Source organism: Limnohabitans sp., from assembly GCF_031539175.1.
Classification (GTDB): Bacteria; Pseudomonadota; Gammaproteobacteria; order Burkholderiales; family Burkholderiaceae_C; genus Limnohabitans.
Genome location: NZ_JAVKLQ010000001.1, coordinates 1 through 56,240 on the forward strand (window position 1 = coordinate 1; position 56,240 = coordinate 56,240).

55 protein-coding genes and 1 tRNA gene (1 of these 56 running past the window's edge) are annotated in these 56,240 nt (G+C 57.6%); 49 read left to right on the forward strand and 7 right to left on the reverse strand.

Translation table 11 applies throughout. The features are described from left to right. Positions 1–232 precede the first annotated feature (232 nt). The gene (locus tag RMS95_RS00005) at positions 233–868 is read right to left on the reverse strand and encodes a GntR family transcriptional regulator (protein WP_310642630.1); all 636 of its coding nucleotides are present in this window, start codon (positions 866–868) and stop codon (positions 233–235) included. A gap of 110 nt (positions 869–978) precedes the next feature. Between RMS95_RS00005 and scpA the strand changes: the two genes are divergently transcribed. Genes scpA through RMS95_RS00030 form a run of 5 tightly spaced genes read left to right on the forward strand, consistent with a single transcriptional unit; the run spans position 979 to position 8,282 of the window. Next, positions 979–3,156, forward strand: coding sequence for a methylmalonyl-CoA mutase (gene scpA / locus RMS95_RS00010; RefSeq protein WP_310642631.1), 2,178 nt, complete (start codon positions 979–981; stop codon positions 3,154–3,156). Beyond that, complete coding sequence (gene meaB / locus RMS95_RS00015; protein ID WP_310642632.1) at positions 3,153–4,166, forward strand: methylmalonyl Co-A mutase-associated GTPase MeaB; 1,014 nt, start codon at positions 3,153–3,155, stop codon at positions 4,164–4,166. The genes scpA and meaB overlap by 4 nt, the downstream gene beginning before the upstream one ends. A 32-nt stretch (positions 4,167–4,198) precedes the next feature. Beyond that, complete coding sequence (locus RMS95_RS00020) at positions 4,199–5,731, forward strand: acyl-CoA carboxylase subunit beta (protein ID WP_281789784.1); 1,533 nt, start codon at positions 4,199–4,201, stop codon at positions 5,729–5,731. A 20-nt stretch (positions 5,732–5,751) separates the two neighbouring features. After that, positions 5,752–7,800, forward strand: coding sequence for an acetyl/propionyl/methylcrotonyl-CoA carboxylase subunit alpha (locus RMS95_RS00025; RefSeq protein WP_310642633.1), 2,049 nt, complete (start codon positions 5,752–5,754; stop codon positions 7,798–7,800). Beyond that, complete coding sequence (locus tag RMS95_RS00030) at positions 7,800–8,282, forward strand: VOC family protein (RefSeq protein WP_310642634.1); 483 nt, start codon at positions 7,800–7,802, stop codon at positions 8,280–8,282. The genes RMS95_RS00025 and RMS95_RS00030 overlap by 1 nt, the downstream gene beginning before the upstream one ends. Positions 8,283–8,411: 129 nt before the next feature. Here RMS95_RS00030 and RMS95_RS00035 read toward each other — a convergent pair whose 3' ends face one another. Genes RMS95_RS00035 through RMS95_RS00045 form a run of 3 tightly spaced genes read right to left on the reverse strand, consistent with a single transcriptional unit; the run spans position 8,412 to position 11,649 of the window. Continuing rightward, entirely contained in the window at positions 8,412–9,614 is a 1,203-nt protein-coding gene (locus RMS95_RS00035; protein WP_310642635.1) for an MFS transporter, read from the reverse strand. Between the two features lie 50 nt (positions 9,615–9,664). Beyond that, on the reverse strand, positions 9,665–10,324 hold the full coding sequence (rsxB, locus tag RMS95_RS00040) for an electron transport complex subunit RsxB (RefSeq protein ID WP_310642636.1): 660 nt from the start codon (positions 10,322–10,324) through the stop codon (positions 9,665–9,667). Further along, on the reverse strand, positions 10,321–11,649 hold the full coding sequence (locus RMS95_RS00045) for a polyhydroxyalkanoate depolymerase (RefSeq protein ID WP_310642637.1): 1,329 nt from the start codon (positions 11,647–11,649) through the stop codon (positions 10,321–10,323). The genes rsxB and RMS95_RS00045 overlap by 4 nt, the downstream gene beginning before the upstream one ends. 107 nt (positions 11,650–11,756) lie before the next feature. Here RMS95_RS00045 and ygiD point away from each other — a divergent pair, with 107 nt between their 5' ends. Continuing rightward, positions 11,757–12,578: a 4,5-DOPA dioxygenase extradiol gene (ygiD, locus tag RMS95_RS00050; protein WP_310642638.1), complete on the forward strand. Its 822-nt coding sequence runs from the start codon at positions 11,757–11,759 to the stop codon at positions 12,576–12,578. A 61-nt stretch (positions 12,579–12,639) separates the two neighbouring features. On the opposite strand, the gene RMS95_RS00055 is transcribed toward ygiD, so the two are convergent. Continuing rightward, positions 12,640–13,836 carry an amino acid aminotransferase gene (locus tag RMS95_RS00055; protein ID WP_310642639.1) on the reverse strand — a complete coding sequence of 399 codons (1,197 nt, stop codon included), beginning with the start codon at positions 13,834–13,836 and terminating at the stop codon, positions 12,640–12,642. 229 nt (positions 13,837–14,065) lie between these two features. Here RMS95_RS00055 and uvrB point away from each other — a divergent pair, with 229 nt between their 5' ends. The 10 genes from uvrB (at position 14,066) to RMS95_RS00105 (ending at position 22,398) form a co-directional block, all read left to right on the forward strand. Further along, positions 14,066–16,117: an excinuclease ABC subunit UvrB gene (gene uvrB / locus RMS95_RS00060; protein ID WP_310642682.1), complete on the forward strand. Its 2,052-nt coding sequence runs from the start codon at positions 14,066–14,068 to the stop codon at positions 16,115–16,117. A 130-nt stretch (positions 16,118–16,247) separates the two neighbouring features. After that, a complete protein-coding gene (gene iscR, locus RMS95_RS00065; protein WP_310642640.1) occupies positions 16,248–16,784 on the forward strand; it encodes a Fe-S cluster assembly transcriptional regulator IscR in 537 nt (178 codons plus the stop codon). A 56-nt stretch (positions 16,785–16,840) separates the two neighbouring features. Continuing rightward, a complete protein-coding gene (locus RMS95_RS00070; protein ID WP_310642641.1) occupies positions 16,841–18,055 on the forward strand; it encodes an IscS subfamily cysteine desulfurase in 1,215 nt (404 codons plus the stop codon). A gap of 15 nt (positions 18,056–18,070) precedes the next feature. Next, entirely contained in the window at positions 18,071–18,463 is a 393-nt protein-coding gene (iscU, locus tag RMS95_RS00075) for a Fe-S cluster assembly scaffold IscU (protein ID WP_310642642.1), read from the forward strand. Positions 18,464–18,481: 18 nt separating this feature from the next. Next, positions 18,482–18,805 (forward strand): iron-sulfur cluster assembly protein IscA, encoded by a 324-nt coding sequence (gene iscA, locus RMS95_RS00080; RefSeq protein WP_310642643.1) that lies wholly within the window; start codon positions 18,482–18,484, stop codon positions 18,803–18,805. A gap of 14 nt (positions 18,806–18,819) precedes the next feature. Continuing rightward, positions 18,820–19,368 (forward strand): Fe-S protein assembly co-chaperone HscB, encoded by a 549-nt coding sequence (hscB, locus tag RMS95_RS00085; RefSeq protein WP_310642644.1) that lies wholly within the window; start codon positions 18,820–18,822, stop codon positions 19,366–19,368. An 18-nt stretch (positions 19,369–19,386) separates the two neighbouring features. Beyond that, positions 19,387–21,243, forward strand: a complete 1,857-nt coding sequence (gene hscA / locus RMS95_RS00090) for a Fe-S protein assembly chaperone HscA (RefSeq protein WP_310642645.1) — start codon at positions 19,387–19,389, stop codon at positions 21,241–21,243. Further along, positions 21,244–21,582: an ISC system 2Fe-2S type ferredoxin gene (gene fdx, locus RMS95_RS00095; protein ID WP_108358922.1), complete on the forward strand. Its 339-nt coding sequence runs from the start codon at positions 21,244–21,246 to the stop codon at positions 21,580–21,582. It begins immediately after the preceding gene. Positions 21,583–21,584: 2 nt separating this feature from the next. Continuing rightward, positions 21,585–22,298, forward strand: coding sequence for a DNA polymerase III subunit epsilon (gene dnaQ / locus RMS95_RS00100; protein ID WP_310642646.1), 714 nt, complete (start codon positions 21,585–21,587; stop codon positions 22,296–22,298). Between the two features lie 25 nt (positions 22,299–22,323). Next, positions 22,324–22,398: transfer RNA gene (locus RMS95_RS00105), tRNA-Val, on the forward strand. A 70-nt stretch (positions 22,399–22,468) separates the two neighbouring features. Here RMS95_RS00105 and RMS95_RS00110 read toward each other — a convergent pair. Further along, positions 22,469–23,968, reverse strand: a complete 1,500-nt coding sequence (locus tag RMS95_RS00110) for an RNB domain-containing ribonuclease (protein ID WP_310642647.1) — start codon at positions 23,966–23,968, stop codon at positions 22,469–22,471. A 117-nt stretch (positions 23,969–24,085) separates the two neighbouring features. On the opposite strand from RMS95_RS00110, the gene RMS95_RS00115 reads away from it, so the two are divergent. The 6 genes from RMS95_RS00115 to RMS95_RS00140 all read left to right on the forward strand — a co-directional run bounded on the left by RMS95_RS00115 (position 24,086) and on the right by RMS95_RS00140 (position 30,573). After that, positions 24,086–24,808, forward strand: a complete 723-nt coding sequence (locus RMS95_RS00115) for an SDR family oxidoreductase (RefSeq protein WP_310642648.1) — start codon at positions 24,086–24,088, stop codon at positions 24,806–24,808. Between the two features lie 37 nt (positions 24,809–24,845). After that, entirely contained in the window at positions 24,846–25,220 is a 375-nt protein-coding gene (locus tag RMS95_RS00120; protein WP_310642649.1) for an MAPEG family protein, read from the forward strand. Between the two features lie 158 nt (positions 25,221–25,378). Beyond that, a complete protein-coding gene (locus RMS95_RS00125) occupies positions 25,379–26,287 on the forward strand; it encodes a tetratricopeptide repeat protein (protein ID WP_310642650.1) in 909 nt (302 codons plus the stop codon). Beyond that, positions 26,281–27,690: an efflux transporter outer membrane subunit gene (locus RMS95_RS00130; protein WP_310642651.1), complete on the forward strand. Its 1,410-nt coding sequence runs from the start codon at positions 26,281–26,283 to the stop codon at positions 27,688–27,690. Before RMS95_RS00125 ends, RMS95_RS00130 begins: the two co-directional genes overlap by 7 nt. Before the next feature lie 38 nt (positions 27,691–27,728). Beyond that, complete coding sequence (locus tag RMS95_RS00135; RefSeq protein WP_310642652.1) at positions 27,729–28,979, forward strand: efflux RND transporter periplasmic adaptor subunit; 1,251 nt, start codon at positions 27,729–27,731, stop codon at positions 28,977–28,979. A gap of 1 nt (position 28,980) precedes the next feature. Beyond that, positions 28,981–30,573, forward strand: coding sequence for a DHA2 family efflux MFS transporter permease subunit (locus RMS95_RS00140; RefSeq protein WP_405023341.1), 1,593 nt, complete (start codon positions 28,981–28,983; stop codon positions 30,571–30,573). Between the two features lie 6 nt (positions 30,574–30,579). Here the strand turns inward: RMS95_RS00140 and RMS95_RS00145 are convergent, their stop codons facing one another. Further along, positions 30,580–31,491: a LysR substrate-binding domain-containing protein gene (locus RMS95_RS00145; protein WP_310642653.1), complete on the reverse strand. Its 912-nt coding sequence runs from the start codon at positions 31,489–31,491 to the stop codon at positions 30,580–30,582. Between the two features lie 106 nt (positions 31,492–31,597). Between RMS95_RS00145 and RMS95_RS00150 the strand changes: the two genes are divergently transcribed. The 27 genes from RMS95_RS00150 to RMS95_RS00280 all read left to right on the forward strand — a co-directional run. Next, positions 31,598–32,314, forward strand: a complete 717-nt coding sequence (locus tag RMS95_RS00150; RefSeq protein ID WP_310642654.1) for a substrate-binding domain-containing protein — start codon at positions 31,598–31,600, stop codon at positions 32,312–32,314. A gap of 29 nt (positions 32,315–32,343) precedes the next feature. Beyond that, positions 32,344–33,378, forward strand: coding sequence for an amidohydrolase family protein (locus RMS95_RS00155; RefSeq protein WP_310642655.1), 1,035 nt, complete (start codon positions 32,344–32,346; stop codon positions 33,376–33,378). 21 nt (positions 33,379–33,399) lie between these two features. Then, on the forward strand, positions 33,400–34,083 hold the full coding sequence (gene ligK / locus RMS95_RS00160) for a 4-carboxy-4-hydroxy-2-oxoadipate aldolase/oxaloacetate decarboxylase (RefSeq protein WP_310642656.1): 684 nt from the start codon (positions 33,400–33,402) through the stop codon (positions 34,081–34,083). Between the two features lie 14 nt (positions 34,084–34,097). Continuing rightward, a complete protein-coding gene (locus RMS95_RS00165) occupies positions 34,098–34,934 on the forward strand; it encodes a transporter substrate-binding domain-containing protein (protein WP_310642657.1) in 837 nt (278 codons plus the stop codon). Positions 34,935–34,953: 19 nt separating this feature from the next. Next, positions 34,954–35,919, forward strand: coding sequence for a tripartite tricarboxylate transporter substrate binding protein (locus tag RMS95_RS00170; RefSeq protein ID WP_310642658.1), 966 nt, complete (start codon positions 34,954–34,956; stop codon positions 35,917–35,919). 15 nt (positions 35,920–35,934) lie between these two features. Beyond that, positions 35,935–36,852, forward strand: coding sequence for an amidohydrolase family protein (locus RMS95_RS00175; protein ID WP_310642659.1), 918 nt, complete (start codon positions 35,935–35,937; stop codon positions 36,850–36,852). Further along, positions 36,852–37,283: a protocatechuate 4,5-dioxygenase subunit alpha gene (ligA, locus tag RMS95_RS00180; RefSeq protein ID WP_310642660.1), complete on the forward strand. Its 432-nt coding sequence runs from the start codon at positions 36,852–36,854 to the stop codon at positions 37,281–37,283. Before RMS95_RS00175 ends, ligA begins: the two co-directional genes overlap by 1 nt. 2 nt (positions 37,284–37,285) lie before the next feature. Further along, positions 37,286–38,164, forward strand: coding sequence for a class III extradiol dioxygenase subunit beta (locus RMS95_RS00185; protein WP_310642661.1), 879 nt, complete (start codon positions 37,286–37,288; stop codon positions 38,162–38,164). A gap of 20 nt (positions 38,165–38,184) precedes the next feature. Continuing rightward, complete coding sequence (locus tag RMS95_RS00190) at positions 38,185–39,141, forward strand: Gfo/Idh/MocA family oxidoreductase (protein WP_310642662.1); 957 nt, start codon at positions 38,185–38,187, stop codon at positions 39,139–39,141. 153 nt (positions 39,142–39,294) lie between these two features. Beyond that, positions 39,295–40,275, forward strand: a complete 981-nt coding sequence (locus RMS95_RS00195; protein ID WP_310642663.1) for a Bug family tripartite tricarboxylate transporter substrate binding protein — start codon at positions 39,295–39,297, stop codon at positions 40,273–40,275. A gap of 20 nt (positions 40,276–40,295) precedes the next feature. Next, positions 40,296–41,021 (forward strand): FCD domain-containing protein, encoded by a 726-nt coding sequence (locus RMS95_RS00200; protein ID WP_310642664.1) that lies wholly within the window; start codon positions 40,296–40,298, stop codon positions 41,019–41,021. Positions 41,022–41,085: 64 nt separating this feature from the next. Continuing rightward, complete coding sequence (locus RMS95_RS00205; RefSeq protein WP_310642665.1) at positions 41,086–42,282, forward strand: CaiB/BaiF CoA-transferase family protein; 1,197 nt, start codon at positions 41,086–41,088, stop codon at positions 42,280–42,282. Positions 42,283–42,303: 21 nt separating this feature from the next. Further along, on the forward strand, positions 42,304–43,317 hold the full coding sequence (locus RMS95_RS00210; protein WP_310642666.1) for an AraC family transcriptional regulator: 1,014 nt from the start codon (positions 42,304–42,306) through the stop codon (positions 43,315–43,317). Between the two features lie 105 nt (positions 43,318–43,422). Next, on the forward strand, positions 43,423–44,607 hold the full coding sequence (locus RMS95_RS00215) for a lipid-transfer protein (protein WP_310642684.1): 1,185 nt from the start codon (positions 43,423–43,425) through the stop codon (positions 44,605–44,607). A 10-nt stretch (positions 44,608–44,617) separates the two neighbouring features. Then, a complete protein-coding gene (locus RMS95_RS00220) occupies positions 44,618–45,061 on the forward strand; it encodes a MaoC family dehydratase N-terminal domain-containing protein (RefSeq protein WP_310642667.1) in 444 nt (147 codons plus the stop codon). Between the two features lie 10 nt (positions 45,062–45,071). Beyond that, entirely contained in the window at positions 45,072–45,491 is a 420-nt protein-coding gene (locus RMS95_RS00225; RefSeq protein WP_310642668.1) for a MaoC family dehydratase, read from the forward strand. Between the two features lie 35 nt (positions 45,492–45,526). After that, entirely contained in the window at positions 45,527–46,354 is an 828-nt protein-coding gene (locus tag RMS95_RS00230; protein WP_310642669.1) for an SDR family NAD(P)-dependent oxidoreductase, read from the forward strand. A 7-nt stretch (positions 46,355–46,361) separates the two neighbouring features. Then, complete coding sequence (locus RMS95_RS00235; RefSeq protein WP_310642670.1) at positions 46,362–47,513, forward strand: acyl-CoA dehydrogenase family protein; 1,152 nt, start codon at positions 46,362–46,364, stop codon at positions 47,511–47,513. Positions 47,514–47,560: 47 nt separating this feature from the next. Beyond that, complete coding sequence (locus RMS95_RS00240; RefSeq protein WP_310642671.1) at positions 47,561–49,270, forward strand: long-chain-fatty-acid--CoA ligase; 1,710 nt, start codon at positions 47,561–47,563, stop codon at positions 49,268–49,270. Between the two features lie 11 nt (positions 49,271–49,281). Next, positions 49,282–50,076 carry an enoyl-CoA hydratase/isomerase family protein gene (locus RMS95_RS00245; protein WP_310642672.1) on the forward strand — a complete coding sequence of 265 codons (795 nt, stop codon included), beginning with the start codon at positions 49,282–49,284 and terminating at the stop codon, positions 50,074–50,076. Positions 50,077–50,131: 55 nt separating this feature from the next. Further along, positions 50,132–51,037, forward strand: a complete 906-nt coding sequence (locus tag RMS95_RS00250; protein ID WP_310642685.1) for an SDR family NAD(P)-dependent oxidoreductase — start codon at positions 50,132–50,134, stop codon at positions 51,035–51,037. 10 nt (positions 51,038–51,047) lie between these two features. Then, on the forward strand, positions 51,048–51,434 hold the full coding sequence (locus tag RMS95_RS00255) for an OB-fold domain-containing protein (protein WP_310642673.1): 387 nt from the start codon (positions 51,048–51,050) through the stop codon (positions 51,432–51,434). Next, complete coding sequence (locus RMS95_RS00260; RefSeq protein WP_310642674.1) at positions 51,431–52,609, forward strand: thiolase; 1,179 nt, start codon at positions 51,431–51,433, stop codon at positions 52,607–52,609. Before RMS95_RS00255 ends, RMS95_RS00260 begins: the two co-directional genes overlap by 4 nt. 45 nt (positions 52,610–52,654) lie before the next feature. Next, positions 52,655–53,821 (forward strand): acyl-CoA dehydrogenase family protein, encoded by a 1,167-nt coding sequence (locus tag RMS95_RS00265; protein ID WP_310642675.1) that lies wholly within the window; start codon positions 52,655–52,657, stop codon positions 53,819–53,821. Positions 53,822–53,849: 28 nt separating this feature from the next. Continuing rightward, positions 53,850–54,824: a tripartite tricarboxylate transporter substrate binding protein gene (locus RMS95_RS00270; protein WP_310642676.1), complete on the forward strand. Its 975-nt coding sequence runs from the start codon at positions 53,850–53,852 to the stop codon at positions 54,822–54,824. Between the two features lie 67 nt (positions 54,825–54,891). Further along, the gene (locus RMS95_RS00275; protein WP_310642677.1) at positions 54,892–55,881 is read left to right on the forward strand and encodes a tripartite tricarboxylate transporter substrate binding protein; all 990 of its coding nucleotides are present in this window, start codon (positions 54,892–54,894) and stop codon (positions 55,879–55,881) included. 5 nt (positions 55,882–55,886) lie between these two features. Then, positions 55,887–56,240 carry the beginning of a class I adenylate-forming enzyme family protein gene (locus RMS95_RS00280; protein WP_310642678.1) on the forward strand. The gene runs 1,158 nt beyond the window's last position, so the window shows 354 of its 1,512 coding nt (coding positions 1–354); the start codon lies at positions 55,887–55,889; its stop codon lies off the right edge, out of view.

Here is a 56,240-nt window from a genome sequence, read left to right on the forward strand (position 1 = left end):
GGTATCGTTCTTCTCGGCTGAGGTGCTTGTACATTGGGCAATTTCGATTTGGCGGTTAAAGCGGCCATGATGCTCTCGCATCCTCAGCCACCTATAACCAGTTCATCTTTGTTGCACTTCGTCCTTGAATCCGCCTTTTAATAAAAATGTGATTTTAGTGAAAATAATCGTTATTTTCGAAGGGGTATTGCGGCTCATACAAACCCTTAGCCGCGAAGGCCGATTCGCTGCGTCAGCTCGCCGCTTCTAGGCCGTTGGCGAAGTGGGCTTGCATGCGTGCCACGCTGGCCGCTGCATTGCGCGCCAAGAGCGTGTCCATCAAAGCTTGGTGCTCATTCAACGACTCTTCGATCCGGCCGCTCTTGAGGAGCGAGTTATGACGGTTGAGTTTCATGACCTTACGCAGATCCGCCACCATTTGGTCACGCCAGCGGTTGTCGGCAATTTCCAGCAGGCGCATGTGAAAGCGTTCGTTGATTTCAAAGAACTTTTCACGGTCATTCACGGCTTGCGCCAGTGCCAAGTGCAATTCTTGTAACTCTTGCAGCTGTGCAGGGGTGGCTTGGGTGGCGACCACGCCCGCCGCATCGGCCTCTAGCAAAGAGAGCAGGTGATAGACATCGCGTTGGTCTTTGTCGTTCACCTCGGTCACATAAGCACCGCGCCGCACTTTCATGGTGACCAAGCCTTCGGCGGCCAGCACCTTGAGGGCTTCGCGCATGGGGGTGCGGCTGATGCCGTATTCCTCGGCCAAACGCATCTCGTCAATCCAGCTGCCTGGGGCTAATTCACCCGAAAAAATACGCTCGCGCAGAAGTTCGGCAACTTCTTCATACAAGGCGCGAGGGGTCAAGGTGAGGGCAGACATGGGACGAGATTGTAAGTTCAGATAATATTTTGCATCAATAATTATGAATGATATGATTTCGCGGATTCCAAAAACCGTGGTTTCAACCCTAATTTTTAGAGTGATTAGACATGAGCCAAAAGCCAACCGAATTCAATGCCGCCAACCTCGACGCTTGGGCAAAAGCCGCCGCCAAGTCCGCACCCGGAGGCGATGTCAGCGCCTTGAATTGGAAGACGCTCGATGGCATCAGCGTCAAACCGCTTTACACCGCAGAAGATACCCAAAATCTGCCTTACGCCAACACATTGCCAGGTTTCGAGCCCTATGTGCGCGGCCCGCAAGCCACCATGTACGCCGTGCGTCCATGGACCATTCGCCAATATGCGGGTTTTTCAACCGCTGAAGAATCGAATGCTTTTTACCGCAAAGCGTTGGCCGCAGGCGGTCAAGGCGTGTCGGTCGCGTTTGACTTGGCGACCCACCGTGGCTATGACTCGGACCATCCCCGTGTGACCGGTGACGTGGGCAAGGCCGGTGTGGCCATTGACTCGGTCGAAGACATGAAAATTCTGTTCAACGAAATTCCGTTGGACAAAGTGTCGGTCTCCATGACCATGAACGGCGCGGTGTTGCCCGTGCTGGCAGGCTATGTGGTAGCCGCTGAAGAGCAGGGCGTGAGCCAAGAATTGCTCTCAGGAACGATTCAGAACGACATTCTGAAAGAGTTCATGGTGCGCAACACCTACATCTACCCGCCCGAGCCCTCGATGAAGATCATTGGCGACATCATTGGCTACACCGCCAAGCACATGCCCAAGTTCAACTCGATCTCGATTTCGGGTTACCACATGCAAGAGGCGGGTGCCAACCAAGCCTTGGAATTGGCCTTCACCTTGGCCGACGGCAAAGAGTATGTGAAGACCGCCATTGCTTCGGGCTTGGACGTCGATGCCTTCGCCGGTCGCTTGTCGTTCTTCTGGGCGGTGGGCATGAACTTTTATTTGGAAATCGCCAAGATGCGCGCCGCCCGTTTGCTGTGGTGCCGCATCATGAAAGGCTTTGACGCCAAGAACCCCAAGAGCTTGATGCTGCGCACGCACAGCCAAACCTCCGGCTGGTCTCTCACCGAGCAAGACCCGTACAACAACGTGGTGCGCACCACCATCGAAGCGATGGCTGCGGTGTTTGGTGGCACACAGTCGCTGCACACCAACTCGTTTGACGAAGCGATTGCTTTGCCTACCGAGTTCTCGGCACGCATTGCGCGCAACACACAGCTCATCATTCAAGAAGAGACCCACATCACCAACGTGATCGACCCATGGGCCGGCTCATACATGATGGAGTCACTCACCCAAGAGATGGCCGACAAAGCGTGGGCCATCATTGAAGAAGTCGAAACCATGGGCGGCATGACCAAGGCCGTGGACAGCGGCTGGGCCAAACTGAAGATCGAAGCCGCTGCCGCTGAGAAGCAAGCGCGCATCGACTCTGGCAAAGATGTCATCGTGGGCGTGAACAAATACAAGCTGGCCAAAGAAGACCCGATCGAAATCTTGGCCATCGACAACGTGCGCGTGCGCGACGGCCAGATTGAGCGTTTGCAAAAAATCAAAGCCACCCGCGACAGCGCTGCAGTGCAAGCTGCGTTGGACGCACTCACCGCATCCGCAGAGAGCGGCGAAGGCAACTTGCTCGATCTGTCCATCAAGGCCATTCGTCTTCGTGCCACAGTCGGTGAGGTGAGCGATGCGCTCGAAAAAGTGTTTGGCCGCCACCGTGCTGACACGCAAAAGGTGACCGGTGTTTACGCTGCGGCCTACGACGACGGCGAAAACGTGGGAGACACCATGGAATATTGGAACCAACTCAAAGCCGACATTGCCGCGTTCGCCGACCAACAAGGCCGTCGCCCCCGCGTGATGATTTCTAAACTCGGCCAAGACGGTCACGACCGTGGTGCCAAAGTGGTGGCTACCGCATTTGCCGACCTCGGCTACGACGTGGACATGGGCCCCTTGTTCCAAACGCCGGAAGAGTGCGCGCGTCAAGCGATTGAAAACGACGTGCACGCCGTGGGCGTGTCCACCCTTGCCGCAGGCCACAAAACCTTGGTGCCCGCCATTATTGCCGAGCTGAAGAAGCAAGGCGCCGACGACATCATCGTGTTCGTGGGCGGTGTGATTCCACGCCAAGACTACGACTTCTTGTACGAAGCCGGCGTGAAGGGCATTTATGGCCCAGGCACACCGATTCCCGTCAGCGCCAAAGACGTGTTGGAGCAAATCAAAAAGGCAATCGGGTGACACCTGCGCAGTTGCTCGACGGCTTGCTGCACGGCAACTCTGCTGTGCAACGTCGCGCGATGGCCAAAGCCATCACGCTGCTAGAGTCGACGCGTACCGACCACCGTGCATTGGCCGATGACTTGCTCACGGCCATGTTGCCGCACACCGGCAAGTCATTTCGCTTAGGCATCAGTGGTGTGCCAGGGGTGGGTAAATCCACCTTCATCGAGGCCTTGGGGCTGTACTTGATCGGCCAAGGCCACCGCGTGGCCGTGCTGACCATTGACCCATCGTCCACCGTGTCTGGTGGCTCCATCTTGGGCGACAAAACCCGCATGGAGTTTTTGAGCGTGCACGACCAAGCCTACATTCGCCCCAGCCCATCTAGCGGCACCTTGGGCGGTGTGGCCGAGAAAACGCGCGAGTCGATGCTGGTCTGCGAAGCCGCAGGCTACGACGTGGTGATCGTCGAAACCGTGGGCGTGGGCCAAAGCGAAACGGCCGTGGCCAACATGACCGACATGTTCGTGCTGCTGCAATTGCCCAATGCAGGCGACGATTTGCAAGCCATCAAAAAAGGCGTGATGGAGATTGCCGATTTGGTGGTCATCAACAAAGCCGACATCGATGCCACTGCCGCCACCCGTGCGCAACTGCAAATCACCAGCGCCTTGCAACTGTTGGGCATGCACGGCGGTTCGGGGCATGCGCACCGCAACACCGACGTGTGGCATCCCAAAGTCGTGCAGCTCAGTGCCTTGTTGAACCAAGGCGTGGACGCGTTTTGGACCGCCGTGTGCGAGTTCAAAGCCTTGCAAACCCAAAACGGTCGCTTTGCCGAGCGCCGCCAGCACCAAGCCTTGTCGTGGATGTGGGAACGCATTGACGCAGGCCTCAAACAAACTTTTCGGGCGCAACCGCGTGTGCAAGCGCTGCTGCTCGAACTCAGTCACCAAGTGGGTGCGGGGCAGTTGGCTGCTTCGACCGCAGCCCGTCAACTGCTCAGTGCCTATCAGGCGCAGAGTTAATTTGAAATCTTCCTGGAGAAAAGAGAGCAATCATGCAAGACATCATTGAACAACTGGAAAAAAAGCGCGCTGCGGCCCGCTTGGGTGGCGGACAAAAGCGCATTGATGCGCAGCATGCCAAAGGCAAACTCACTGCGCGCGAGCGCATCGAGGTGTTGCTGGACGAGGGCACTTTCGAAGAGTGGGACATGTTTGTGGAACACCGTTGCACCGACTTTGGCATGGAAGACAACAAGATTCCCGGTGACGGCGTGGTCACCGGCTACGGCATGATCAACGGCCGTTTGGTGTTTGTGTTCAGCCAAGACTTCACCGTGTACGGTGGTGCGTTGTCTGAAACGCACGCCGAGAAGATTTGCAAAATCATGGACCAAGCCATGAAAGTCGGCGCTCCCGTGATCGGTTTGAACGACTCGGGCGGTGCCCGTATTCAAGAAGGCGTGGCCTCGCTTGGCGGCTACGCTGAAGTGTTCCAGCGTAACGTCATGGCCAGCGGTGTGGTGCCCCAGATCAGCATGATCATGGGCCCATCCGCCGGTGGTGCGGTGTATTCACCTGCGCTGACCGACTTCATCTTCATGGTGAAAGACACGTCCTACATGTTCGTGACAGGCCCTGAAGTGGTCAAAACCGTGACCCACGAAGAAGTGACGGCCGAAGAGTTGGGCGGTGCCTTGACCCACACCACCAAGAGCGGTGTGGCCGACATGGCGTTTGAGAACGACGTTGAAGCGCTGTTGATGTTGCGACGCCTGTACAACTACCTGCCCCTGAACAACCGCGAAAAAGCACCTGTGCGTGCCAGTGGCGATCCATCAGGCCGCATGGACATGAGCCTCGACACCTTGGTGCCAGAGAACCCCAACAAAGCGTATGACATGAAAGAACTCATCGTCAAAACCGTGGACGATGGCGACTTCTTTGAACTGCAACCCGACTACGCCAAAAACATCCTGATCGGCTTCGCCCGCATGGAAGGCCAAACCGTCGGCATCGTGGCGAACCAACCGTTGGTGTTGGCGGGCTGCTTGGACATCAAGAGCTCCATCAAGGCTGCACGTTTTGTGCGCTTCTGCGATGCGTTCAACATCCCTGTGGTCACGTTCGTGGACGTGCCTGGCTTCATGCCCGGTACCTCGCAAGAATACGGCGGCATTATCAAGCACGGCGCAAAGTTGCTGTACGCGTACGCCGAGTGCACCGTGCCAAAAATCACCGTCATCACCCGCAAAGCCTACGGCGGCGCGTACGACGTGATGGCCTCCAAGCACTTGCGCGGTGACGTGAACTTTGCTTGGCCCAACGCCGAAATCGCGGTGATGGGTGCCAAGGGCGCGGTGGAAATCATCTTCCGCGAAGACAAAGGCGACCCCGAGAAACTGGCCGCCAAGGAAGCCGAATACAAAGCTCGCTTCGCCAACCCGTTTGTGGCGGGCGCACGCGGCTTCATCGACGACGTGATCCAACCGCACGAAACACGCAAGCGCATTTGCCGCTCGCTGGTCATGCTCAAAGACAAGAAGATTGAAAACCCATGGCGCAAGCACGGGAACATTCCGCTTTAAGCCCGAAGGAGAAGAAGAACATGTTTACCAAAATCCTGATTGCCAACCGTGGCGAAATTGCTTGCCGCGTCATCGCTACCGCCCAAAAAATGGGCATCAAAACCGTGGCGGTTTACTCTGAAGCCGACAAAGAAGCCCGTCATGTGATGCTGGCCGACGAGGTCGTGTTGATTGGCCCCGCAGCTTCGCGCGAGTCGTACTTGGTGGCCGACAAAATCATTGCTGCCGCCAAAGCCACCGGCGCACAAGCCATTCACCCTGGCTACGGTTTCCTGAGCGAGAACGCCGAGTTCTCCAAGCGCTGCGAAGACGAAGGCATTGCCTTCATTGGCCCACGCCACTTCTCGATTGCCGCCATGGGCGACAAGATCGAGTCCAAAAAGCTGGCGGGTGCTGCGGGCGTGAACTGCATTCCCGGTGTCAACGACGCCATTGAAACGGCTGAAAAGGCCGTCGAAATTGCCAAGGGCATTGGTTACCCCGTGATGATCAAGGCTTCGGCCGGCGGCGGCGGCAAGGGCCTGCGTGTGGCGTTCAACGACAAAGAAGCTTTGGAAGGCTTCACGTCTTGCCGCAACGAAGCGCGCAACAGCTTTGGTGATGACCGCGTGTTCATCGAGAAGTTTGTCGAAGAGCCTCGCCACATCGAAATCCAAGTGCTGGGCGACAGCCATGGCAATGTGATTTATTTGAACGAGCGCGAGTGCTCGATCCAACGTCGTCACCAAAAAGTGATTGAAGAAGCGCCATCGCCGTTCATTTCTGAGGCCACCCGCAAAGCCATGGGTGAGCAGGCGGTGCAACTGGCCAAGGCGGTGAAATACCAGTCGGCTGGTACGGTGGAGTTTGTGGTCGGCAAAGACCAGAGCTTCTACTTCCTCGAGATGAACACCCGCTTGCAGGTGGAGCATCCCGTGACCGAAGCCATCACGGGCCTCGACTTGGTGGAGCAAATGATCCGTGTTGCGGCAGGTGAAAAACTCACACTGACCCAAGCTGATGTGAAACGCAATGGCTGGGCCATCGAGTGTCGTATCAACGCCGAAGACCCGTTCCGCAACTTCTTGCCATCGACCGGTCGTTTGGTGCGTTTTCAGACGCCTAAACAAACCATGTTCCAAGCCAACACGGCCGACCTGCTTGGCGTGCGTGTGGACACCGGTGTGCAAGACGGTGGCGAGATTCCGATGTTCTACGACTCGATGATCGCCAAGTTGATCGTGCACGGCAAAGACCGCAACGACGCGATTGCCAAAATGCGCGAAGCCCTGAACGGCTTTGTCATCCGTGGCATCAGCTCGAACATCCCATTCCAAGCGGCCTTGTTGGCGCACCCACGCTTTGTGTCGGGTGACTTCAACACGGGTTTCATTGCCGAGCAATACAGCCAGGGCTTCCGCGCCGAAGACGTGCCGCACGACGACCACGACTTTTTGGCCGCACTTGCCGCCTTCGTGCGCCGCAAGTCGCGTGAGCGCGCTGCGGGCCTGAGCGGTCAGCTGCCCGGTTACGACGTCAAGGTGGGGCAGGATTACGCGGTGGTCGAGCTGGGCCAAGGTGGCAACAACCGTTATGTGCAAGTGCATGTGGACGAGTTCGTGGGCAAGCCTGGCGTGGCGCAGATCACGGTGGACGGCAAGACGTATGCGATCGAAAGCAACTCGCGTTTGAACGACATTCGCATCGAAGGCACGTGCAACGGCAAGCCATTCACAGCGCAAGTTGAGCGCGGCACTCTGAAAAATCCCTTGGCTTTGCAAGTGCAGCACAACGGTACGCGCATTGAAGCTTTGGTGATGTCGCCCCGCATGGCCGAGCTGCACAAGCTGATGCCTTACAAGGCGCCGCCAGACCTGAGCCGCTTTGTGTTGTCACCCATGCCCGGCCTGTTGGTTGATGTGGCGGTACAACCTGGCCAGAAGGTGCAAGCGGGCGAACGCGTGGCGGTCATCGAAGCCATGAAGATGGAAAACGTGCTCTTTGCTGCGCAAGATGGCGTGGTCAAGAAGGTGGTGGCGGCCAAAGGCGAGTCACTCACGGTTGATCAGATGATTGTGGAGTTCGAATAATGGCTCGTCCATTCAAAGTTCTAGGCATTCAACAAATTGCCATCGGCGGCCCTGACAAGGGCCGTCTCAAAAAGCTGTGGGTTGACATGTTTGGTCTCGAAGTCACAGGCACGTTTCAAAGCGAACGCGAGAACGTGGACGAAGACATTTGTGCCATCGGCGTTGGTCCCTTCAAGGTCGAAGTCGATCTGATGCAGCCCATGGACATCGACAAAAAGCCTGCGGTTCACGCCACACCGTTGAACCACATTGGCTTGTGGATCGATGACCTGCCCGTGGCTGTGGAATGGCTCACTGCACAAGGCGTGCGCTTTGCCCCCGGCGGTATCCGTAAGGGTGCGGCTGGCTTTGACATCACCTTCATGCACCCCAAGGCGAACGACGAGTTCCCTATTGGTGGCGAAGGCGTGTTGATCGAGTTGGTGCAAGCACCACCTGAAGTGGTGAAGGCGTTTGCGGCCTTGACAGCTTCACACGCTTAACGTGCAGCATGCGCCAATGGCGCTAGCGGTGTGTTTCTAGCTTGGGACACACGGGCGATGCATCCAACGAAATAGCCGTGACGTTGTCACGGCTATTTTCATGGTCTATTGCACATGAAGCAACCGACGTCACTCGTGCATCGACACCCGCTTAGCCAGCGCATAAGCCAACAAAGACGCACATGTTGTCACCACGGCGCACAGCCAATAGTGGGTCACTTGGCCGTTGGGTTCACTTTGCAGCAACATGCCGCCCACCCATGCGGCCACGCCCATGGAGAACGACTGCACCGCGCCATTGAGTGACATGAAGGTGCCACGGAACTTGGGGTTGGCTGCAGAGGTGAGCAGCGCCATGCCTGGGATCATGCGTGCGTTCATGGCGAAGAACAAGGTGCTGGTCACCAGCAAGACCACGTACAAAGGCACTGGCTCGATCAGCGTGATGGCGAACATGGGAATGATCGAGAACAACACCGCACGTTGAAAAGTTTGACGCTTGCCCAAACGGTCGGTCACGCCGCCCACCCAGCGACCGCTGAACAGAGTGACCACGCCGCCACAAAAATAGAGCCACGGAATTTCGCTAGGAGCCATCACCTGGTTGTTTTGTAAATACAACGTGATGTACGGAATGATGGTGAAGGCGGCCAGCATCATGGTGGCCGACAAGAGCAAGGCCATGCGCTGGTTGGGCTCGCCCAGCACTTGGCCCATGGCATGCAGGACATGCTTGTCTTTGGCATGCGCCACATGTGCATCGAGCTTGGGCACGCTGTAATTGGCCATCACGCCCACGGCCACACACATCACACCAATCGCAAAAAAGGCGGTGTGCCATCCCCAGAGGTTGGCAAACAGCAAGCCCGCAGGCACGCCCGCCACAGTAGCGACCGAGAAAGAGGTCATCACAATGCCTGTGGCGCGGCCACGACGCTCGAACGGCACCACATCACCAATGATGGTTTGCGTCATGGTGGACAACACGCCGCCAAAACAGCCAGAGGCAATGCGTGCGGCCATCAGCCAGCCATAGGTCGGCGCGATGCCGCAGGCCACGGTGGTGAGGGCAAACAGCACGTACAACGTGAGTAGCAAGCGCTTGCGGTCAAAGCGGTCGATGAAGGTGGTGGCAAACAAGCCAGACAGTCCCGCTGCCACAGTGTAGGCCGAGACCAATAAACCGAATTCAGCAAAGCTGATGCCAAACAAGCGGGTGAGTTGTGGCCCCAGCGGCATCATGATCATGAAGTCCACGATGTGCGTGAATTGAATGCCAGCGAGGGAGAGAAGCAGCAGAAGTTCTTTGCGTTCGGATAGATGTGTGTACATGGGGTGTGTGATGTCGTGCATGGGGCAGAAGGTGCCACCCCTCATCCCATTCAAGCTTGGGTGGCTTGGCGGGCTTTTGCTTTGGCGAGTGCCGCTTCTATGATGGCGCGTTTGCGGTCCACCTCAGCGGCATTGTCTGTGCCTTTGGTGTGGGCAGGCAGATCGGCCAATTTACGCAAGGCTTTGGCTTGCAGGCGTTCGTCGTTTTCTTGGGCTTCACGCACGAGGCGTACTTGCCGTGTGTCGTAGCGCTGGCGTGCCAAATCGGCCAAGTTTTGTGGCCAAGCCGCCCAGCCCGTCAGGGCCATATCGACGGGCTCTAGCGAAATGCAATCGATGGGGCAGGCGGGGATACAGAGTTCGCAGCCCGTGCAGTACGGCTCGATCACGGTGTGCATGCGCTTGTTGCTGCCCATGATGGCATCGGTGGGGCACACGCCAATGCACAAGGTGCAGCCAATGCACCACGCTTCATCAATGATGGCGATGGTGCGGGGGCCTTCAAATCCGTTGTCAGGGTTCAGGGGGGCGATGGCTTGGCCGGTGATGGCTGCCAAACGTGCCACCCCTTCAACGCCACCCGGCGGGCATTGGTTGATGCCCGCTTCACCGTTGGCAATGGCCTCGGCGTAGCGTTGACAGTCTGGGTAGCCGCAACGCGTGCATTGCGTTTGCGGCAGGGCGTCATTGATACGAAGCGCGAGACTCACTTTTTAGCAGCAGGCGCAGCCTTTTTGGCAGGTGACTTGGCCACGGCCTTTTTGGGGGCGATGTCGTTGTGAGCCAAGATGAAGGCTTTGACGTGTGGGTAAACAATTTCACGCCAGCGACGGCCACTGAAAATGCCGTAGTGGCCCGCGCCTTTGGCTTCTAAGTGGTCGAGTGCTTCGCGCTTGATGCCCGTACACAAGTTGTGTGCTGCCAAGGTTTGGCCTGAACCGGAAATGTCATCCAATTCGCCTTCCACGGTCAGCAACGCGGTGTTTTGGATGTCTTGAGGACGCACCAATTCAGCCTTGCCGTTTTCGTTTTTGACTTCCCACGTGCCGCGAACCAACTTGAACTCTTGGAACACCGTGTTGATGGTTTCCAAGTAGTAATCGGCGTCCATGTCGAGCACAGCGTTGTATTCGTCATAGAACTCGCGGTGCGATTCGACGCTAGAGTTGTCGCCTTTGATCAGGTCTTTGAAGTAGTCGTAATGGCTCTTCAAATGGCGATCGGGGTTCATGGCCACAAAGCCTGTGTGTTGCAAGAAGCCGGGGTACACGCGACGACCTGCGCCAGGGAAGTTGTCTGGCACGCGGTAGATCACGTTGTTTTCAAACCAGCTGAAGCTCTTGTTGGTTGCCAAGTTGTTCACCGAGGTGGGTGATTTGGTGGCATCGATCGGGCCGCCCATCATGGTCATGCTCAGCGGGGTGGTTTCACCGCGGCTGGCCATCAACGACACGGCAGCCAGCACAGGCACGGTAGGTTGGCAGACGCTCATGACGTGGCAGTTGCCGTAATGGGCTTGCAGGTGACGAATGAACTCTTGCACGTAGTTCACATAGTCGTCGAGGTGAAACTCACCGTCGCTCAGGGGCACCAAGCGGGCATTTTTCCAGTCGGTGATGTAGACCTTGTGGTCCTTGAGCATGGTTTTGACGGTGTCGCGCAGCAATGTGGCGTAGTGACCGGAGAGCGGTGCCACGATCAAGACAGCGGGTTGGCCTTTGAGCTTGCCCAAGGTGTTGGCATCGTCGGTGAAGCGTTTGAAGCGACGCAGTTCACAGAACGGCTTGTCGATTTCAATGCGTTCATGGATCGCGACACTGGTGCCGTCCACGTCGACAGATTGGATGCCAAAGACGGGTTTTTCGTAGTCTTTACCCAAGCGATACAGCAAGTCGTAGCCCGCTGAAACACGCTGAGCCATGGGGTTGTGTCCCAAAGCAGAGGTGTTGTTGCTGTACATCTTGGCGGCGGCCTGCGCAAAGTCTGCGAACGGCTCCATCAGGCTACGTTGGGTTTCGAAGATTTGGTAAAGCATGGGTTGTGTCTCAAAAATGTTGCAGTGCAATATAGCAGCTGAGCAAGGGTTGAAAATGGAGTCTGTCCCCCAATTTACTGATAGAACATAACTGTCTAAGACCAACGATGACCACGTCCACACGCTCGCCACGCATGCCTGTCCTTTTTGTGGGGCACGGCAGTCCCATGAACGTGATTGATGACAACCCTTACCGAGAGGCTTGGGTCCAGGTGGGGCAAATGTTTGGCACACGTTGGCCTAAGCCGACGTTGATTTTGTGCATTTCGGCGCATTGGCTCACGCAAGGCTGGTGGCTGACGGGCATGGACAATCCCAAGACCATCCATGACTTTGGCGGGTTCCCGCAGGCGTTGTTTGAGCAGCAGTATCCAGCCCCTGGCGCTCCTGCTTGGGTGTCTCAAACGGCGCGTTTGCTTCGCCAACCGCACACAGGTGCGCCAGTGGGCATCGATTTGCGCGAATGGGGCTTGGACCATGGTTGCTGGGGTGTGCTCAAGCCCATGTTTCCAGACGCTGATATTCCTGTGGTGCAGCTCAGCATGGACTACAACCGTCCGCCTGCAGAGCATTTCGCGCTGGGCCAGCAGCTCAAGGCTTTGCGAGAGCAGGGCGTTTTGATCGTGGCCAGTGGCAACACGGTGCACAACCTGCGCACCATGAACCGTTCTGCGCCCGATGACCAAGCTTACGAATGGGCGATTCAATTTGATGTTTGGGTGGCCGCGCAAATCAGAGACGGGCACTTGGCATCGTTGGTGAATTTTCAGCAGGAAGGGGAAATTGCGCAGATGTCGCACCCCAGCCACGACCACTTTTTACCTTTGCTTTACGCTGCGGGTGCGGCTGATGCGGATGAACCGGTGGCGTTTTTCAACGAGGGCTATCAATTGGCCTCGATTGCCATGCGTTCGGTCATTTGGGGTTAAATAAAAAGGGCCCGAAGGCCCTTTTCTTTGGTTGCACGCCAAGCGTGCACACGGTGTGCAGTTACATCACTTTCGCGATGGCTTGGCACACGTAGTCGATGTTCTTGCTGTTCAACGCAGCCACGCACATGCGGCCTGTGTCGGTGCCGTACACGCCAAACTCAGAGCGCAGGCGCACCATTTGGTCTTTGTTCAAACCGGAGTAGCTGAACATGCCGATTTGGGTCGTGATGAAGCTCATGTCCTGTTTCACGCCCGCGGCTTTGAGGCCGTCTACCAGCTTTTGACGCATGGCTTTGATACGCACGCGCATTTCGCCCAATTCTTTTTCCCACAAAGCGCGCAGCTCGGGGTTGTTCAACACCGCTGCCACCACAGCGCCGCCGTGGATCGGTGGGTTGGAGTAGTTGGTGCGAATCACGATTTTGAGTTGCGACAACACGCGGCTGCACTCTTCTTTGTCGGCGCACAAAACGCTCAAGGCACCTACGCGCTCGCCGTACAAGCTGAAGCTCTTGGAGAACGAGGTGGACACAAAGAAGCACAGGCCAGCGGCCACAAACTTTTGAATCACAGCGCCGTCTTCGGCAATGCCGTGGCCAAAGCCTTGGTAAGCCATGTCCAAGAAGGCAGTCAGGTTTTTGGCCTTGACTACTGCTACTACTTGGTCCCATTGGGCGGCAGTGATGTCGTAGCCGGTGGGGTTGTGGCAGCAAGCGTGCAACACCACGATGGTGCCTGACGCTGCGGCGTTCAACGAGGCCAACATGCCTTCAAAGTTCACGCCGCGTTTTTCGGCGTCGTAGTAAGCGTAGGTGTCGACCTTGAAACCGGCGTTGGTGAACAAGGCGCGGTGGTTTTCCCAGCTGGGGTCAGAGATCAACACGGTGGCGTTGGGGCTCAAGCGCTTCAAGAAATCAGCACCGATTTTCAAGCCACCTGTGCCGCCAATGCCTTGCACCGTGGCCACGCGGCCAGAGGTGACGGGCTCAGAGTCAGCACCGAAGACCAAGCCTTTGACAGCCGCGTCATACGCCACGATGCCGTCGATGGGCAAATAGCCGCGCGCAGTGGGCGTGGCCATCATGGTTTTTTCAGCGGCTTGCACGCATTGTAAGAGGGGCAGTTTGCCGTTGTCGTCGAAGTACACACCCACGCCGAGGTTGACCTTGTTGGGGTTGGTGTCGGCGTTGTATTGCTCGTTGAGGCCCAAGATGGGGTCGCGGGGTGCCATTTCGACGGCGGTAAACATTGACATCGTCAGTCCTTGATCACGGATAAAGAAAGGAGGTTGGGTGAACAAGTGCAGTCTGCGGTAGGCTTGCACGTTCGGCCTGAATTTTAAGGGTCAACCCGCAGGGTTTTTAGAACTGTACGTTTTTTCGAGCTATACCGTTTGCACCACCATGTCTGAAACCGCAGAAACACTCCCTGACGCAACGCTTGCCGCCGAGCCCGCAGCAGCAACAGATGCGCCCAAAGGCGCGATGGTCAGCTACCCCGGTTCGCCGTTTGAACTGTTCCAGCCTTACCCACCTGCGGGTGATCAGCCAGCGGCCATTGCTCAGCTGATTGAAGGGGTGAACGACGGCGAGGTGTTTCAAACGCTGCTGGGTGTGACGGGCTCGGGCAAAACCTTCACCATGGCCAACGTGATCGCCCAACTGGGGCGACCTGCCATCATCTTTGCGCCCAACAAAACCTTGGCGGCGCAGCTGTACAGCGAGTTTCGCGAGTTCTTCCCCAACAACGCGGTGGAGTATTTCGTCAGTTACTACGACTACTACCAGCCCGAGGCTTATGTGCCGCAGCGCGATTTGTTCATCGAAAAAGACAGCGCCATCAACGAGCACATCGAGCAAATGCGCTTGAGCTGCACCAAAAGCATCTTGGAGCGACGTGATGTGATCGTGGTGGCCACGGTGTCGGCCATCTACGGTATCGGTGAGCCCGAGAGCTACCACCAGATGATCATGACGCTGCGTGCGGGTGACAAAGTGGGCCAGCGCGATGCCATCGCCCAGCTGGTGCGCATGCAGTACGAGCGCAACGACCAAGATTTTTCACGCGGTAAATTCCGCGTGCGTGGCGACACGATTGATGTGTTCCCCGCCGAACACTCCGAGCTGGCCATTCGCATTGAGCTGTTCGATGACGAGATTGAAAGCCTGCAACTGTTTGACCCACTGACAGGCCGCATTCGCCAAAAGATTCCGCGCTTCACCATTTACCCATCCAGCCACTACGTCACGCCGCGCGACCGCGTGTTGGCGGCGGTGGAGACCATCAAGGTGGAGTTGGCCGACCGTTTGAAAGAACTGGTGGGCATGAACAAGCTGGTCGAAGCCCAGCGCTTAGAACAACGCACACGCTTTGATTTGGAGATGCTCAGTGAGGTCGGCCACTGCAAAGGCATTGAGAACTACACGCGCCATTTGTCGGGCGCTCCTCCCGGTGCACCGCCCAGCACCTTGACCGACTACATGCCCAAAGACTCGGTGATGTTTTTGGACGAGAGCCACGTCATGATTGGTCAGCTCGGCGGCATGTACAACGGTGACCGTGCGCGTAAAACCACCTTGGTGGAATATGGCTTCCGCTTGCCCAGCGCGTTGGACAACCGCCCACTCAAGCTGGACGAATTTGAAAAGCGCATGCGCCAAGTGGTGTTTGTGTCGGCCACGCCTGCCGAGTACGAGAAGACCCACGCCAGCAAGGTGGTGGAGCAGTTGGTGCGCCCTACAGGCTTGGTCGACCCGATTGTGGAAGTGCGCCCCGCCACGCACCAAGTGGACGATGTGTTGCAAGAAATTCGCATCCGTGTGGAACTGAACGAGCGCGTGCTTATCACCACGCTCACCAAGCGCATGGCCGAACAGCTGACCGATTACCTCACCGACAACGGCGTGAAAGTGCGCTACATCCATAGCGATGTGGACACGGTAGAGCGGGTTGAAATTCTGCGCGACTTGCGCTTGGGCACCTTCGATGTGCTGGTGGGCATCAACTTGCTGCGCGAAGGCATTGACTTACCCGAGGTCTCGCTGGTGGCCGTTCTGGATGCCGACAAAGAAGGCTTCTTGCGCTCAGAACGCAGCTTGATTCAAACCATTGGCCGTGCGGCGCGTAACCTGAGTGGCAAAGCCATTTTGTATGCCGACCGCATGACCGAGTCGATGAAAAAGGCCATTGGTGAGACTGAGCGTCGCCGCGTCAAGCAAATTGCTCACAACGAAGCGCATGGCATCACGCCACGTGGGGTGTTCAAGCAAGTGCGCGATTTGATCGATGGCGTTTACAGCGAAAAAGCAGGCAAAGAGGCCCAAGAGCGAGAAATCCAGCGTGCCGCCATCGAAGACATGAGCGAGCGCGATGTTGCCAAAGAAATCAAACGCTTAGAAAAGCTGATGATGGAGCACGCACGCAACCTCGAATTCGAAAACGCCGCACGCGTGCGCGATCAACTGGCCGTTTTGCGCGAACAAGCGTTTGGTGGGGCAGGGCACGACAATGTGGCCGTGCTGGCCCAAAAGACCTGATGTGAGGCTTTTGAGTGGTTTTGTCGTCGACAAATACGGTTTTTCAGTGAGTACTTGAGCAATTCAATGGGGATTAGGCTATACTTGACTCAATTAGTCGACAAAGCCCAACCACAGATAGGAGCTTGCCATGCGTCTCACCACCAAAGGTCGTTTTGCGGTCACCGCCATGATTGACTTGGCCTTGCGCCAAGCCAACGGTCCCGTCACCTTGGCTGCGATCAGCCAACGTCAGCAAATTTCACTGTCTTACCTTGAGCAGTTGTTCGGTAAGCTGCGCCGCCACGATTTGGTGGAGTCCACCCGTGGCCCAGGCGGTGGTTATTCGCTGGGGCGCAAAGCGGCAGACATCACGGTTGCTGACATCATTGTGTCCGTGGATGAACCCATTGATGCGACCCACTGCGGTGGCAAAGAAAATTGTTTGGGCGAAACCGGCCGCTGCATGACGCACGAGCTCTGGGCGTCATTGAACCAACGCATGGTCGAGTTTTTAGACTCCGTCACGTTGCAAAAGCTGGTGGACGACCAAATTGCCAAAGGCATAGAAATCGAAGACAAGCCCATGGTTCGTCGCGCCATTTCGCCGATGCCGGTGGTCAAGCCCATCCATGTCAACGCGCCCAATTCAGTCTTTGCGCTTGGCAATGCCTTTGCCAAAAGCTAAGCCAAAAACTCAAAAGCGCTCCGCCCATCTTTGTTAAAACTACATTTTTTACGGCCATGACACCTCATTTTCCCATTTATCTCGATTACGGCGCAACCAATCCATGCGACCCACGCGTGGTGGACGCCATGATCCCTTGGTTGCGCGAGCACTTTGGTAACCCCGCATCACGCAGCCATGCGTGGGGCTGGGAAGCAGAAGCCGCGGTTGAAAAAGCCCGTGAAGACGTGGCCGCACTCATTGGCGCTGACCCCCGCGAAATCGTGTGGACATCAGGCGCGACCGAATCAAACAACCTCGCCATCAAAGGCGCGGCACATTTCTACAAGTCCAAAGGCAAGCACCTCATCACCGTGAAGACCGAGCACAAAGCTGTGCTCGACACCATGCGTGAGCTAGAGCGTCAAGGCTTTGAAGTGACTTACCTTGACGTGCAAGATGACGGCATGCTGAGCATGGACGCGCTCAAAGCGGCCATTCGTCCTGACACGATTTTGACCAGCGTGATGTTCGTGAACAACGAAATTGGCGTGATCCAAGACATCGCTGGCATCGGCGCGATGTGCCGCGAAAAAGGCATCATCTTCCACGTGGATGCAGCGCAAGCTACTGGCAAAGTTGAGATCGACTTGACTACTTTGCCTGTTGACTTGATGAGCTTGGCCTCGCACAAAACCTACGGCCCCAAAGGCATTGGCGCTTTGTATGTGCGTCGCAAACCCCGCGTGCGCTTGGAAGCGCAAATGCACGGTGGTGGCCACGAGCGCGGCATGCGCAGTGGCACTTTGCCTACACACCAGTGCGTGGGCATGGGCGAAGCGTTTCGCATTGCCAAAGAAGACATGGCCAAAGATTTGGCCAAAGCCAAAGCTTTGCAACAGCGTTTGCTCGATGGCTTCAAGGACATGGAGCAAGTCTTCATCAACGGCAACATGGAACACCGTGTGCCGCACAACCTGAACATCAGTTTCAACTACGTGGAAGGCGAGTCGCTCATCATGGGCATCAAGGGCTTGGCGGTGTCGTCGGGCTCGGCCTGTACCTCGGCCAGTTTGGAGCCCAGCTATGTGTTGCGCGCCTTAGGCCGCAGCGATGAGTTGGCGCACAGCAGCTTGCGCATGACGATTGGCCGCTTCAGTACCGAAGAAGAAATTGACTACGCGATTGAAACCATTCGCCTCAACGTGGCCAAGCTGCGTGAACTGAGCCCCTTGTGGGACATGTACAAAGAAGGCATCGACATCAGCACCATCCAATGGGCTGCTCACTAATTTAGGAGATTCACCATGGCTTATTCTGAAAAAGTGGTTGACCACTACGAAAACCCCCGCAACGTGGGATCCTTTGACAAGGGCGACGACTCTGTGGGCACCGGCATGGTGGGCGCGCCCGCTTGCGGCGACGTGATGAAGTTGCAAATCAAGGTTAACCCCACAACGGGCGTGATCGAAGATGCGCGTTTCAAAACCTACGGCTGTGGCTCTGCCATCGCTTCTTCGTCACTCGTGACCGAATGGGTCAAGGGCAAAACCTTGGACGAAGCCGCAGCTTTGAAGAACAGCGAAATCGCTGAAGAACTGGCGTTGCCACCTGTGAAAATCCACTGCTCCATCTTGGCCGAAGACGCCATCAAGGCAGCTGTGGATGATTACAAAAAGAAGCATCTGGCCCAACCTTAAGTCAAAGACGAGAAAACCATGGCTGTCACCCTGACTGAAGCTGCGGCACGACACGTGACCCGGTACCTTGCCAAACGTGGCAAAGGCTTAGGCGTGCGCCTAGGCGTTAAAACCACAGGCTGCTCTGGCTTGGCTTACAAGCTGGAGTACGTGGACGAGTCTGAGCCCGAAGATGTGGTCTTTGAAGACCATGGCGTGAAGGTGTTGATTGATCCTAAGAGCTTGGCCTACATTGATGGCACGCAACTCGACTTTGTGCGCGAGGGTTTGAACGAGGGCTTCAAGTTCCTCAACCCGAATGAGCGCGACCGCTGCGGTTGCGGTGAATCGTTCCGTATCTAAATTGTGGGGGCGACGTGAGCGAATCGGCCAAGCCGCTATCGGCGCAGCTCGCGGTCAGCGACTTTGAACTTTTCGACGTACCCGTACAGTTTGCACAAGACCGTGCACAGCTTGATGCGCGTTGGAAAGACCTACAGCGCGAAGCCCACCCCGACAAATTTGCCTCGCAAGGCACCGCGGCACAACGCGTGGCCATGCAGTGGTCAGTGCGCATCAACGAGGCGTATCAGCGCTTGAAAGACCCGATGCGTCGCGCTGCCTATTTGTGCGAGCTCGGCGGCGCACCCATTCAAGCGGAAAACAACACCGCCATGCCCGCTGCGTTTTTGATGCAGCACATGGAGTGGCGCGAAGCCATGGATGATTCGGCAGATCTGGCCGAGCTCGAAGCCTTGTTTGACGAAGTGCAGCACGCCCACAAAACAGCCTTGCAGCAATGCGCCCAGCTCATCGACACCGCACATGACCTGCCCGCTGCCGCGCAGCAGGTGAGGGGGCTGATGTTCATCGAGAAGTTTTTGCACGACATCGAAGCCCGAATTGACCAACTAGACGCCTCCTGAAAGCGACAATACACACCTATGGCGTTGTTACAAATTTCCGAACCTGGCCAAGCGCCGGATCCCCACCAGCGACGCATCGCGGTGGGTATTGACTTGGGCACCACCCACTCGCTCGTGGCCTCTATGCGCAATGGTTTTGCCGAGTGCTTGCCTGATGCTGAGGGCCATGTCATCTTGCCGTCGGCGGTGCGTTATCTTGAAAACGATGGCCGCCAAATAGGCCGTGCCGCATTGGCATCGCAAGCCGAAGACCCACAAAACACGCTGGTCTCGGTCAAGCGCTTCATGGGCCGTGGCGTGGCGGACATTGCCAACCGCGACCAGTTGCCTTATGTGTTTGTCGACAAGCCCGGCATGTTGGCCATTCAAACACGTGTGGGCGAAAAGTCGCCCGTTGAGGTGAGCGCCGAGATTTTGGCCACCTTGCGCTTTCGCGCTGAAGACACCTTCAACGACGATTTGTACGGTGCGGTCATCACCGTGCCTGCGTACTTTGACGATGCCCAACGCCAAGCAACCAAAGATGCCGCGCAGCTCGCGGGCATCAATGTGTTGCGCCTCATCAACGAACCCACGGCTGCGGCCATTGCCTATGGCTTAGACCAAGCCAGTGAAGGTGTGTACGCTGTGTACGACCTAGGCGGCGGTACGTTTGACATCTCTGTGCTGCGCCTCACACGCGGCGTGTTTGAAGTGTTGGCCACAGGCGGCGACTCGGCTTTGGGTGGCGACGACTACGACCGCGCTTTGGTTGAGTGGGTGCAAAACCAAACGGGCTGCACCATTGCCACACCTGCTGACAAATCGAATGTATTGGTGGCGGCTCGTGCTTGCAAAGAAGCTTTGTCCGCGGCTGATAGCGCCACGTTTGACGCGGCCCTATCGACTGGCAAACTGAGTCACACCGTCACACGCGCAGAGTTTGAAGCCGCCACTGCGGCTTTGACCCAACGCACCTTGTCTGCCGTGCGCAAAGCTTTGCGCGATGCCAAGCTCAGCAAAGACGACATCCAAGGCGTTGTCATGGTGGGCGGCTCGACCCGCATGCCACAAGTGCAGCAAGCTGTGGCTGACCTGTTGGGTTGCGCTCCTTTGAACAACCTCAACCCAGACGAAGTGGTGGCCCTTGGTGCTGCCATTCAAGCCAACCAGCTGGCCGGCAACAACCCCGATGGTGAGTTGCTGTTGCTGGATGTGATTCCTTTGTCGCTCGGGATTGAAACCATGGGCGGTTTGGTGGAGCGCATCGTGCCGCGCAACCAAACCATTCCTACGGCGATGGCGCAAGATTTCACCACTTACCAAGACGGGCAAACTGCCTTGGCATTGCATGTGGTGCAGGGCGAACGCGACATGGTGTCTGATTGCCGCAGCTTGGCACGCTTTGAGCTGCGTGGCATTCCGCCCATGGCTGCAGGCGCTGCCCGCATTCGCGTGACCTTCACGGTCGATGCCGATGGCATGGTGAGCGTGAGTGCGGTTGAGCAGCTCAGTGGCGTCACCGCCAACATCACGGTCAAGCCCTCGTACGGTTTGTCGGACGACCAAATTGCTGCCATGCTGCAAGACAGCTTCAAGACCGCAGAGCAAGACATCAAGGCACGTGCCTTGGTTGAAGCTCGCGTGGACGCCGACCGCATGTGGTTGGCCACGCAAAGCGCTTTGCAGGCCGATGGCGATTTGCTGTCTACCCACGAGCGAGCCCGCATTGATGCCTTGATGGTTGCGACCTTAGATGCTAAAAAGCTGGAAGACGCCGCCGCCATTGAGGCCATCACCGAAGTGCTGGCCAAAGGCACCGAAGCTTTCGCCGCCCAACGCATGAACCGAGGCATTCAACACGCCTTGGCCGGACAAAACATCGAGAACATCTAAATGCCCGTCATCAAAATCTTGCCCCATGCCGAGCTTTGCCCACAGGGCGCAGAGCTGCAAGCTGCCGCTGGCAGCACCATTTGCGAAGTGCTGTTGGAAAACCACATCAACATCGAACATGCGTGCGACATGAGCTGCGCGTGCACCACCTGCCACGTCATCGTGCGCGAAGGCTTCAAGTCGCTCAACGAAGCCGATGAGAACGAAGACGATTTGCTCGACCGCGCTTGGGGTTTGGAGCCCAATTCACGCTTGAGCTGCCAAGCCATCGTGGCCCAGCAAAACTTGGTGGTCGAGATTCCCAAATACACCATCAACCACGCCAAAGAAAATCACTGACCATGCGCCAGATTTTTTTAGACACCGAAACCACGGGCCTCTCGGCTGAGGGTGGAGACCGCATCATCGAAATCGGTTGTGTCGAGATGTTCAACCGCAAGTTGACCGGTAACAACTTGCATGTTTATTTGAATCCTGAGCGCGATAGCCATGAGGATGCTTTGCGCGTGCACGGCATCACCAATGAGTTTTTGAAAGACAAGCCGAAGTTTGCGCAGGTGGTGGATCAGTTTTTGGCGTACATCGCGGGCGCAGAAATCATCATTCACAACGCGCCGTTTGATATTGGCTTTTTGAACAAAGAGCTAGAGCTGCAAGGCCGACCCCGTTTCACCACGTTTGTGGATGGCATCACCGACACCTTGGTGATGGCCAAAGAAATGTTCCCTGGTAAGCGTAACTCGCTGGACTCCTTGTGCGATCGCTTAGAAGTCGACAACTCTGGCCGCACCTTGCACGGTGCGTTGCTGGATGCCGAGTTGTTGGCCGATGTGTACATCAACATGACGCGTGGCCAAGATGCGTTGTTGATGGAGGTGGAGAGCGAAGACCCACAAACGCGCACACTGGAAGTGGTGGACTTGCGTTTGTTCAAGTTGCCTGTGATTGCCGCCTCAGAGCAAGAATTGGTACAGCACGACGAACTTTTGGCCCAACTCGATAAATCGAGTGGCGGCAAAACAGTTTGGCGAAACGCTGCAATTTCTGTGGCATAATATTGTTCTTTCCAGTGATGGATAAGGGCGATTAGCTCAGGGGTAGAGCACTGCATTCACACTGCAGGGGTCGCAAGTTCGAAACTTGCATCGCCCACCAGAATCCCAAAAAAGCACTTACGAAGTTCGTAAGTGCTTTTTTTTCGTCTCTTGTAAATTTCGGCGCCGTGTCAGCTGCGATGGTGTGCCTGCAAGCGAACGTGCATTTGCTCAAAATCGATGAATCCTTGTTCGACGTTCGCACCCACCAACCTGACACGCAACAAATCGCCAACCTCAAGGTTTTGGATCGATGACACCAGCATGCCTTCTGCGGGCGGTGAAAAAATGCGCACCCATGTCCCACTTGGTGTTTTTCCGGTGACCACGGCATCAAACATCTGACCTACTTGGTTGATCAGCATCAAGGCCGCTTCCGATTTTCGTAAACGCCGCTCTACTTTGCGGGCTGCGTCTTCTTGTTGGGTGCAATGCAGCGCGAGGGCTTGAAGTTCGGCACCGGTGTAAGGGGATTTGCCGTGCATCAGCCAACCTTTGATCATGCGCTGCGTGATCAAGTCTGGGTAGCGCCGATTGGGGGCTGTGGAGTGGGTGTAGTCACGCACCGACAAGCCAAAGTGACCCAGAGCGGCGTCGGGTGCGTTTTCCACCACGTATTCACCCGAGCCCATCAGCTTGATGATCACCAACGACAAATCTGGAAAGCGCAAAGGGTCGGCAGCGCGGCGGGTGGCTAAAAATGCTTCTAGTGCTTTGGAGTCAGGGTCGTTTGGCAGGCTGTACCCATAGCTTTGCGCCACCTCGACAATGCGTTGCCAGCGCTCGGGTGAACGCACCACGCGTCGCAACGATGCGCCCCCGCGTTCGGCCAAAAAATGTGCCGTGCAGGTATTGGCGGCGATCATGAACTCTTCAATCAACTGCCGTGCACGGTTGTGCGCTTGCTGTTCAATGGCCACCACGTGCTCGCCTTCAAAGACGGCTTTGGGTTGAAAGGTTTCAAATTCCAAGGCACCTTGTTCGTACCTTTTTTGCCGCAACAACTGCGCTGCGGCGTCTTGTAAATGCAGCTGTGCTTCCATGCCCTCAAACGCTGCGGCAGCCGCAGGCAAAGCAGCTTGGCCATTTAACCAACTTGAGACGGCGTCATACGCCAATTTGGCTTGGTTGCACACCTTGGCACGGTAGACCGCGCTGTGGCAAATCTTGGCTTCGGCGTTGATGTGCATTTCAATCACCACGGCCAAGCGATGTTGGTGTGGGTTCAATGAGGTGAGGTCGGTGCTCAGCCGTTCGGGCAGCATCGGAAAGATGCGCGCAGAGGTGTAGACCGACGTGGTGTTTTGTTTGGCATGCGCGTCAAGTGCCGATCCTTGTGGCACCAAAACATCCACATCCGCCACAGCCACCCAAATTTTGACGATCCCATTGGACAGCCTTTCGCCCAACGTGAGTTGGTCAAGATCCAAGGAGTCGTCGTTGTCAATGGAGCACCAAGCGTGTTGCGTCATATCAACGATGTGCGGATCGTTGTCATGTCCAGCTTGCGTGATGGCGTTCAATTCTTGGCGGACCGAGGCGGGGAACTCGGGCGCTAGGCCCCGTTCAAGCATGGCCTGTTCCGCGATCAGCGACAGTTCAGAACGGCCCATGGTGTGGTGTTTTTGCATGATCTGGAATGTAGCGCTTTGATGCGAAGCTGCTGGCGTGCGCGCGATGCCGTTGGTTATATGCGACGATGATGCCTTGGCAAAATTCAACCATGGGACAACAGCAGAGGGGAATGCATGCATCAGCATCAACGACGCGTTTGGGTGACAGGCGCCACCAGTGGCATTGGTGAGGCGATCGCCAAAGCCTTTGCTGCACAGGGGGCATGGGTCATTGCCACGGGGGCAACCCCTGCCGAGGTGGCGCGCGCAAGCGGCATTGCCAGCAACCAAGGCATTGACTTCCACGTGCTCGATGTCCGAGATGACATGGCGGTCAAACAGCTGGTGCAAGGGGCAGGGGAGCTGGATGTGGTGGTCAATTGCGCAGGTGTGATTCAGCGGGCTTTGGAGCTGGAGCCCGAGGCTTTTGCGCGAACCGTCGATATCAATCTGAACGGCACCATGCGTGTCTGTGCCGCTGCGCGTGAGGGGCTAAAGGCACGGGGCGGGTGCATTGTCAATACGGCTTCTATGTTGAGTTTTTTTGGTGGTGGATTGGTGCCCGGCTACAGCGCGAGCAAAGGTGGTGTGGCGCAATTGACCAAATCGTTGGCGATTGCCTATGCGGAAGATGGCATTCGCGTGAATGCAGTGGCGCCGGGTTGGATCGCCACGCCCTTGACCCAAGCGCTGCAAGATGACCCACAGCGCGCAGCGCCTATCTTGGCCCGCACCCCCATGAAGCGATGGGGAACCCCAGATGACATCGCGGGTCCCGTTGTGTTTCTTGCCAGTCAGCAGGCCCAGTTTGTGACGGGTGTGGTGCTGCCGGTGGATGGTGGGTATTTGATTTCGTGAACGATGGCGCAATTGGCGCATGATGAAGGAGTTTCTTATGACGTTGACATTCGTGGCTGTGATGGTGGCTGGGATCTTGCCTTTGGTATGCGCGGGCATCGCCAAGGCTGGTTGGAAAGACTATGACAACCGCAACCCGCGCGCTTGGCTCACCCAGCAAACAGGATTCAGGGCCCGTGCCAACGCCGCGCAAGCGAACAGTTTTGAGGCTTTTCCATTCTTTGCCGTGGGCGTGGTGTTGGCTGTCATCACCAAAGCCGATGCCAGCTTGATCGAGACGTTATCGCTGGTTTTTGTCGCTTCTCGCGTGGCCTACATTGCCTGTTATTTGGTAGACAAAGCCTCTGCACGTTCTTTGTTTTGGGCCGTGGGCTACGGTGCCGTGATTTGGCTTTACGTTTTGGCCACCTGATCTTGCAAGCGCCCCTCGCTGAGAGGCGGTGACCTTGATTTTGAGCTTGGCGCATCCATCTAAGGGTTTCTCTGGGTTGCTTTACCGTGCAGTCACATCAAACAAGCACAATGGCAACTTGCTTTTTTACATAGCACCTTTCTATTGGGGGCTCTTACATGACATCTTCTTCATTCTTCAAGCCATTTTTGGCGGGTTTGATGGCCTTGGCCGCAGCGGTGGCCTTTGCCCTGCCGACGCCCAAAGACATTGAGTCAGCCGTTAACGCTGGCCATCTCACGCAGGCGGAGTCCATGCTCCGTGAGGTGATTCAAGAAAAACCGCAAAGCGCCAAAGCGCATTACGAGTTGGGCCAAGTGCTCGCCCGTGAAACACGCTACGCCGATGCACACACGGAACTGAAAAAAGCCAAAGAGCTCGATCCAGCTTTGAAATTCGCGGGCAGTCCCGAGAAGTTCAATGAAATCGACGACAAAGTCAACCGTTTGGCACAAGCGGCAGCGTCGAGCAACCTGTCGTCGCCTGCATTGAACACGCCGCCAGCGCCAACCGTCACCACCCCTGTGCCGGCCGCACCTGCTGCACCGGCATCTGCGTTTTCGTTGAGCTACGTCTGGTTGGGTATTGCTGGCTTGGTGGTGCTCGCTTTGGTGTTGCGCCGCAACAAGCCTGAGCCTGCTGCGCCCCTGTACGCACCCACCGCATCGGGCACTCCCGCCATGGCGCCTCGTGGCTTTGGTGCCCAGTTCACACCGAACGCACCCACGTATCCACCTGGCTATGGCCCAAACATGCAGCCCACAGGCGGCATGGGGTCTGGCATTGGCGGCGCTGTGGTGGGCGGATTGGCAGGGGTGGCCGCGGGTTACGCTTTGTCAAAAGCGTTGGAAGGCGACCATCACACCGATCACAGCAACAACTCTGCAGCCAATTCATCCGTGGCTAGCAATGGCGGTTACGTGCCTTTTGATACGCCCGCTCAGCCCGACTTGGGCAGCTTCGATGCAGGATCAGGCAGCGACTGGGACGATGCGTCTTCTGGTGGCGGCGGAGATGACAGTTGGTAATTCCGAATTCGCGCCTCCTCAACCTAGGCCTTGGTTGCGTTGCCGCGCTGCTCAGCGCCTGTGCTTCGCCGGGGCCTGACACACAGGCGCTTGCCATGACACAGGCCCAAACTTTGGGCCTGTCTGGCGTGGCTTCTACGCAAATTCCCGATGGCTGGCAGTCCTTGGGGGACCCTGTGCTGGATCAATTGATCGTGCAAGCGCTGCAAGGGCAACCTACGCTGGCCGTGGCCAAAGCCCGCGTGTCTCGCATGCTGGCGTTGGCGGGTGTAGCGGAGTCCAGCAGCTATCCGCAGGGCAGTTTCAGTGCAGACGTCACACGTCAGCGCTATACCGAGAATGGGTTGTATCCCAAACCCATCGCAGGCAATATTTACAGCAGCGGCAATGTGCAGCTCGGCGTCAGCTGGACGCCCGACCTGTTTGGCCAACACACGGCCGAAATTGCGTCTGCCTTGAACCAAGTGCAAGCGGCGCAGGCCGACGCAGCGGCGGCGGCTTTGAGCTTGGCGGCCCAAGTCAGCCGCGGCTACATCGCTTTGGCCCGCTTAGGCTCGCAGCGTGAGTGGGCGCAACGCGCGTTGGCGCAGCGCCAACAGCTGTTCAGCCTCATCAGTGATCGCGTGAATGCTGGGCTGGATTCTCAGCTGGAGCAACGCCAAGCCGAAGGCGCTTTGTTAGAGGCGCAAGCCCAAGCTGAAGCGGTGGACGAACAAATTCAGTTGGTGCGTCACCAATTGGCGGCGTTGACAGGACAAGGCCCACAGGCCTACGCCACCTTGATGCCCCGAGTGGATCAACTCAAACTCGAGCCATTGCCCCACACCTTGGGCGCTGACTTGCTGGGGCGTCGTGCTGACATCGCAGCAGCCCGTTGGCGCGTGGAGGCGGCGACACAAGATGTGAAAGTGGCCCACACGCAGTTTTACCCCAACGTCAGTTTAGGCGCCTTTGCAGGGGTCAATGCGATAGGTTTGGACCAGCTGTTTGACAACGGCAGCCGCCAAATGGGCATCATGCCTGCCGTGCGTTTGCCGCTGTTTGATGGGGGGCGTTTGCGCGCGCAACTCAGGGGCAAGCAAGGCGATTTGGATGTGGCCATTGCGTCCTACAACGGCTTGGTGCTTGATGCGGTCAAAGAAGCCAGCGACGCCATCAGCTCCAGTCAGTCGCTCGCTCGCCAACACACCGACCAAACGCGTTCGCTGGAGGCTACTGAGGCAGCTTACCGTGTTCAGCGCGACCGTTTTCAAGCGGGTATGAACAGCCAATTGGCGTTGCTGAATGCCGAAACGGCGCTGCTGGCGCAACAACGCGCCCGTACCGATGTGCGTGCCCGTGAACTCGACAACCGCGTGACTTTGATGAAGTCACTGGGCGGTGGATGGCGCGCAGAGCGCTGATCTACAGGCCTTGAATCCCACACCTTGAAAGTATTTGTATGAGTCATTCGTCTCCCCATGTCATGGGCGCAGCACGCCGCCGCGGCCTCACGTTGATCGCTATTGCGGTGACCGTTATCGCCTTGTTGTGGGTGGGCTGGCATTGGTTGGTGGGGCGTCATCACCTCGACACAGACAACGCCTATGTGGTGGGCAATGTGGTGCAAATCACCCCCCAGGTGGGCGGCACGGTGCAGGCCATTCAAGCGGATGAAACCGATTTTGTGAAAGCCGGTCAGGTCTTGGTCAAACTCGATGCCGCCGATGCACGCGTGGCTTTGGAGCAGGCGCAAGCACAGCTCGCACAAACAGTGCGTGACGTGCGTTCGTTGTTTGCCAGCAGCGCCTCGCTGCATGCGCAGGTGAGTTTGCGTGAGGCTGATTTGAAACGCGCGCAGGTGGATTTGGCCCGTGTGCAAGACGATGTCAACCGTCGTGCGCCTTTGGTGGCCCGTGGTGCGGTGAGTCAAGAGGAGTTTCAGCACGTCAGCGCCCAATTGGCTGGCGCACAAAGCACCGCCGCTGCAGCCCAAGCCGCTGTCATCACCGCGCAAGAACAGCTGACGGCGGGCTTGACCCAAACCGAAGGCACCAGCGTGAATAACCACCCCAACGTGGCGCGTGCCGCAGCGCGTCTGCGCGAAGCATATTTGGCCTTTCAGCGCATTGACTTGAAAGCGCCCATCGAAGGACACATCGCCAAACGCAGCGTGCAAGTGGGTCAACGCGTGCAAGCGGGGACGCCCTTGATGACCTTGGTGGCGTTGAATCAACTCTGGGTCGACGCCAACTTCAAAGAAAGCCAACTCAAAGAACTGCGCATTGGTCAACCCGCCGAATTGCGTGCCGATGTGTATGGCCAAAGCGTGGTGTATCACGGCAAGGTGGCCGGTTTAGGCGCAGGCACAGGCGCTGCATTTGCGTTGTTGCCCGCACAAAATGCCACGGGCAACTGGATCAAAGTGGTGCAACGCGTGCCTGTGCGCATCGTGTTGGACCCCAAAGAGCTTGCCGAACACCCCTTGCGCGTGGGCCTGTCCATGGACGTGACGGTCGACACGGCAGACCAAAGTGGCCGCGTGGTGTCCGATGTGACCCGCGAAGGCCCTGTGTCGTCCACCACCATTTATGACGCGCAACAAGCCCAAGCCGATGCCGAAGTGGCCCGCATCATCGCTGCTAACTTAGGCCGTGCCAGCGCAGCAGCGCGCACTGAGTCCACCCCATCCAGCGCTGCCGCGCCGCTTTGACATGGCGGCTTCTGACACGCCAGTGACTGCCGCTGCCGCCGCCGCGCCACCCAGACCCGAGCCCCTGCATGGCTTGATGCTGTTGCTGGGGACTTTGGCCTTGTCCTTGGCGACCTTCATGAACGTGTTGGATTCATCGATTGCCAACGTCTCGATCCCCGCCATTGCCGGCGACTTGGGCGTCAGCCCAGGGCAGGGCACTTGGGTCATCACCAGCTTTGGTGTGGCCAATGCGATTGCGGTGCCTTTGACGGGCTGGTTGACCATCCGTTTTGGGGCTGTGCGTTTGATCACGGCCAGTATTTTGTTGTTCGTGCTCACCAGCTGGCTATGCGGCTTTGCCCCTTCGCTGGAAATGTTGGTCGTCTTTCGCGTCATGCAAGGGTTGGTGGCGGGGCCCATGATTCCGTTGTCGCAAACCTTGTTGTTGGCCAGTTATCCCAGCGCGAAAGCGGGCACGGCTTTGGCCTTGTGGGGCGTGACCACGCTCGTGGCACCTGTGGTGGGGCCGTTGCTGGGTGGTTGGATCACCGACAACGTCTCATGGCCTTGGATTTTCTACATCAACGTACCGGTGGGGTTGCTCTCGGCAGGTATGACGTGGGCCATTTACCGCAAGCGTGAAACGCCAATTCGTAAATTGCCCATCGACACCGTGGGCCTGTCGCTGCTGGTCGTGTGGGTGGGGGCTTTGCAGCTCATGCTCGACAAAGGCAAGGAGTTGGACTGGTTTGCGTCGACCGAGATTCTCACCTTGGGGCTGGTGGCTTTGGTCGCCTTTGCCGTGTTCGTGGTCTGGGAGTTGACCGACAAACACCCCGTGGTCGACCTGCGTTTGTTCAAAGGGCGTAACTTTGCGTTCGGTGCTTTGGCCCTGTCGGTGGCTTATGGCTTGTTTTTTGGCAACGTGGTGTTGATGCCGCTGTGGTTGCAGCAATGGATGGGGTACACCGCCACCTCCGCAGGCATGGCTTTGGCGCCGGTGGGCTTATTTGCCATTTTGCTCACGCCTTTGGTGGGAAAGAAGGTCGGGCAATGGGACCCGCGTCGCATGGCCACAGGGGCGTTTTTGATGTTCTCGCTGGTGTTATGGCTGCGTTCGCAATTCACGTTGCAAACCGATTTCGACCACATCTTGTGGCCCACCCTCATGCAGGGCGGTGCGATGGCATTCTTTTTCATTCCGTTGACCACGCTCACCCTGTCTGGGCAACCGCCAGAACGCATTCCAGCCGCCGCGGGCTTGAGCAACTTCGTGCGCATCATGGCGGGTGCCATGGGCACCTCCATCGCCACCACGCTGTGGGACAGCCGTGCGGCCATGCACCATGCCCACTTGACGGAAGCATTGACGCCGACCAACCCGCTGTTCATGAGCACTTTGGACGGCCTCAAAGCCAGTGGCCTGACCGCCGAACAGGCTTTGGTGCAAATGAACCGTTTGATTGACCAACAGGCCTACACCCGTGCCGCAGACGATGTGTTTTTGGCGTCCTCGGTGGTGTTCATTGTGCTGATTGCCCTGATTTGGCTCACGCGTCGACCGGCTGCCCACCCGACTGCCGCCGCGCCTGATGCGGGCGGGGCACACTGAACGCCCCTACACCAACGCTTGTGCCACCATGTTTTGGGTGACTTGCATGGCCGCTTTGTGGGTGGCCGTCATGGGGCGGCGCGCTGACCACACTAGCATGAGTTGGCTGGTGAGTTTGGGTTTTTCGATGCGGTGGATGGTGAAGTCGTGGGTGGTGCCGAAATTGCGCAGCGTGTAGGGCGGCAGCACGGCGTAGCCCAGTCCTTCCTTGACCAACTCCAAAATCGCGTTCAAGCCGTCAATTTCCAGTACGATTTTGGGTTTGCAGTTGATGCGCAGCATTTCGGTTTCGATCAACAAACGGAATGCGTTGGGGCGACTGGGCACGATCAGCGGCAATTCGCTCAAGGTAGACAACGGCATCACCGCTTTCAGCGCGGGCTCGGAGGCGTTGGACTGGCGTTTTTTACCTGCAATCAAAATCAGCGCATCTTCGTGCAGCACCGTCATCTCTAAATCGGGGGAGGGCGGTGGGTTGTAGAGCACGGCCATGTCCAAGCGGCCTGCGCGCAAACTTTCCACCATCAACACTGAAAATCCTTCGGTCAGCGAGAGTTGCGCATGCGGCAGCGTGTTTCTGAATGACAAAGTCAAAGGCACGGTGACCAGCTTGGACAAGCTCGGGGGCAAACCAATCGACACCCGCCCAGTCAAGGCCCCGCGCACTGACCCCAACTCTTCTTGCGCCACCGTCACTTGGTGCAAGATGCCTCGTCCATGCTCGAGCATCACCAAGCCAGCTTCGGTGACGGTCACGCCACGCCCATTGCGCATCAGTAAGTTTTGGTGCAACTCAACCTCAAGCTGACGCACATGCCGACTCAACAAAGGTTGCGGAATGCCCAAAGCCGCGGCGGCTTTGGTGAAGCTGCCTAACTCGGCCACACGCACAAAAGATTCGATTTGTTTGAGTTCCATGAGCTTGCCTGTTTTGAATAACCGATTGTCCGTTATTTAATAACGTTATAGCAGCTAGTCCTCAATGTGTCGCATTTTGGGAGGGCAAATCTCTAGAATCTGTGACATGCAAATCTCTACACCTTCACTCGTGCTGCGCGGTATTTCGTCCATGGCCACCAAGGCGCTGCTTGCCGATTTGGTGCAGGTCTACCAAGCTCAAACGGGCGTGGTGGTGCAGCTGGAATCGGTCGGGGGTGTGGATGCGGCCAAGCGCGTGCAAGCCGGTGAGGTGTTTGACATGGTGTTGTTGGCGTCAGACGCCATCGACCGGTTGATCGCATCGGGCCAGGTGATGGCTGGCAGTCGCAGCGACTGGGTGCGTTCACCCGTGGCCGTGGCGGTGCAAGCTGGCGCCGCACGCCCAGACCTGAGCAACGAAGCGGCGCTCAAAGCCGCCGTGTTGGCCAGCCCCACGCTCAGCTATTCCACGGGCCCGAGCGGCGTCTACCTAGAAAAACTATTCGATCGTTGGGGCATTGCCGACGAAGTGAAGGCGCGCATCGTGGTGCCGCCACCTGGCACACCCGTGGGTGCGTTGGTGGCCAGTGGTCAAGCCGCTTTGGGCTTTCAGCAATTGAGTGAGCTCATTGCTTTGCCTGGCATTGATGTGCTGGGAACCCTGCCTGCGGATGTGGCGTTCATCACCACGTTTTCATCTGGTATTCCTGCCGTCATCGCGGGTGACGCAACGCGTGTGTCGGCGGTGCAAGCATTTCTGCAGTTCTTGGCTTCGGCTGGCGTGGAAGACGTCAAGCGCAAGCAAGGCATGGACTGGCTTTGATTTTTAATTTCATTCTGTAAGGGGTATTCATGTCTCTCATCATCGACGTCCACGGTCACTACACCACAGCGCCTAAGGCCTTGGAAGAATGGCGCAATCGCCAAATCGCTGGCATCAAAGACCCCGCGTCTATGCCCAAAGTGTCCGAGCTGAAAATCAGCGACGACGAGTTGCGCGAGACCATCGAGACCAACCAGCTCGCCAAGATGAAAGAGCGCGGCTCTGACATCACCATCTTCAGCCCACGTGCCAGCTTCATGGCGCACCACATTGGCGACTTTCAAGTCTCGTCCACTTGGGCGGCCATTTGTAACGAGCTGTGCTTCCGCGTGTCAGAGTTGTTCCCCAACAACTTTGTGCCTGCGGCCATGTTGCCCCAGTCACCCGGCGTGGACCCCGCCACGTGCATTCCCGAACTGGTGAAGTGCGTGGAGCAATACGGCAACGTCGGTATCAACCTGAACCCCGATCCATCCGGTGGCCACTGGACATCGCCTCCTCTGAGCGACAAGTCTTGGTACCCCATTTACGAGAAGATGGTCGAGTACGACATCCCCGCCATGATTCACGTGTCGACCAGCTGCAATGGCTGCTTTCACACCACCGGCGCGCATTACTTGAACGCAGACACCACGGCCTTCATGCAGTGTTTGACCTCTGACTTGTTCAAAGATTTCCCCACTTTGAAGTTCTTGATTCCCCACGGCGGCGGCGCGGTGCCTTACCACTGGGGCCGCTTCCGTGGCTTGGCACAAGAGCTGAAAAAGCCGTTGCTGACGGAACACTTGATGAACAACATCTACTTCGACACCTGCGTGTACCACCAGCCGGGCATCGACTTGTTGACCAAAGTGATTCCAGTCAAAAACATCATGTTCGCCTCCGAAATGATTGGTGCCGTGCGCGGCATCGACCCAGAAACTGGCCACTACTACGACGACACCAAGCGCTACATCGAGTCCACGCTCAACCTCAATGCGGACGAGCGCCATCAGGTGTACGAGGGCAACGCGCGTCGCGTGTTCTCGCGCTTGGACACCAAGCTGAAATCGCAAGGCCGCTAATCAATTCTTAGGAGATTTCTTATGTACGAACTCGGCGTTGTTTACCGCAACATCACCCGCGCTGATCGCGCAACCGCCGACGCTTTGGCGTCTCTCGGTTCTGCCACGGTGCACGAAGCCATGGGCCGTGTCGGTCTGATGAAGCCCTACATGCGTCCCATTTATGCAGGCGCGCAAGTGTCAGGCACGGCTGTGACGGTCTTGCTGCACCCCGGCGACAACTGGATGATGCATGTCGCGGCTGAGCAAATCCAGCCCGGCGACATCGTGGTCGCGGCCATCACGGCTGAATGTACCGACGGCTACTTTGGCGACTTGCTGGCCACGTCCTTCATGGCCCGTGGCGCACGTGCCTTGATCATCGATGCCGGTGTGCGCGATGTGAAAGAGTTGACCAAGATGGGTTTTCCCGTCTGGAGCAAAGCCATCAGCAGCAAAGGCACGATCAAAGCGACGGTGGGTTCGGTGAACATTCCTGTGGTGTGCGCGGGCATGCTCATTACCCCCGGTGATGTGATCGTGGCGGACGACGACGGCGTGGTTTGCGTGCCCGCTGCCATGGCTGCCAAAACACTGGCGACGGCACAAGCCCGCGAGGCCAACGAAGGCGAAAAGCGCGCCAAGTTGGCGTCTGGCGTGTTGGGCTTGGACATGTACAAGATGCGCGAGCCTTTGGCTGCTGCAGGCTTGAAGTACATCGACTAACGCACCTTCATTTCATGCATACCGCACGTCGCTTTGTGAAGTCGTTTGCTTTTGCAGCCCTGTTGGGCTTGACGGCATGCGTCAGCACATGGGAAACCCCGTCTCCCGCATCGGCGCAGGCAATCTTGTCGGTGGCGCCCGAGGTGCAACAGACGTTGGCACCCACGGGCGTGCTGCGCGTTGGGGTGTATTTGGGCAGCCCCACTTCGTGGGTGCGTGATGCCAAGACACGTCAGTCCCACGGTGTGGCGTTTGAGTTGGGCCACGCCTTGGGGCAGCAGTTGGGTGTGCCCGTGCAAGTGGTGGAATATCCGCGCGTTGCCGAAGTGATTGAAGCACTCAAAAGGTCGGAGGTCGACATGACCTTCACCAACGCAACGGCGGCTCGCGCCAAAGACATCGCCTTCACCCCAGCCTTGATTCAGTTGGAGTTGGGCGTGCTGGTGCCTGCCAACAGCCGCATTCAAAGCTTTGCAGAGGTGGACCGTGCGAATGTGCGTCTGGGTGTGAGCCAAGGCAGCTCGTCGCAAGGCGTCTTGGGGGCCCGTTTGAAACAGGCCACGTTGGTGCCTGTGCCATCGCTCAGCGTGGCGCAGCAGATGTTGCAACGCGGCGAATTAGACGCGTTCGCCACCAACAAGGGCATCTTGTTTGAACTGGCCGAAAAAGTGCCAGGCGCTCAGGTCCTGAAAGATCGTTGGGGCTTAGAGAATTTAGCCATGGCCATTCCCAAAGGCCGCGACATGGCCATGCCGTATTTGCGTGAGTTCGCACAAACCTTGGTCAGCCGTGGTGAACTGCAAAAAATGGCCAGCCGCGCGGGTTTGCGTGGGTTGGCACAAGCCGATTGATTTTTAAAAGGAAACGACGATGAGTGCTTTGAAACGTATCAGTTCGATTCTGTTGACATGCCTGATCGCGGGCCAAGCCATGGCCCAGGTGTACCCCAGCAAGCCCATCAAGGTGGTGGTGGGTTATGCCGCTGGCGGTGCGGTAGATGTGGTGGCTCGCACCATTGGCCAAAGTTTGTCGGTCAGCATGGGCCAGCCTGTGATCGTAGAAAACAAACCGGGGGCCGGTACCAACATTGCTGTGAAGTCGGTGATCACGGCCGAGCCCGATGGCTACACCATGATGATGGCGGCCAATGCCTTGGCAGCCAATATGTCGTTGTACCAACCCGCACCGTTTGATGCCGAACGCGATTTGGTGGCGGTGTCACTGATTGGTCGTGTGCCTGTGGTGATCGCCGCGAACCCCAATGCGCCCTACACCAACATCAAGCAATTGATCGACGCGGCCAAAGGCAAACCCAACAGCATTGCGTTTGGCACGCCTGGCAATGGCTCTACGCCACACATGGCGGTTGAGTTGTTTGGTCGTGCTGCAGGCATCGACTTGCAGCACATTCCCTATCGCGGTGGTTCGCCAGCCATCACGGATGTGATTGGTGGTCAACTGCCTTTGGTGGCCGTGAATGCGCTGGAAGTGTTGCCACACGTCAAGAGCGGAAAACTCAAAGTGTTGGCTGTGTTGAGTCCCAACCGCAGTGCCATCTTCCCTGATGTTCCGACCATTTCGGAGTCAGGTTTTCCGGGGTTTGAAGCCTCGGTTTGGTACGGGCTGGTTGCCCCTGCGGCCACGCCCAAACCGATCGTGAGCAAGTTGCACGACGAAGTGCAAAAAGCCTTGCAAACCAAAGAAGTGCGCGAGCGCATGAACGCTGTGGGCGGTGAAGTCGTGCCTGGCAGCGCAGAGATGTTCACCCAACTGATTCGTTCCGAACGCCAGCGTTACGCCAAGCTGGTGCGCGAAGCCAACATTCAACCTGATTGAAGAAAAGAGGAGCACATGGAATTTCAAAAGACCCCCGGCTGGATGGACTGGTACACCGGCCCCAGCAAACCCAAATTCAAATTGCCTGCAGGCGCTGTGGATGCACACTGCCACGTGTTTGGCCCAGGCAACGAGTTCCCTTACGCACCCGAGCGCAAGTACACCCCGTGCGATGCCTCCAAGGCCCAGCTCTACGCTTTGCGTGACCACCTTGGCTTTGCGCGTAACGTGGTGGTGCAAGCCACCTGCCACGGTGCAGACAACCGCGCCATGGTGGATGCCTTGGTCAGTTCCGGTGGCAAAGCGCGTGGCGTGGCCACTGTCAAACGCAGCGTGACCGAAGACGAATTGCAAGCCATGCACGACGCGGGCGTGCGCGGTGTGCGCTTTAACTTTGTGAAGCGCTTGGTCGACTTCACGCCCAAAGACGAATTGCTTGAAATTGCCAAACGCGTTCAGATGTACGGCTGGCATGTGGTGATTTATTTTGAAGCGGTCGACTTGCCCGAGTTGTGGGACTTCTTCACGGCTTTGCCGACCAATGTGGTGGTGGACCACATGGGCCGTCCCGACGTGACCAAACCTGTGGATGGTCCTGAGTTTGAGTTGTTTGTGAAGTTCATGCGCGAGCACAAAAACGTGTGGAGCAAGGTGACCTGTCCCGAGCGTTTGTCGGTGTCTGGCCCCAAGGCTTTGAACGGTGAACAAAACGCTTACCAAGACGTGATTCCCTTTGCCAAGCGCATCGTGGACGAGTTTCCAGATCGCGTGATCTGGGGCACCGATTGGCCACACCCCAACCTCAAAGACCACATGCCTGATGACGGCTTGTTGGTGGACTTCATCCCGCACATCGCAACCACGCCTGAGCTGCAAAAGAAACTCTTGGTGGACAACCCCATGCGCCTGTACTGGCCAGAGGAGAGTTTTTAATGGCACTCGACAAACCCTACACAGACGTTCCCGGCACCATCATTTTTGATGCCGAGCAGTCGCGCAAAGGCTACTGGCTCAACCAGTTCTGCATGTCGCTCATGAAAGCCGAGAACCGCACGCGTTTCAAAGCCAACGAGCGCGCTTACCTCGACGAGTGGGCCATGACCGAAGAACAAAAGCAGGCCGTGCTGGCCCGTGATTTGAACTGGTGCATGCGCACGGGCGGCAACATTTACTTCCTCGCCAAAATCGGTGCGACCGATGGCTTGAGCTTCCAACAAATGGCAGGCTCCATGACCGGCATGACCGAAGAGGAATACCGCAACATGATGATCCACGGCGGCCGCTCCGTCGAAGGCAATCGCGTGATTGGTGAAAACGGCGACGCGCAAGCGCAGAACCAGCCTCAAGGCGCAGGAAAGAAATAACCATGGCAAAAATCACCGCATCCGTTTACACCTCTCACGTGCCCGCCATCGGCGCTGCGTTGGACCTCGGTAAGACACAAGAAGACTACTGGAAGCCAGTTTTTGCTGGCTACGACTTCTCCAAGCAATGGATGAAGGACAACAAGCCCGATGTGATCTTCTTGGTGTACAACGACCACGCCACAGCGTTCAGCTTGGACATGATCCCAACGTTTGCCATCGGCACAGCAGCGGAATACAAACCTGCCGATGAAGGCTACGGTGCACGTCCCGTGCCTGTGGTGAAAGGCCATCCCGAGTTGGCGTCCCACATCGCACAGTCTGTGATCCAACAAGACTTCGACCTGACCATCGTCAACAAGATGGATGTGGACCACGGCCTGACCGTGCCTTTGTCGTTGATGTGCGGCGAGCAAGACCCTGTCAAAGGCGCATGGCCTTGCCCCGTCATTCCATTCGCCGTCAACGTGGTGCAATACCCTGTGCCCAGCGGCCAGCGTTGTTTCAATCTTGGCCAAGCCATTCGCAAAGCCATTGAGAGCTACGACGAAGACATCAATGTGCACATCTGGGGCACAGGTGGCATGAGCCACCAGTTGCAAGGTGCGCGTGCGGGCCTGATCAACCGCGAGTGGGACAACAACTGGCTCGACTTGATGATCAACGACCCCGTGGCCTGTGCGCAAGTGCCACACATTGACTACGTGCGCGAAGCCGGTAGCGAAGGCATTGAGTTGGTCATGTGGTTGATTGCACGCGGTGCCATGTCTGACATTCAAGACGGCAAAGTCACGGGGCCAGCGCCCAAATTGAAGCACCGTTTCTACCATGTGCCTGCATCCAACACGGCGGTCGGTCACGCGATCTTAGAGAACGCATAAGTCATCAAGAGGAAAACAACATGAGCAAAACCATCAAAGTCGCCTTGGCTGGCGCTGGTGCCTTCGGCATCAAACATTTGGACGGCATCAAAAACATCGACGGCGTGGAAGTCGTGTCATTGATCAGCCGTGATCTCGAAAAGACCAAAGAAGTGGCTGACAAATACGGCATCAAGCACGTCACCACCGATTTGGCCGACAGCTTGGCCTTGCCTGAAGTCGATGCCGTGATTTTGTGCACCCCCACACAAATGCACGCCGCACAAAGCTTGGCTTGTTTGAAAGCCGGTAAACACGTGCAAGTGGAGATTCCTTTGGCCGACAGCTGGAAAGACGCCGAGGAGGTCGTGCGCGTGGCCAAAGAAAAAGGCTTGGTCGCGATGTGTGGCCACACCCGTCGTTTCAACCCCAGCCACCAATGGGTCCACAACAAAATCAAAGCCGGTGAATTCAACATTCAGCAAATGGATGTGCAAACCTACTTCTTCCGCCGCACCAACATGAACGCGTTGGGCCAAGCCCGCAGCTGGACCGACCACTTGCTGTGGCACCACGCGGCCCATACCGTGGACTTGTTCGCTTACCAAGCAGGCAGCCCCATCGTCAAAGCCAATGCGGTGCAAGGCCCGATCCATCCCACACTGGGTATCGCGATGGACATGAGCATTCAGCTCAAAGCAGCCAATGGCGCGATTTGCACCTTGAGCTTGTCGTTCAACAACGACGGCCCCTTGGGCACCTATTTCCGCTACATCGGCGACACGGGTACCTACTTGGCCCGTTACGACGACCTGTACACCGGCAAAGAAGAGCAAATCGATGTGTCCAAAGTGGCGGTGTCCATGAATGGCATCGAGTTGCAAGACCGTGAGTTCTTTGCAGCCATCCAAGAAGGTCGCGAGCCAAACTCCAGCGTGGCTCAAGTGCTGCCTTGTTACAAGGTGCTGCATGAGTTGGAGTTGCAACTCAACGCGTGAGGCATTGGGCAAGCATCGCCCAAACCGCGTTGCAAAGAAAAGGAGCCGTCAGGCTCCTTTTTTTATGCTTTAAGGGTTTTCATGGGATGGCCGAAAAATCAATTGTCGGACAATTATTTTTCAAAGTTGATGAACAACAACCAGGAGACCCCCATGAGCTTTTTCCAACGTCGTCACTTCGTCAGTGCCTTGATGGCCAGCGTGGTTGGCCTTGTTTGCACCTTGCCAGCGCATGCGCAAGAGGGCACACCTGCCAAAATCATCGTGGGTTTTCCGGCGGGCGGCTCTTTCGATGCGATCGCGCGTTTGTTGGCAGACAAGCTCAAAACGGAACTCAACCGTCCGGTGGTGGTGGACAACAAAACGGGCGCAGGTGGGCGTATCGCGGTGGATGCACTGAAGGCGTCACCCGCAGACGGCAGCGTCGTGATGTTGGGCCCCGACGCCTTGACTGTTTTTTACCCCTACACCTTCAAAAAGCTCAGCTATGACGTGAAAAAGGACTTGGTGCCTGTGGGCACGGTGGCTGAGTTCGCCTTTGGCTTTGCGGTCGGCACGGCCCCCAAAGTCAACACGTGGGCCGACTATGTCGCTTGGGCTAAGAAAAATCCGAAGGATGCCAATTACGGCATACCTGCGTTGGGGGCGCCTCACCATTTTTATGGCATCTTGCTTGGGCAAGCGATTGATGTGCCGATGCAAAACGTGCCTTTCCAAGGCAGCGCGCCGATCATGTTGGCTTTGATGGGGGGACAAATCAGTTCATCGTTTGACGTGGCGACGAGTCAGGTGGAGTCGCACCGTGCAGGCAAGGTCAAGATCTTGGCCGTCACGTCGGAGGCACGCATTCCTCAAGCCCCCGATGTGCCGACGTTCACCGAATTAGGTTTGCCCAATGTCACGGGCATGGGCTTTAACGCTTTGTATGCCCCCGCCAATACCCCTGTCAGTGCCGTGACCACATGGAACCAAGCGCTGGCGAAAGTGATGGCGCTGCCGGATGTCAAAGAAAAGCTCAATGTCATGGGTTTTTTACCTGTGGGTAAATCGCCCCAAGAGTTGGTGGACCGCCAGACGACTGCCGCTAAAAAGTGGGAGCCCATCATCAAAGCATCGGGCTTCACCGCTGACTGACGGCCACGCCGCGTGCCTGCATGACACCTGCTTACAGCATTGTGTCTGACGATCTGCGCCAACGCATTGTGCGTGGCGAGATTCCAGAAGGGCAGTCGTTGCCCATCGAGGCCGACTTGTCGGCCCATTTTGGTGTGCACCGCTCGACCATCCGTGAAGGCCTTCGACAGCTGGAGCAGGACGGTCTGATCAAGCGCGTGGGCAAGCGTTTGGTGGTGACGATCCCGCAACACCACGATTTGGCCCAAGCTGCCGAGCGTGCACTGCGCATGCATCAAGTGACTTACCGCGATGTTTGGGAGGTGGCTTGCACCTTGGAGCCCATGTGTGCCAGCCTCGCGGCGGCGCGCATCAACGATGCTGAGTTGGCTTTGTTGGCGCACAACTTAGAACGCACCCGTGCTTTGGTGCAAAGTGGTGAATCGCCGATTGCTGCGACCATTGAATTCCAATCCTTGGTGGCTGAAGCGACACACAACCAAGCCTTGTTGCTTGCACGCGCACCTGTGAGCTTGCTGATGCGCTCAGGCTATGCCTCCATTGCCCCGGCCTTGCCTCAGTCTGGCGCACGCCTCTTGGAGGCGCATCAGCAGGTGTGGCAAGCGCTCAAGCAACGCGATGCCAAAGCGGCTGTGGAATGGACACGCAAGCATTTGATGGACCACCAACGCGGGTTGGAATATGCCGGTGTGGACATGGATTCGGCCATCCCCGAGGTGCTTGATCATTCTCGTCAATCAAAGTGAGCAATTCGGCCATTGCTGCACAGACAGCGGCTGCTTAGACTGAATTTGAACTTTTGGAATTTTTATGTCCCTTCACGCATCCAATTCACCATCGGCTGACCGCGCGCAGCAAGCCCCTTTGCAGGGGGTGCGTGTGCTCGATCTGACGCGTTTGTTGCCGGGGCCTATGTGCGCGCTACATCTGGGCGATCTGGGGGCTGAGGTGATCAAGGTGGAAGACACTGGGGCCGGTGACTATGCCGCTGAAGCGGTGCGTCAGTTGGTCAATCGCAACAAACGGTCGATCTGCATCAACCTCAAGCAAGCCAGTGGCGTGGCGTTGTTGTTGCGACTGTGCGAGCAAGCCGATGTGTTGATTGAAGGCTTTCGTCCTGGCGTGATGGAGCGCCTTGGCGTTGGCTATTCGGCCATTCAAGCGGTCAACCCACGGCTGGTGTACTGCAGCATCAGTGGGTATGGACAGACAGGACCTGAAAAGGACGCGCCGGGGCACGATGTGAACTACTGCGCGCTGACGGGGGTTGCCGATCAAATGGGCACTGCGCAAGATTTGGCCCTCTCCAATGTGCCGGTGGCCGATTTGTTAGGCGGCACGATGACCGCTGTGATGGGCATCTTGGCTGCTTTGTTTGACGCGTCGCGGACCGGTCAGGGGCGGCATGTTGACATCGCCATCGCCGATGGGGTGTTGGCGCATGCTGTGGTGCCTTTGGCGGGCGTCAACACACGCGGTGCCACCCAAGCGCCTGGGGCAGACAAGCTCACAGGCGCGTTGCCTTGCTATGCCACATACCGAACCCTTGATGCGCGTTTTGTGGTGGTGGGGGCACTGGAGAAAAAGTTTTGGGACACCTTCTGTGTGCTGATTGAGCGTCCCGATCTTCAGCCCATGCACCATCCCCTCACGCCTGAGCAATCGCATTGGGTGCGTGAAGAACTGACCCAACTCATTGGTGCACAGACGTGGGCGTATTGGCGCGAGAAATTAGAAGGGTCTGACTGCTGCGTCACGCCTGTGCTGAAGCTGGAGGAAAGCCTTTCGCACCCGCAGTTCGTGGCGCGCGGCATGGTGTTGCCTGGGCAATCTGCAGCGGGCAAACCGTTTGTGCAATTTGGCAGCCCTGTGCAGATGACGGGCTTTGACTTTGCGATTCGCTATCCCGCCCCAGCACAAGGGCAGCACACGACAGAGATTCTTTTGCAAGCGGGCTACCCGAGCAATGAGGTCGATGCCTTGATGGCACAAGGCACAGTCGCTTGAGATACGCCAACTGATTCCATCATGGCAGCCACCACTCACCACACCGTTGCGATTGCCCAAGTGACGCAAATTTTGCAAGGGGCGTTGCAACGTGGCTTAGATGTCAATGTTTTGTTGCTGCGCGCTGGCATTTCTCCTAGCCTGCTTGATTCACCTGTGTCACGCGTCACCCAAGGCCAATACGCCGCCTTGATGTTGGTCTTGCGTCGCGTCACGCGCGATGAGTTGTGGGGGTTGTGCAGCCGCCCCTTGAAGCTCGGGAGCTTTGTGCAATCGTGTCGCATGCTGGTGCACTGCCGAACCTTGGGCGATGTCTTGACCCAAGGCTTCCAGTTCTATCACCTCATGCTCGACGACTTTGTGCCGCGTGTGCAAATTTCACAAGGTGTGGTTTCGGTGCGTTTGACGCCACGTGCTGCGCACACCCCACAAGTGGCCTATGCCAAACGCACGTTTGGTTTTTATTGCTACGGCTTGGCCTGTTGGTTGGTGGCCAGACGTATTCCTTTGCTGGATGTGATTTACCCAGAAGCTGACGCCCAGTACACGTCAGACGCAGGGCGCTTGTTTCAGGCCCCCTTGCGCTTTGAGCGTGATTCCATGGGCTTTCGTTTTGAGGCCTCATGGCTAGATTTACCCGTGGTGCAAACCCCGCAAAGCTTGGCTGAGTTCTTGCGGCAAGCGCCTGCGAGTTTGATCGTGAAGTACCGCGATCAAACCAGTTTGACCGAGCGCATTCGTCGTTTGTTGCGCCGCAGTTTGGCGCAAGAGTTGCCCTCGTTAGAGGATGTGGGGCATGCCTTGGCGATGACGCCACAAACCTTGCGCCGTCGCTTGCGTGATGAAGGGCAGGGCTACCAAAGCATCAAAGATGATTTGCGTCGCGACGTCGCCATTGAGTATTTGGGTCAACCCGATTTGACCTTGCTCGACATTGCCAACCGCCTTGGATTTTCGGAGGCCAGCACCTTTCACCGCGCCTTCAAGGGGTGGACGGGTGTCTCGCCCGGGGCCTATCGCCAAACCCATTTTTGATCTTTTTTGCCAATCATTTTGGTCTGATCGGTGATTGAAGTTGTGTGTGTTGAGTTTCACACTCGCATCCAACGCAACACATTTTCAGGAGCACAAATGACCCGTATGCAAAGAGCTGTTCACGTGGTGGGTGTCGGCATGATTCCATTCACCAAACCCGGCGCCAGTGAACCCTATACCGTTATGGGTGCTCGCGCCGCCAAACTGGCGTTGGATGATGCCGGTGTCGGCTACGAGCACGTGCAACAAGCTTACGTGGGCTATGTGTATGGTGACTCCACGTCGGGTCAAGCCGCTATCTACGGCGTTGGCTTGAGCGGTATTCCCGTCTTCAACGTCAACAACAATTGTTCCAGCGGCTCTAGCGCTTTGTTTTTGGCACGGCAAGCGGTGGAAAGCGGCATGGTCGAATGCGCCATCGCCTTGGGCTTTGACCAAATGGTGCCCGGTGCCTTGAAAGGCGCGTACGACGACCGTCCATCGCCCATGCAACGCTTCGCTGATGTGATGAACACACACCAAGGCTACCAAACCGACGTGCCGCGTGCCGCCCAATTTTTTGGCGGTGCTGGCCGCGACTACATGGGGCAATACGGCATTCGCCGCGACACCTTTGGCCGTATCTCGGTCAAGGCGCGTCAACATGCAGCACGCAATCCCTTGGCCGTGTTTCGTCAAACCTTGACGCTGGATGAGGTCATGGCGTCGCCCAGCGTGTTTGACCCATTGACCCGTTATCAGTGTTGCCCACCCACATGTGGTGCTGCGGCAGCCATTGTGTGTTCGGCAGACTTCGCGAAGAAACACAAGCTCGACATGCGGGTGGTCATTGCCGCCCAAGCCATGACCACCGACACGCCCAGCACCTTCGAGACCAACGACATGCGTCGCGTGGTGGGCTACGACATGACCGCGGCTGCGGCCAAGCAGGTGTATGAAGCCGCAGGCATTGGCCCTGATGCGCTGGATGTGGTGGAGTTGCACGATTGCTTCACCGCCAACGAACTCATCACCTACGAAGCCTTGGGGTTAACGCCTGAAGGCACGGCTGAAAAATTCATCTTGGACGGCGACAACACCTACGGCGGGCGTGTGGTCACCAACCCGTCGGGTGGCTTGCTCTCGAAGGGGCATCCATTGGGGGCGACAGGTTTGGCGCAGTGTGCCGAGTTGGTTTGGCAGCTGCGAGGCCAAGCCGATCAACGCCAAGTCGAAGGGGCGCGATTGGCGCTGCAGCACAACCTCGGCTTAGGCGGCGCGTGCGTGGTGACTTTGTATCAAGCCGTTTGAGAGGCTGCCCATGATTGACAAGAAATTCATCGGGCACACCATGCCCGCTTTTGAGGTCTTGGTCGAAAAAGGGCGCCTGCGCTTTTTCGCCAAAGCCACGGGGCAGACCGACTTGGTCTACACAGACGACGCTGCCGCCCGTGCCGCTGGGCACCCAGCCTTGCCGGTCCCTCCCACTTTTTTGTTTTGCTTGGAGATGGAGTCGCCCGACCCCGCCGCAATCCGCAATCTGTTGGGCATGGACTACCGCAAGCTCTTGCACGGTGAGCAGGGATTTACCTTTCACCGCATGTCCTATGCGGGTGATGTGCTGCGCTTTGAGCAGCGTATCGAAGACATCTACGACAAAAAAGGTGGCGCCCTTGAATTTGTCGTGCGCAAAACCCGCGTGACCAACCAACGTGGTGAGCCCGTGGCCGATCTGCGCGCTGTGACGGTTTTGCGCCATGCTTAAGGAAACACCGATGACGCTCCCTTCTTTTGACGCTCTGAGTGTGGGCGACACCATTCCCGTGCTCACGTTGCCACCTGTCTCGCGCCTCACGTTGGCGCTGTACTGCGGCGCATCCGGTGACCACAACCCGATTCACGTGGACACCGACTTTGCCCACACGGCCGGCCTGCCTGACGTGATTGCTCACGGCATGTTGTCCATGGGCTGGCTGGCACGCTTGCTCACCAACTGGGTGCCGCAATCCGCCATTCGCGATTACAGCGTGCGCTTTGCCGCCATGACCCAAGTGCACGAAAAAATCACCTGCACAGGCGAAGTGACCGAGAAATTCGAAGTCGATGGCGAACGCCGTGTGCGCCTGTCCCTGACCACAGTCAACGCCGAAGGTCAGATCAAGCTGGCTGGCGACGCTGTCGTAGCGCTGGCCTGAACCTATTTTTAAAAATCACATTTCAAAGGATTTTCATGACTCGCAAACTCGAAGGCCAAGTGGCCCTGGTCTCAGGCTCTGGTCGCGGCATTGGCCGTGAAATCGCGCTCAAGCTCGCCAGCGAAGGCGCACGCGTCGTCATCAACGACCTCGACCAAGCCCCAGCCGAGCAGACGGTGGCCGACATCGTGGCCAGCGGTGGTCAGGCCGTGGCCTGCATCGGCAGCGTGACCGACACCGACTTTGGCGAGCGTTTCGTCAAGACCGCGCTCGACGCTTTTGGCGGCATCGACATCATCGTCAACAACGCTGGGTACACCTGGGACAACGTGCTGCAAAAGATGAGCGACGAGCAGTGGGAAGCCATGCTCGCTGTGCATTTGACGGCACCGTTCCGCATCTTGCGCGCAGCCTCGGGCTTCATCCGCGAAGCGGCCAAACGCGAAGCCGAGGCAGGCACGGTCAAGCACCGCAAGGTGGTCAACATCTCGTCCACCTCGGGCGTGTACGGCAACGCAGGCCAGGCCAACTACGCGGCGGCCAAAGCCGGCATCAACGGTTTGACCAAAGCCATGGCCAAAGAGTGGGGCCGCTACAAAGTCAACGTCAACAGCGTGGCCTTTGGCCTGATCATGACGCGCCTGACACAACCCCTGACAGCAGGCGATGCGAGTGTGGACATCCAAGGCCGCACCATCGCAGTGGGCGTGCAGCCCGACCGCCTCAAGGCCGCAGAAGCCACCATCCCGCTGGGCCGTGGCGGCACACCCGAAGAAGCCGCAGGCGCGGTTTACATGTTCTGTATCCCTGAGTCCAACTACGTCAGCGGCCAGGTGTTGGTTTGCGGCGGCGGCCGTCCCTGAGGCGCGTATGGACAGCATCCTCACCTTCCCCCGCAGTGTGTTCCGTGACGATCACGAGATGCTGCGCACGACTGTGCGCCGCTTTCTGGAGCGCGAATGCAAACCTCGCCAAGCCCAGTGGGACAAAGACGGCAAGGTCGACCGCGAAACCTGGCTCAAGGCCGGGCGCGAAGGCTTGTTGTGCGCCACCATGGACCCCGAGTGGGGCGGTGGCGGCGGTGACTTTGGCCATGCCGCTGTGATCGTTGAAGAGATCGGCCGCTCTGGCGTGGGGGGCTTAGGTTTTGGTTTGCACTCCGATGTGGTGGCGCCCTACATCGAGCGTCTGGGCACACCAGAACAAAAGCAGCGTTGGCTGCCCAAGTGCGCCACCGGCGAAGTGATCCTCGCCATTGCCATGAGCGAGCCGGGCGCGGGCAGTGACCTCAAGGCCATCCGCACCACGGCCCGCCGCGAGGGCGACGAGTACGTCATCAATGGCGCCAAGACCTTCATCTCGAACGGCCTGAACTGCGACTTGGTGGTGGTGGTGGCCAAGACCGAGCCCGAGCTGGGCGCCAAGGGCGTGTCGCTGATCTTGGTCGAGGCCGACCGCGCTGGTTTTCGCAAAGGCCGCAAGCTCGAAAAAATGGGCCAAGAAGCGGCCGACACCGCCGAGCTGTTTTTTGAAGACGTGCGCGTGCCCGTCAGCAACATCTTGGGCGAAGAAAACAAAGGCTTTGCCTACCTCATGCAAGAGCTTGCGCAAGAGCGCTTTGTGATCGCGCTGGGTGCAGCCGCCAAGATGGAAGCCATGTTTGACGAGACCGTGCGCTACACCAAGGAGCGCGTGGTGTTCGGCAAGCCGCTGTTTGACTTTCAGAACACCCGCTTCAAACTGGCCGAGATCAAAGTCCGCACCACCGCCGTGCGCATGATGGTGGACCAGTATTTGGGCGAACACCTGCGCCGCAAACTCACCGTGCAAGAAGGGGCCATGGCCAAGCTGTTTGCCACCGAAGAGCTGGGCAAGGCGCTCGACGAGTTGCTGCAGCTGTACGGCGGCTACGGCTACATGATGGAGTACCCCATCACCCGTGCCTTTGTTGACTCGCGTGTGACCCGCATTTATGGCGGCACCAGCGAGGTCATGAAAGAGCTGATTTCGCGAAGTCTGTGATCACTCCCTTGTGACCCTCCACACCGCATCTGCCCGGAAAACCGCTCATGTCCACATCGTCCTTGCCCTATTGGCCTAAAGGGGTGCCGCGCGCCTTGTCCCTGCCGCAGGTGCCGCTCACGCATTACCTGCAGGTGGCCGCTGAGCGCTACCCCGACAAGCCTGCCGTGATCTTTTGCGGCAGCACGCTGAGCTATGCAGCGTTGCTGTCGCGGGTCGAAGCGCTGGCGGGCTACCTCACCCAACGCTTGGGCGTGCAGCGCGGAGACCGGGTCTTGCTGATGAGTCAGAACTGTCCACAATACCTGGTGGCCTACTACGGCATCATGCGCGCGGGGGGCGTGGTGGTGCCAGTCAATGCCATGTGTAACGAGAGCGAAATCCGTTACTTCATGCAAGACAGTGGCGCACGCGTGGCCATGGTGGCACAAGAGCTGCTGCCCCAGATCATGCCGCTGGTGAAGCCCGACATGACCGATGCCTTGCAGGCGGTGCTGGTGCATGTTTACTCTGAAGGTCTGCCCGAACAAGCGGTCAGCGACGACGTGCCCGACGTGGTGCTGGCGCCGCGCCAGTGGACTGAAACCCCGGGCTTGCACGGGCTCGAAGACGCCATCGCACAGGCCTTGCCCGCGCCCGCGCAGCACCCCGACAGCCAAGACCTGTGTGTGCTGCCTTACACCTCGGGCACGACAGGTCACCCCAAGGGTTGCATGCACACCCACGCTAGCGTGTTGGCCTCCAACATGGCCTCGCAGGTCTGGCGCGGTCTGCACATGGACTCGGTGTTTTTGGCTGTGGCGCCACTGTTTCACATGTTGGGCATGCAAGGCGGCCTGAATGTGCCCATCACGCTGGGTGCCACCGTGGTCATGCTGCCCCGCTGGAACGCGGCTTCAGCAGCCCGTCTGATTGAGCATCACCGTGTCAGCGCTTGGGCGGCTCCACCGGCCATGCTGATCGACTTCTTTTCCAACCCTGCTGCCGCGCAGCGCGACCTGAGCAGTTTGGCGGTGTTGTCGGGCGGCGGTGCAGCCATGCCGGAGTCGGTGGCCAATGTGCTGCAAGCGCGTTTTGGCATCGCCTACAACGAAGCCTATGGCATGACCGAGACCGCGTCATTTTTGCTGGGTAACCCGCTGACACGCGGCAAGCGCCAGTGTCTGGGTGTGATCACGCCCGGCGTGGACGCGCGCATCGTGGACCCAGAAACACTGCGCGAATTACCGGTGGGCGAGGTGGGTGAATTGGTCGCTTGCGGCGCACAACTGATGCGCGGCTATTGGCAAAACGAGCCAGCCAACCAGGCGTCATTTGTCGAACTGGATGGGAAAACGTTTTTCCGCACGGGGGATCTGGCCAGTGTCGACGAAGAAGGTTATTTCTTTATGCGCGACCGCCTCAAGCGCATGGTCAACGTTTCGGGCTTCAAGGTTTGGCCGGCTGAAGTTGAAAACACCCTGTACGAACACCCAGCCGTGCACGAGGCGTGCGTGATCGCAGTGCCCGACGCCAAACGCGGCGAGAACGTGATGGCGTTGCTGGTGCTCAAGCCCGAATTCAAAGGCCAACTCACCGAGCAAGCGGTCATCGACTGGGGGCGTGAACGCATGGCCGTTTACAAAGCCCCGCGCATCGTTCGCTTTGTCAACAGTTTGCCCAAATCCGGCACCGGAAAAATTTTGTGGCGCGAGTTACAAGAGGCAGAGCGCCACGCATCAGCCACGGATACCGCACCCACCACGAACCCCTTGTGAAGGACTGAGCGATGACTGATTTCAAAACCATCCAATTCAATGTCAGCAACCAAGTCGCCACGCTGACGCTGGACAACCCCAGCAAACGCAATGCACTTGACCCCGCCATGCGCGTCGAAGTCTCTGCGGTCGTGATGCGCATTCGCCGTGACCCCAGCATTCGTGCATTGATTTTGACGGGCGCGAACGGTCACTTCTGCGCAGGCGGTGATTTGAAAAACATCGCGACTGTCGGCTTGGACAACCAAGGCTGGCGTCATCGTCTGCAAGATTTGCATGCCTGGCTGCAAGAGCTGTTGACCTTGGACCGTCCCGTGATTGCCGCCGTCGACGGAGCGGCGGCAGGCGCCGGTTTCAGCTTGGCCTTGGCCGCAGACTTTGTGCTGGCCACGCCACGTGCACGCTTTTGCATGTCATTTTTGAAGGTGGGATTGGTGCCGGATTGCGGAGCTTTCTACACCTTGCCCCGCATCGTGGGCGTGCAACGTGCCAAAGAACTGATGCTCTCGGCGCGCGATGTCGAAGGCCCAGAAGCTTTGCATTTGGGGTTGGTGATGGAGTTGCATGAGCCCGACGCCTTGATGGCGCGCGCCCAAGCCTTGGCTGCCAGTTTTGTCCATGCCTCGCCCATGGCTGTGAGTCTGATCAAACGCACGTTTGCAGGCTGGGGGGGCGATGTGTCGACCTCGCTAGAAAACGAGGCCAATGCCCAAGCTTTGGCGATGGGAACCCAAGAACACAAGACCGCGGTGAACCGCTTTCTCAACAAAGAGCCACTGCCGTTTCAGTGGCCGGTCAACAAATAAAAACACATTGAAAAAGGAGATGAAGATGAGCAACGCACAAACAAGTCACGCACGCATGGTTGAAGGCAAAGTGGTGGTGGTCACGGGCGCAGGTGGCGGTATCGGCCGCGACATCGCCTTGGCCATGGCCCGTGAAGGGGCCAAAGTGGTGGTCAACGACATTGGCGCTTCGGTATCCGGCGAAGGCAATGACGCTGGCCCTGCGCAAGCCGTGGTGAACGAAATCAAAGCCTTGGGCGCAGAGGCCGTGGCCAATACCGACAGCGTGTCTGAAGCTGCGAGCGCAGGCCGCATCATCCAAACTGCGCTCGACACCTTTGGCCGTGTCGACGTGGTGGTCAACAACGCAGGCATTTTGCGCGACCGCTTTTTCCACAAGATGAGCGTGGACGAGTGGGACGCCGTCATCAAGGTGCACCTCTACGGGGCTTTCCATGTCAGCCGTGCAGCAGCCACGCACTTCAAAGAGCAAGGCAGCGGCAATTACATCCACATGACGTCTACTTCGGGTTTGGTGGGGAACTTTGGCCAAGCCAACTATTCCGCAGCCAAGTTGGGTGTGGCGGCCTTGTCGAAGTCGATTGCCTTGGACATGCAAAAGTTCAACGTGCGTTCCAACTGCATTTCGCCGTTTGCTTGGAGCCGCATGATTGGTTCTATCCCCACCGAAACGCCCGAAGAGCAAGCGCGTGTTGAGCGCATCAAACAGATGACGCCCGCCAAGATTGCACCTCTGGCCGTGTGTTTGGCCAGCGACAGTTCGGCCCATGTGAATGCGCAGATCTTCGCGGTTCGCAACAACGAGATTTTTCTCATGAGCCAGCCGCGCCCTGTGCGCTCGGTGCACCGCAGCGAGGGCTGGACGCCGCAGACGGTGCTCAACCACGCCATGCCCGCACTGCAGGCCAGCTTCTTCGACTTAGAGCGCTCGGGCGATGTGTTCAGCTGGGACCCCGTTTAAGGAGATGACGATGAGCCACACAAACACAGGCGTCCTCGTGCAGCACCAGGCCGCATTGGCCGAAGGGCGATTTCTGATTCAAAAGTGCGACGGCTGCGGTCAGCACATTTATTTTCCGCGTGAAGTCTGTCCGCATTGCGGCAGCGATGCGGTGCAATTCGTCAGTCCCAGCGGACAAGGCACGGTCTACGCCGTGACCACCGTGCGCCGCAAGCCCGCAGAAGGGGGTGACTACAACGTCAGCCTGATTGACCTCGATGAAGGCCCACGCCTCATGAGCCGCGTGGACAACTTGAAACCCGATGGCGTGAAGATTGGCCAGCGCGTGACAGCGCGTGTGGTGGTGGCCGATGACAAAGGTGTGGTGGTGTTCGACGCCGTAGGAGGTGCAGCATGAGCGATGGATTGAAAGCCCTGCGCGGTAGCGCTGCCATTGTTGGCGTGGCCACCTTTGGGTGTGGCGAGGCCCATGGTTTTTCGGAGATGGAATTGTTGGCACGCTCGGCACATGCCGCCGTGGCCGATGCCGGTTTGAAGATGAGCGACATCGATGGGCTGTGTACCGCCAGCGTGGGCTCCACCATGTGGCCCATGCCGGTCATCGAGTACCTCGGTATCCGCCCGAGCTTCATCGACGGCACCATGGTGGGCGGCTCGAGCTTCATTGCGCACCTGTTGCCTGCCATGCATGCCTTGCAATCCGGACAGTGCAATGCCGTGTTGGTTTGCTATGGCAGTACGCAACGCACGGCTACTTTTGGGCGACGCGAAATTGCGCAGGCCCGCCGCTGGATGGATCCGCAACCTTATGAAACGCCTTACGAGCCTTTCAACCCACCCAGTGCTTATGCCTTGGCCGCGTCGCGCCACATGCACCTATACGGCACCACGCGTCGCGACTTGGCCGAAGTGGCGGTGGCCGCACGCCAGTGGGCACAGCGCAACCCCGAAGCCTTCATGCGCGATCCGCTGTCCATCGACGATGTGCTGAACGCACGGATGGTGAGCGATCCGCTGTCAGTGCGCGATTGTTGTTTGGTCACCGACGGTGGCGGTGCTTACGTGCTGGTGCGCGCCGACCGCGCCAAGCACTTGGCCAAGAAACCGGTGTACGTGTTGGGCAACGGCACCGCCTGCTGGAACCGCCAGATCTCGTCCATGCCTGACATCACCGTCACGGCAGCCAGCGAGTCAGGTCGTCAGGCCTATGCCATGGCGGGCTTGTCGGCCAAAGACATGGATGTGGTGGAGTTGTACGACGCCTTCACCATCAACACCTTGTTGTTCTTGGAAGACTTGGGTTTTTGCGCCAAGGGCGAGGCTGGTGCGTTTGTGCAAAACGGTGGCATCGCACCCGGTGGCCATTTGCCAGTCAACACCAACGGCGGTGGTTTGTCGTGTGTGCATCCGGGCATGTACGGCATCTTCGCCCTCATCGAAGCGGTGCGGCAGTTGCGAGGTGAGGGGGGCGAACGGCAAGTGCCTGGCGCCCAGATCGCATTGGCGCACGGCAACGGCGGCACGTTGTCGAGCCAATCCACCGCTATCTTGGGAACGGCTGCTGCGCTGTGAGGCGTTGCGTCAGTTCTGTCTTAACTTTTATGAGTGCCACACACCATGATTCGTGATCCCGAAATACTGAATGCCTTGTTAGATTCTGTGAATCGCTTTGTGCGCGAGCGACTCGTCCCTGCCGAGGCCTTGGTGGCTGAGACTGACGAGATTCCAGACGACATCGTGCAAGAGATGAAAGACATGGGCTTGTTCGGTTTGACCGTGCCTGAGTCTTTCGGCGGCCTTGAGCTGACGATGGAAGAGGAGGTCATGGTCATGTTGGCGATGGGCCAAACTTCGCCGTGCTTTCGCTCGCTGTTTGGCACAACCGTTGGCATTGGTTCGCAAGGCATTTTGTTGGATGGCACGGCCGAGCAAAAAGCCAAGTACTTGCCCAAACTCGCCACAGGGGAGTTGATTGCCTCGTTTGCCCTGACCGAGCCCGATGCCGGTTCTGACGCCGCCTCGTTGCGCACGACGGCGATTCGCGGCACGGATGCTGAGGGGGATCACTACATCGTCAACGGCACCAAGCGCTACATCACCAACTCACCCCATGCAGGCCTCTTCACCCTGATGGCGCGCACCAACCCTGCGGACAAAGGGGCGGGTGGTGTGTCGGCCTTCATCGTCGAAGCCAGCACCCCTGGCATCACGATTGGCAAGGTGGATAAAAAAATGGGTCAGCGCGGCGCACACACCGCCGATGTGATTTTTGAAAACTGTCGTGTGCCTGCTAGTCAACTGATTGGTGGCAAAGAAGGGCAGGGCTTCAAAACAGCGATGAAGGTGTTGGAGAAGGGGCGTATCCACATTGCAGCCATTTGCGTGGGCGTGGCTGAGCGCATGCAACGTGACGCATTGAATTACGCCATCGACCGCAAACAGTTTGGTCAATCGATTGCTGAATTTCAACTGGTGCAAGCCATGTTGGCGGATAGCCAGGCCGAAATCTACGCTGCACGTTGCATGGTGATTGATGCCGCTCGCAAACGCGATGAAGGCCAAGCAGTCGCCACCGAAGCCTCGTGCTGCAAGTTGTTCGCGTCCGAGATGTGCGGACGTGTGGCGGACCGTGCGGTGCAAATCTTTGGAGGTGCAGGTTATTTGAGCGAGTACGGCATCGAGCGTTTTTACCGTGATGTGCGGTTATTCCGTTTGTATGAAGGTACCAGCCAAATTCAACAAATTGTGATTGCCCGTAATTTGGTGCGTGAAGCGACACGCTGAAATTCATTCAATAAAAGAGGAGACAACCATGAAAAATTCTATTTCTCGTCGTGCTTTGATGGCCGGTGCCGTATTGAGTGCTTTCACTGCCGCGGCACCTGTGTGGGCTCAAAACTTTCCAAGTCAACCGATCAAAGTGATCGTGCCTTATCCAGCCGGTGGTGCCACAGATGCATTGGCGCGCATGATGGCGCAGAAGTTAGGCGAGGCGTGGAACACCTCTGTGGTGGTTGACAACAAGCCGGGTGCAGGTGGCACCATTGGCAACAACGTGGTAGCCAAAGCCGCGCCTGATGGGTACACGATTTTGATGACCATCACCGCGATCATTCAGCAGCCTCCGCTGATGAACTTGCCTTATGACCCACTCAAAGACCTGTTGCCCGTGGTGCAAGTGGCGAAAAGCCCCAGCATGTTTGTGGTGCCCCCCAAATCACCCGCCAATAGTTTGAAAGAATTCATTGCCTTGGTCAAAGCCAATCCAGGCAAATACAACTTCGGCACGTATGGCGCAGGTACCTCATCGCACATTCAAGGCGCCTTGCTGAATTTGCAAGGGGGGTTAGACATGGTGCACGTGCCATTTCAAGGGGCCGCACCATTGGTCAACAACATGGTGGGTGGCCAATTGACCTCGGCGTTCATTGATTCGGCTTCTGCCCGTGCCCACCTGAAATCTTTCAAGCCTTTGGCCGTGACGGGTACCCAACGCATGGCCGCACTGCCCGATGTGCCCACGTTCAAAGAGCTGGGCTTTCACTCCTATGAGCCGCTGGGTTGGTTTGGCATGCTCTTGCCTGCCAACACGCCTGCGGCCATTGTGGCCAAGTACTCCGACGAGGCCAACCGCATCTTGCGCATGCCCGATGTGGTGGCGCGCATTGAGGGCTTTGGCTTAGGCGTGGGCGGTGGCAAGCCCGAGGAGTTTGCGCAAGTGATGAAGTCGGATGCGCAGGTCTACGCCAACATCATCAAAGAGGCGGGCATCAAACTCAACCAGTGACCTCCAGGCGGCTAGCGAGCGCGATTCAAGTGTGCCTATATCAATCAATCATCAGGAGACAAAACACATGAGTCATTTCAAATTTTGGGGAATTCGCAGCCATAAGTCGTGTTCACGTGGGTGGCTGGCCTTGCTGCTGCTTTTCCCTCTGGCCCTGTTTGCACAAACACCGGGACAGACCGTGCGCTTGGTGGTGGGTTATGCCGCAGGTGGGCCTGTCGATGCAGCTGCACGCTTGTTTGCACCAGCGCTGTCAAGAGAGTTGGGGCAGTCTGTGGTGGTTGAAAACAGACCGGGTGCAGGCGGTGCGATGGGGGGCGATGCCGTGGCCAAAGCAACACCCAATGGCCTGCTGTTGTTTTTTGCGGCCAGTCCCACGATGACGATCAGTCCGCACATTTTGAAGTCCATGCCGTTTGACACCGCCAAAGACGTGACGCCCATCGCGCCCATCTTGAGCTACGCCAATGTGTTGGTGGTGAACAAAGACCACCCCTTCAAAACGGTCCCCGAGCTCATCAGCTACGCCAAAGCGCATCCGAATAAGTTGGCTTACGGCTCAGCAGGCATGGGTGCGTCTAACCATTTGAGTGGCGAGTTATTCGCATTGCGTACAGGCACCACCTTGACGCATGTGCCTTACAAAGGCAACGCGCCCGCCATGACCGATGTGATCGGCGGACAAATCAACATGATGTTTGACATCATCGGCAGTGCACGCAACTATGTGTCTTCGGGGCGCGTTTTGGCTGTGGCCGTCACCTCGCGTGAGCGCAACGTGTCGATGCCCGATGTGCCCACCATGCGCGAAGCGGGCTTGGCCGATTACGAAGTGGGAGGCTGGTACGGCTTGTATGGCCCCGCCAAGTTGCCCGCTGAGATGGTGCAGCGCTTGAATGACGCCACGCGCAAAGCGTTGGCCAGCGATGATTTGAAAAACAAATGGGCCGAGCAAGGGTATGACTTGTGGGTGGGGCCACCTCAATGGCTGGCTGAGCGTGCGGCGCGTGAGTTGGCGTTGTGGGCCACGGTGACCAAAGGCATTCAGGTTCAATGAACGCTATGAATTTTCAATTCATTCATCAACTGTTTGATGCGCGCGTGGCTGAGGCGCCATCGCAGGTGTTTCTTTCTACGCCAACGGCCGATTTCACATTGGCTGACTTGTCCGCTTGGGTCGATCGTTTGGTGGTGGAGTTGCAGTCTGACGGCGTGCGTGCGGGGGACCGCGTGCTCATCGTGGCAGAGAACTGTCCGGAGCACGTGGCCTTGATCTTGGCGTGCAGCAAGGTCGGGGCTTGGTCGTGCGGGGTGAATGCGCGCATGTCACGCGGCGAAGTGAGCTTGTTTGTACAGAAGGCGGACCCCCGCGTGATGTATTTCACCAGCGAGGTGTCGACGGCCGCTCGTGCCCAT

What these genes read in the sequence shown, in the direction of transcription:
- RMS95_RS00055 (WP_310642639.1), bottom strand. Translation starts at nt 13,836, where the DNA reads ATGTCAATGTTTACCGCCGTCGAAATGGCACCCCGCGACCCCATCTTG.
- RMS95_RS00190 (WP_310642662.1), top strand. Translation starts at nt 38,185, where the DNA reads ATGAGCAAAACCATCAAAGTCGCCTTGGCTGGCGCTGGTGCCTTCGGC.
- iscU (WP_310642642.1), top strand. Translation starts at nt 18,071, where the DNA reads ATGGCTTATTCTGAAAAAGTGGTTGACCACTACGAAAACCCCCGCAAC.
- RMS95_RS00195 (WP_310642663.1), top strand. Translation starts at nt 39,295, where the DNA reads ATGAGCTTTTTCCAACGTCGTCACTTCGTCAGTGCCTTGATGGCCAGC.
- RMS95_RS00140 (WP_405023341.1), top strand. Translation starts at nt 28,981, where the DNA reads ATGGCGGCTTCTGACACGCCAGTGACTGCCGCTGCCGCCGCCGCGCCA.
- iscR (WP_310642640.1), top strand. Translation starts at nt 16,248, where the DNA reads ATGCGTCTCACCACCAAAGGTCGTTTTGCGGTCACCGCCATGATTGAC.
- ygiD (WP_310642638.1), top strand. Translation starts at nt 11,757, where the DNA reads ATGACCACGTCCACACGCTCGCCACGCATGCCTGTCCTTTTTGTGGGG.
- RMS95_RS00210 (WP_310642666.1), top strand. Translation starts at nt 42,304, where the DNA reads ATGGCAGCCACCACTCACCACACCGTTGCGATTGCCCAAGTGACGCAA.
- RMS95_RS00250 (WP_310642685.1), top strand. Translation starts at nt 50,132, where the DNA reads ATGGTTGAAGGCAAAGTGGTGGTGGTCACGGGCGCAGGTGGCGGTATC.
- RMS95_RS00135 (WP_310642652.1), top strand. Translation starts at nt 27,729, where the DNA reads ATGAGTCATTCGTCTCCCCATGTCATGGGCGCAGCACGCCGCCGCGGC.
- hscA (WP_310642645.1), top strand. Translation starts at nt 19,387, where the DNA reads ATGGCGTTGTTACAAATTTCCGAACCTGGCCAAGCGCCGGATCCCCAC.
- RMS95_RS00225 (WP_310642668.1), top strand. Translation starts at nt 45,072, where the DNA reads ATGACGCTCCCTTCTTTTGACGCTCTGAGTGTGGGCGACACCATTCCC.
- RMS95_RS00220 (WP_310642667.1), top strand. Translation starts at nt 44,618, where the DNA reads ATGATTGACAAGAAATTCATCGGGCACACCATGCCCGCTTTTGAGGTC.
- RMS95_RS00185 (WP_310642661.1), top strand. Translation starts at nt 37,286, where the DNA reads ATGGCAAAAATCACCGCATCCGTTTACACCTCTCACGTGCCCGCCATC.
- ligK (WP_310642656.1), top strand. Translation starts at nt 33,400, where the DNA reads ATGTACGAACTCGGCGTTGTTTACCGCAACATCACCCGCGCTGATCGC.
- RMS95_RS00020 (WP_281789784.1), top strand. Translation starts at nt 4,199, where the DNA reads ATGCAAGACATCATTGAACAACTGGAAAAAAAGCGCGCTGCGGCCCGC.
- RMS95_RS00150 (WP_310642654.1), top strand. Translation starts at nt 31,598, where the DNA reads ATGCAAATCTCTACACCTTCACTCGTGCTGCGCGGTATTTCGTCCATG.
- RMS95_RS00155 (WP_310642655.1), top strand. Translation starts at nt 32,344, where the DNA reads ATGTCTCTCATCATCGACGTCCACGGTCACTACACCACAGCGCCTAAG.
- RMS95_RS00240 (WP_310642671.1), top strand. Translation starts at nt 47,561, where the DNA reads ATGTCCACATCGTCCTTGCCCTATTGGCCTAAAGGGGTGCCGCGCGCC.
- RMS95_RS00215 (WP_310642684.1), top strand. Translation starts at nt 43,423, where the DNA reads ATGCAAAGAGCTGTTCACGTGGTGGGTGTCGGCATGATTCCATTCACC.
- RMS95_RS00235 (WP_310642670.1), top strand. Translation starts at nt 46,362, where the DNA reads ATGGACAGCATCCTCACCTTCCCCCGCAGTGTGTTCCGTGACGATCAC.
- RMS95_RS00045 (WP_310642637.1), bottom strand. Translation starts at nt 11,649, where the DNA reads ATGCTTTACCAAATCTTCGAAACCCAACGTAGCCTGATGGAGCCGTTC.
- fdx (WP_108358922.1), top strand. Translation starts at nt 21,244, where the DNA reads ATGCCCGTCATCAAAATCTTGCCCCATGCCGAGCTTTGCCCACAGGGC.
- ligA (WP_310642660.1), top strand. Translation starts at nt 36,852, where the DNA reads ATGGCACTCGACAAACCCTACACAGACGTTCCCGGCACCATCATTTTT.
- RMS95_RS00005 (WP_310642630.1), bottom strand. Translation starts at nt 868, where the DNA reads ATGTCTGCCCTCACCTTGACCCCTCGCGCCTTGTATGAAGAAGTTGCC.
- RMS95_RS00125 (WP_310642650.1), top strand. Translation starts at nt 25,379, where the DNA reads ATGACATCTTCTTCATTCTTCAAGCCATTTTTGGCGGGTTTGATGGCC.
- RMS95_RS00120 (WP_310642649.1), top strand. Translation starts at nt 24,846, where the DNA reads ATGACGTTGACATTCGTGGCTGTGATGGTGGCTGGGATCTTGCCTTTG.
- RMS95_RS00070 (WP_310642641.1), top strand. Translation starts at nt 16,841, where the DNA reads ATGACACCTCATTTTCCCATTTATCTCGATTACGGCGCAACCAATCCA.
- RMS95_RS00275 (WP_310642677.1), top strand. Translation starts at nt 54,892, where the DNA reads ATGAGTCATTTCAAATTTTGGGGAATTCGCAGCCATAAGTCGTGTTCA.
- scpA (WP_310642631.1), top strand. Translation starts at nt 979, where the DNA reads ATGAGCCAAAAGCCAACCGAATTCAATGCCGCCAACCTCGACGCTTGG.
- RMS95_RS00255 (WP_310642673.1), top strand. Translation starts at nt 51,048, where the DNA reads ATGAGCCACACAAACACAGGCGTCCTCGTGCAGCACCAGGCCGCATTG.
- dnaQ (WP_310642646.1), top strand. Translation starts at nt 21,585, where the DNA reads ATGCGCCAGATTTTTTTAGACACCGAAACCACGGGCCTCTCGGCTGAG.
- RMS95_RS00030 (WP_310642634.1), top strand. Translation starts at nt 7,800, where the DNA reads ATGGCTCGTCCATTCAAAGTTCTAGGCATTCAACAAATTGCCATCGGC.
- RMS95_RS00025 (WP_310642633.1), top strand. Translation starts at nt 5,752, where the DNA reads ATGTTTACCAAAATCCTGATTGCCAACCGTGGCGAAATTGCTTGCCGC.
- RMS95_RS00270 (WP_310642676.1), top strand. Translation starts at nt 53,850, where the DNA reads ATGAAAAATTCTATTTCTCGTCGTGCTTTGATGGCCGGTGCCGTATTG.
- RMS95_RS00265 (WP_310642675.1), top strand. Translation starts at nt 52,655, where the DNA reads ATGATTCGTGATCCCGAAATACTGAATGCCTTGTTAGATTCTGTGAAT.
- iscA (WP_310642643.1), top strand. Translation starts at nt 18,482, where the DNA reads ATGGCTGTCACCCTGACTGAAGCTGCGGCACGACACGTGACCCGGTAC.
- RMS95_RS00175 (WP_310642659.1), top strand. Translation starts at nt 35,935, where the DNA reads ATGGAATTTCAAAAGACCCCCGGCTGGATGGACTGGTACACCGGCCCC.
- RMS95_RS00145 (WP_310642653.1), bottom strand. Translation starts at nt 31,491, where the DNA reads ATGGAACTCAAACAAATCGAATCTTTTGTGCGTGTGGCCGAGTTAGGC.
- RMS95_RS00245 (WP_310642672.1), top strand. Translation starts at nt 49,282, where the DNA reads ATGACTGATTTCAAAACCATCCAATTCAATGTCAGCAACCAAGTCGCC.
- uvrB (WP_310642682.1), top strand. Translation starts at nt 14,066, where the DNA reads ATGGTCAGCTACCCCGGTTCGCCGTTTGAACTGTTCCAGCCTTACCCA.
- RMS95_RS00200 (WP_310642664.1), top strand. Translation starts at nt 40,296, where the DNA reads ATGACACCTGCTTACAGCATTGTGTCTGACGATCTGCGCCAACGCATT.
- RMS95_RS00110 (WP_310642647.1), bottom strand. Translation starts at nt 23,968, where the DNA reads ATGCAAAAACACCACACCATGGGCCGTTCTGAACTGTCGCTGATCGCG.
- RMS95_RS00165 (WP_310642657.1), top strand. Translation starts at nt 34,098, where the DNA reads ATGCATACCGCACGTCGCTTTGTGAAGTCGTTTGCTTTTGCAGCCCTG.
- RMS95_RS00115 (WP_310642648.1), top strand. Translation starts at nt 24,086, where the DNA reads ATGCATCAGCATCAACGACGCGTTTGGGTGACAGGCGCCACCAGTGGC.
- RMS95_RS00260 (WP_310642674.1), top strand. Translation starts at nt 51,431, where the DNA reads ATGAGCGATGGATTGAAAGCCCTGCGCGGTAGCGCTGCCATTGTTGGC.
- RMS95_RS00170 (WP_310642658.1), top strand. Translation starts at nt 34,954, where the DNA reads ATGAGTGCTTTGAAACGTATCAGTTCGATTCTGTTGACATGCCTGATC.
- RMS95_RS00035 (WP_310642635.1), bottom strand. Translation starts at nt 9,614, where the DNA reads ATGTACACACATCTATCCGAACGCAAAGAACTTCTGCTGCTTCTCTCC.
- RMS95_RS00205 (WP_310642665.1), top strand. Translation starts at nt 41,086, where the DNA reads ATGTCCCTTCACGCATCCAATTCACCATCGGCTGACCGCGCGCAGCAA.
- RMS95_RS00230 (WP_310642669.1), top strand. Translation starts at nt 45,527, where the DNA reads ATGACTCGCAAACTCGAAGGCCAAGTGGCCCTGGTCTCAGGCTCTGGT.